We start from the raw sequence: 57,671 nt of genomic DNA on the forward strand, positions 1-57,671 counted from the left end.
GTATGAAATTTTAATTTTGAAATATCCGGAAAAAAGTAGTTTCTTTGCAGACCGAATTTTAGATATCAGGAATTTACAACAAAGTAATAAGTAATAATAATGAATACTTTTTCTATCTTTTTAGTTTTGATTACCATCGTTTGCTTTTTGCTCATCGTCGTAGTGATGGTGCAAAACCCTAAAGGAGGCGGCCTTTCATCATCATTGGGCGGAGCTCAGATGTTGGGTGGCGTTCAAAAAACGACCGACTTCCTCGACAAGAGTACGTGGACGTTGGCAACAATCCTGATCGTGTTGATCATGCTTTCAAGCTTAAGCTTTACGAACAAGTTCGGCGATAACGATTCTAAAATCATCAAGGAAGCCACGGCTCCGAAAGCCGCGACTCCTGCCGCAGCAACTCCTGCCGCCGCGACACCAACCGCAACACCTGCTGACACAGCAAAATAATATCAAAATACTCCGAAAGATGCCAGCCTGTCAATGCTGGCATTTTTTTTAGGAAAAATTGACAGTTTGGAACGGGTGGCATACTTTTCGACGAAAGCGTTTCGACAATTTTAATAATCTAAAACAATATAATATGGCTTTGAAAATTCAACCTCTTTCAGACCGAGTACTTATCGAGCCCGTTGCCGCTGAAACCCAGACCGCATCGGGCATTTACATTCCAGACACTGCCAAGGAGAAACCGCAAAAAGGAACAGTCGTAGCAGCTGGCAAAGGATTTACCGATTATGAGATGACAGTAAAAGTCGGTGATACGGTCCTTTACGAAAGACACGCCGGAACCGAATTGAAATTCGACGGCAAGGATTATTTGATCATGCGTGAGAAGGATATTTTCGCGATCATTTGATTTTAGCTTTAAGCTTTAGGCTATAAGCAGTAAGCTCATGAGGGATTTCAAGAAATACGATATTTGGCAGATAAGTCATTCGTTCACACTCAAAATTTATGAGCTGACCAAGACATTCCCGAAAGATGAAATCTATAGTTTGACCAGCCAATTAAGGCGCGCCGCTTTTTCAATCCCGACAAACATCAGCGAAGGGTGCGGAAGAAACAGCGACAAGGAATTTAATCATTTCCTAAATATAGCCTTGGGATCGGCAAATGAAACAGAATACCTGTTGATTTTGTCGAGCGATCTGAAATACATTCCTCTGGAAACGTCTGATGATCTCAACAAGGAAATAAATTATATAAAGAGTAAAATCTTTAGACTAAAAGACAAATTAACTCCGCAGTAAGCCTACAGCTTAAAGCTTAAAGCCTACAGCAAAAAACAACAAAAATGGCAAAAGACATAAAATTCGACATCGAAGCACGCGACGGTCTAAAACGCGGCGTCGATGCATTGGCAAATGCAGTAAAAGTTACGCTCGGCCCGAAAGGTCGTAACGTGATCATCGGGAAATCATTCGGAGCACCGAATGTGACCAAAGACGGTGTATCGGTAGCAAAAGAAATTGAATTGAAAGATCCGCTCGAGAACATGGGCGCTCAAATGGTCAAGGAAGTCGCTTCCAAAACCAACGATTTGGCAGGTGACGGAACGACTACAGCTACCGTTCTCGCACAAGCGATCGTAAAAGAAGGACTTAAAAACGTTGCCGCCGGAGCAAACCCGATGGATTTGAAACGCGGTATCGACAAAGCCGTCGAAGCTATCGTTGCCGACTTGGCATCACAGTCAAAAGAAGTCGGAAGCGATACGGACAAAATCAAACAAGTTGCCTCTATTTCAGCCAACAACGACGAGAAAATCGGTGAGCTTATCGCGACCGCTTTCGGAAAAGTCGGGAAAGAAGGCGTCATCACGGTTGAGGAAGCCAAAGGAACCGATACCTACGTTGACGTTGTGGAAGGCATGCAGTTCGATCGCGGATATTTGTCGGCTTATTTCGTGACGAACACCGAGAAAATGGAAGCCGAACTCGAAAACCCATACATTTTGTTGTACGACAAAAAGGTATCGGTCTTGAAAGAATTGCTTCCCGTACTCGAACCGATCGCACAATCAGGAAAGCCGCTTTTGATCATTGCCGAAGATGTCGATGGTGAAGCACTTTCTACTTTGGTCGTGAACAAATTGCGTGGTGCGTTGAAAATCGCGGCCGTGAAAGCGCCTGGTTTCGGTGACCGACGCAAAGCGCTTTTGGAAGATATCGCGATCCTTACGGGTGGAACGGTAATCTCGGAAGAAAGAGGTTACACGCTCGAAAACGCGACGCTTGAAATGCTTGGAACCGCGAAACGTGTCACGATCGACAAAGACAACACGACACTTGTCAGTGGAGCCGGTGAACCGGAGATGATCAAGAATCGCGTTGCGCAGATCAAGGCACAAATGGAAGTCACGACGTCTGATTACGACCGCGAAAAATTGCAGGAACGTTTGGCTAAATTGGCCGGAGGTGTTGCGGTTCTTTACGTCGGAGCGGCATCGGAAGTCGAGATGAAAGAGAAAAAAGACCGCGTCGACGATGCACTTCACGCGACCCGTGCGGCCGTTGAAGAAGGAATCGTTGCCGGAGGCGGTGTTGCATTACTTCGTGCGAAATCAGCGTTGAAAAACATCAAGGCCGATAACGCTGACGAAGCGACCGGAATCCAAATCGTAGCCCGCGCGGTTGAATCGCCTTTGCGCACGATCGTTGAAAATGCAGGTCTTGAAGGATCGGTTGTCGTATCGAAAGTGAGCGAAGGAACCGGTGATTTTGGTTACAACGCGAAAACCGACGAATACGTCGACATGCTTGCCGCAGGAATCATCGACCCTAAGAAAGTTACGCGTGTCGCTCTTGAAAACGCGGCCTCAGTTGCCGGAATGATCCTGACTACCGAATGTGCGCTCGTCGACATCAAGGAAGAGAACGCAGGCGGAATGCCAATGGGCGGCGGAATGCCCGGCATGATGTAAGAATTTTAACATCCGATATATAAAAGCTGCCTTTTAACGAGGCGGCTTTTTTTATATATTCGCACCAACCATCCCAAACAAATATGAAAAAAGTGCTACTCTTGCTGTTTTTTACGGCTGGACAACTATTGTCACAAACGAATTCGTCGAATCAGGAAAAAATTTCAAAGGCGCTGTCCGATTATTTCCAATTGGATCGCGAGAATATTTTTTTGCACCTGAACAAACAAACGTACTTATCCGACGAAAAAATCTGGTTCAAGGCGTACGTCACCGAAAAGAAAACGAACACACCATTTCCATCGACGACAAACGTGTTCGTGAGTCTTACCGACGCTTCGGGCAACGTGCTTCAAACCAAATTGTATTACGCCGAATCCAGCCTTCTTACCGGAACCATGTCGCTTCCAGAGAAGCTGCCGACAGGAAAATACAATTTGCGCGTGTTCACGAATTTCATGAATAATTTCGCTGAGGACGAATCGTCGAATTACGCGATTTATATCATCGATCCCGCCCAGAAAAACACTATAAATTCAGCAAAAGTAGATTACAATACCGCACACCTTGAACTTCTTCCTGAAGGCGGCATTTTCCTCGATGGCGTTTCAAATACGTTCGCCGTCCGACTTACCGATTGCAACGGAACAGGAATTCCCATCACCGACGGACAGATAAAAGATGCGTCAGGCAATGTCGCGGCGACGTTCATAACAAATCCGAAAGGCTACGGACGTTTCGACTTGATCGCGTCCAAAAGCACCGGATATACCGCGCATTGCACGTTGAACGGCAAACTTGTACAACTCGCACTGCCTTCGTCTCAAATCAAGGGCGTCACGTTTTCAGTGAACAGTTACACATTTGCCGATAAGGTCGTCGTGACGGCAAAGACCAATCCGTCAACGCTCGCCGAGATCGGCAAGGACGCCTACACCATAGTTGCAGGACAGGAACAGGATGTCGCATTCGCCGAATTCTCGTTCAATGACAAATCCGAAGTTTCGGTCGCCATTCCATCAGAAAATTTCAAGCCCGGCGTAAACAGTATCTACCTGATCGATAAAAACCAAAAGATCGTCGTGCAACGTGTCATTTTCAAACCTGGCGTGGCGTTGAAAAAGGCTGATATCACCGTCGCCCAAAAAAGAGGCGATTCGATTATAATTAAAGGAATTTCCCCATTGGCGCTGGGCTCGATGAGCGTTTCCGTGTTGCCGATCAACAACGACGATGACCGCAATTCAATCGTGTCCTCGCTTCTAATCGATAACTTTTCAGAGCTTCGATTACAGGATCCTGCGTATTATCTCGACGGATTTTCACGCAAAAAACATTATGAGCTCGATTGTTTCCTGATGGCTCAGACTCCAAAGTATGCATTTTCAGGATTCACGAAAATGCCTGAAAAGAAGTTCGAGTTTGACCGCGGACTTACCATCAAAGGCACGATCAACACCGTCATTCCTGACCGAAAAAACGCAAAAGTCAAAATGAACTCAATCGCGCAAGGGCTTGATGAAACCACTACGATCGATGAAAAAAACGAGTTTGTTTTTACGAATGTGATCGCCCTCGATTCAACGAGCATTTATTTTAGTGTGATTGATGCGAAAGGAAAGACGATTCCGGCGAAGATACATTCGCAACTCCTGAACAACAACCGCCGTCTGATTAAGAATATCCAGCAGACCGATTGTTCAAGCAACCTCATTGAAAGTGCACCTGAAGAACTTCCGACGGTAGCAAATTCGGTTGTGCTTGACGCCGTCACCGTAGCGGCCCAAAAGAAAAACAAGGAAGAGGAGCTCAATCCGCAAAACAATATGCGTTTCGGAAACAGCATGGCGAAAGGTCATAAAATTACCGACGATGTCGCTCAAACCTATCGCTTTCTCACTGATTTCATTCAGGCCAACGGTTATCACGTCGTAAACACGGGCGCGACCGTAAGCATTTCGCGTACGTACAGCACTTCTATTTTGGGATCGAATTCGGTCGTAATGTACATAGACGACACTCCAATTCCTGATATGTCCATTCTTATCGGCTACACGATGGATATGGTTGACGAGGTTTACTTCAACCGACGCGGTTACGGCCAGGGATCAAATGCGGGCGGAGGCGTAATCCGCATCTATACGAGAAGAACGACTCGCGGCGGATTCAAAAGCCCCAATTCGACATGGCAGGAGCTGAAGATCCAGAATGCCTACCAACGACTTTCAGAATTCAAGACTCCGAACTATGCGAACGTGCAAGACGCCGGCTTTAAAAAGTACGGTACGATCGCATGGCTGCCGAATGTTAACACCGACGAGAAAGGCGAATTCAAATTTGCTTTCCCGAACCTGCAGCAACAAAAAGTAAAACTAGTGATTGAAGGTATCGACGGAAACGGTCAATTATATTCGGAAACCCGATTGCTTGATCTATAAAAAAAAGCTGCCTTGACGGGCAGCTTTTTATTTTTATTATTATTCTTATTTTTATTCCTGAGGTCCGGTGCCTTGATCGGGCGCGGCCTTTTTCCCGAATTTGAGTATCACGGGAACTACGGTAATCAAAACGAGAATGATAACGATATATTCGATATAATGCTTAAGGTCGATGTTGAATTCGGCCAAAAGAAAGCTGTACAAATAATGCCCTGCAAAGATCAAACTGAACGACCATAGGAACGAGCTGATGACGTTGTAGAACATGAAACGCTTCTTTTCCATGAGCACGATACCGGCCACGATCGGAGCGAATGTCCTGAAAACGGGAAGAAAACGAGCGAAGATGATCGCGCGTCCGCCGTGCTTTTCAAAAAACTCCTTCGATTGCACGAGATACTTTTTCTTGAAAATCCAACTGTCTTTCCTATTGTACAAATAGTAGCCGCTTTTGGCTCCGAACCAATATCCGACCATATTCCCCAAAATCCCGGCGCAACCTACAAGAAACGCCAAAAGGGCAACGTTGAGAAATGAGTTGTCGATGAACAGGAAATTTTCGATCAGTTCGCGGTTGTAAATTCCCGCGAGAAAAAGCAAACTGTCTCCGGGAAGGAAAAAACCTGCAAAAAGACCGGTTTCGGCGAATACGATGAACAACACAATGAGCAATCCAATCTTGACACCGTTAATCTCAAAATGAATATAAAATAAAGGCTCAAAAAGGTCAGTCCAGTTAAATTCGTTCATCGTTGTTCGTTTGTCAGGTCTTTAAAAACAGTCGGTGAAAGTACGCATAATTTGCGGCAACGCCAATTTACGATTCCAATTTAGGGTTTTGTTAACGGTTTGCAAACGTCATGGTTTTCGGTCGTATTTACAGCATTGGTGAAGGCTTTCGTAGTCTTCGTCGGTGGCTTTCACTCCGTCGCTGTCGTGCCCCGCTTTCGCAAGTGCTTTCTGGACTTGGTCAACTGAAGTTTTCTCCTCATTCACGATCAGATGCAACACGTGGCTGTCCATGTCCCAAACGGCGCTTTTCACGCCCGCGACTGAAAATGCCGCTTTCTCGATGCGTTTCTTGCATTGGTCGCAATTGCCGTTGACTTCGATGTCGTATTTGGCGTTTTTGTTCTTTTTTTCCTGGGCGTTGGCATTCGCAAAGATTGAAACCAACATAATAAAAATGATTTTTTTCATGACTGAAGTTATTTGATTTTAAAGCGGAGCCCGGCGTAATACATTTGCCCGAAGATCGGCGCGTACACGATCGACGCGTCAAAATTCGAACCGAACGGATCGTCGGCTCCTAAAATTGGATTTTTTTGTCTGTAATTCGCCATGTTTTCTCCACCGACATACATCTCGAATACCGACGAAAACGTGCGCGTGATCTGGGCATTGACGACCGCAAACGCCGGAGAATAATCGTCGAGTTCGCCTGAAAAAGTCGTGGGCAGACGCTGCTCGCCCGTCCAGTTCCAAGTCGCGTCGAACTTCCAACGCTGGCCTTTTTCCTTGATGTGCGTCGCGAATTCGGCATTGGCAAAAACGCGATGCCTCGATTGCAGCGGACGCTCGAAACTTCCGGCCTGGTAGTCGGTTTTGGTATCGTAGTATTTGTAGGCTGTGCGCAAATTAAGATGCTTGATCGGCTCGTAATTGAAATCGAACTGGAAACTGTTCGCGAACGACTTCCCGTCCAGGTTGTAAAACAGCACGCGTCCGGTCTGGGAATACCAATCCACTACCACTTGGTCGCGGAAATCGGTGCGATACAAATCAAACCCGGCGTCGGCAGGTTTCCCGAAAATCTCAAATCTCTGATTGAAACTGATGCCGTAATTCCAAGCGATCTCAGGCTTGAATCCGTACACCGGACCGCCAGCCTGCGTGAAGAAAGTCGGGATGCGCGAACTCGCGAACATCTGTTGGTTCTCGGCCAAGATGTTTGCCGCGCGTTTTCCTCTTCCGCCCGACAAACGCAAAACGCCATTTTTCCAAGGATTGTAGCGCACGTGAAGACGAGGCGTCGCAAACATCCCCAAACGGTTGTGGTTGTCGGCTCGAATCCCGGCCACGACGCTGAAATTATCGGTGTTGTCGTACGTATATTCGAAAAACGCCCCGATCGAATTGTCGGTCCTGTCAAAAATGTCGCCCGCGTTACTGCCGATCAATTCATCGTATTTGTCATACGTGAAATTCAAACCCGTCGCGAATTTATGCATCGTATTGCTGATGATCGAATTGAAGATCAGGTTCGAATAAAAACTGCTCTGGTCGATATCGTACCGTGAAAGACCGTAATACGATTCCTGTTCATGGCGGCTGAACGCATTCTGGAAACCGATGCTTTGGAACGGCATGTCGGGAAATACATATCCGATCTTCGTCGCAAGGTCGTAACGCCGCGTCTTGATTTCGGAACCCCAATAATTCGTGGTGAATTTGTCGACATCGGGATTGAAATCGAGCTCGCCCGTTTGCTTTTCATCGTCCATGAATCGGAAATTGATGAAACTCACCAGGCCTTTCCCGGGATCGTTGTACTGCCAACGACTCATGACGTTGATCTGGTTCGCGAGCGGATTGTCGAGAAAACCGTCATCGTTCATGTCGTTTTTGGTCTGGCGCGAATTACCGTGGATGAACAGGCTCGTCGCCCATTTCTCGTTGAGCTTCCTGTTGATGTGCGTATTGATTTCAATGCGCGAATCGGTCGAGCCGTAGACGTTCAGGAAAAAAGGAATATCGCCGAAGGGTTTGATGAGCTCGGTATTGATCTGGCCCGAAATACTCTCATAGCCGTTCACGACCGAGCCCGCGCCTTTCGTGATCTGGATGCTTTCGACCCAAGTTCCCGGAGTGAACGACAGACCGTATGCTTGGGAAGCGCCGCGAACCGAAGGGATGTTTTCCTCGGTGATCATCAGATAAGGGCTCGAAAGGCCGAGCATCTTGATTTGCTTGGTTCCCGTGAGCGCATCGCTGAAATTAACGTCGATCGACGGATTGGTCTCGAAACTCTCGGCGAGGTTGCAACACGCGGCCTTGAGCAATTCTTTGCTCGTCATCACGGTCGTGTTGGCCGTAAGCGTGAGCGATTTTTTTAGGCTTTTCGATGGATTCCCGACCTGGACATTCTGCAAAGTGTCTTGCGAATACGCGGTTGCGGCAATCAACGATAAAAGCGCTGATAAATATTTATACATGGAAATGATTTGATGTTATAAAATCGAACGATGTCCGGAATCACAACATAAATCAGGCGTAGAAAACGTATTGGCTGTAGAGTTTGAACAGCGGAGGCGCATTGGCATCGCAGTAATAAGTGGCGACTGGTTTTTCGATGAAAACGGAAGGTCTGCCTTGGGCGACGAACGAAAATTCCGATGGCACGAAAGCCGCTTCGAACGAAAAATGAAATGCTTTTACGACGGTTTCGTGTTCTTTTTCGGCCTTGACGGTCTTGGTCTTGCAGCAACTTTTGCTTTCCTCTTTCTTCATGCCGCAGCAAGCGCTGTCCTGTGAAGTCATGAAAACGGGCGTCACCGATGAAACCTCGCCACCGCAATAATGCACGTTCACCGCAAACCCGATGTTGGAAGCCAACAACAGGAACGTCAGGAAAATAGCTGTGCATTTTTTGATTGCCATGTTGCAAAAGTAATTAAATCGCGCAACCGAAACCGCAACGAAACGTTATTTTTTGGCGAGCCGTTTCTGGTAATAGAACGCCGGCACGAACAGAAGCAGGAATAACGGTTGTATCAAAAATCGCCTCACGTAGAAAAGCAGGAAGTTGTTCCCGTTTACCGACGCGAACAGCAATCCGAAGAAAATTGAAATCAAGACCACGAACAGAATCACATATAAAACCGACGTGAACCGCAACAATTCGGCGTCGGGAAACAACACGTAAATGATTCCGAGCGACAGCATCGTATTCAGGAAATAACGGAACGTCATCCCGAAAAACAGATCGCCCGACTCAAAACCCGGTAAAGGTTTCTCGAGATAATCGCTTTTAAAGTAATACAGGAACGGATCGTAGAACAATTCGTTTTCGAACGCGCGCACGCCGAAAAGCAAAAGCACCAAAATCATAATCGTGAGGATCTTCCAGATTCTATCCATGTTTGGCGAGCGATGAGAATTTATTTACCCAAATGACCCAAAGCAAAAACACGGTTCCATAGATGAACGCCGGGAAAAGTACACCGTGCAGCAAATGTTCGTATTTCGGGTAATGCAGCAGTGCGATGCTCAGTAATCCGATGCGGACGATATTCAGGATATGTATCGCGATCGCGCCCGAAACGATAAAGACAAACATCGTCGGCCATTTTCCCTTGAACGCAAATACGAACGACGCGAAAAGAATGATCACGCTGAGCGCATTGCAACCTTCGACGACGCGTGAAACGTATCGCCCGTCCAGAATGTACATGATCGACGGCTGGAGCAAATGTGGCTTGATAGCCGTTTGATATCCGAGTAGATCCGTGAACCATTTGGTTTGGGAAGCGACGAGTTTCGTAAAACCATCGACCTCGAATGCGGCTTCGTTGAATTGGTTCAGATAGGTTTGGTAAACCAGCGTGAGCAGCGCGTACACGACGAAAAATTTAGCCAGGAAAAAAAAGAAAGGCTTGTACTGCTTGAAGGTTTCCAAAAGTTTTTTTAACAAATTTATATAAATTTAAGTTCGGTGTTAGGTTTACCTTTGGAGAAAAATTCACCATGACTTTCGAAGAACTCAAATCAAAAGTAATCGACATCCTAAAGCACGCAAACGTACTCCGGGAAGATAAATTGTTGCAGGTATGCCATTTGCTGCGCGACAACATCGATTATTATGACTGGGTCGGATTTTATTTCCGAAATGGCGACAAGGAAGAATTGTTGCTTGGCCCTTACGCCGGAGAACCGACCGACCATACCGTGATCCCGTTCGGAAAAGGCATCTGCGGACAAGTCGCGGTCTCAAACAAAAACTTCGTCGTTCCTGACGTCCAGGCGCAGGACAATTATATTTCGTGCAGCATCAACGTGAAGTCTGAAATCGTGATCCCGCTTTTCGTGAATGGCGAAAACATCGGACAAATCGATATCGACAGTGAAGTCCTCGATCCTTTTACGGAAAACGACGAACGTTTTCTGGAGGAAGTGAATGTGCTGATCGCGAAGTTTTGTTTTTGAAGAGACTGGAGATAATAGACGAATAGATAATAGACGGTGGTGGTTTGCCGCCGTCTGTATTTAATGCACTCTTTCTTTCGTCTATCTGTCTATTATCTATCATCCAATTGCAACAGATAGGTTCTTCCAAAAAATTGTCAATTATCAATTGTCAATTATCAATTAAATATGTACTTTTGCGCCCGTATCCGAAACTCGGCTACATACATAAAAATCATTTAAACAATATTGGAATGTATTTAACTAAAGAAGTAAAAGCGGAAATTTTCGCCAAACACGGCGGGGAAGCAGCAAACACAGGAAAATCTGAAAGCCAGATCGCGCTTTTCACTTTCCGAATCAATCACTTGACTGAGCACTTGAAAAAGAATCGTCACGATTATAACACAGAGCGTTCACTTGTGAAACTCGTAGGTAAAAGAAGAAGCCTTCTCGATTATTTGAAGAAGACTGAGATCAACCGCTACCGTGAGATCATCAAAGAATTGAATATTCGTAAATAATCAATCGAAAAGAGGTGCCCGCGCGCCTCTTTTTGTTTTTACAGAAATTATTTTAGCTTACATATTGCACAAAAAAAAGTTTGGTTTTTCATTGGGTTTTTTTACAACTACGCAACAACTACAACACAACTACAACGAAGACCCATTGTTTAATCAAGTAATCAAATTTATGATTCCAAAAGTATTTACAGAGGTTATCGATTTGGGAGATGGAAGAAGCATCTCGATCGAAACCGGGAAACTAGCCAAGCAAGCCGACGGTTCAGTCGTCGTAAAAATGAGTGACACCATGTTGCTTGGAACAGTAGTTTCAGCCAGAAAAGCAAGTCCTGGGGTTGACTTTTTGCCCCTGACAGTAGATTACCGCGAGAAATTCGCAGCAGCAGGAAGATTCCCTGGTGGATTCTTTAAACGCGAAGCACGTCCATCAGACAAAGAAGTTTTGACGATGCGTCTTGTCGACCGCGTTTTGCGCCCACTTTTCCCTGATGATTACCACGCCGAAACGCAGGTAATGATCCAATTGATGAGCCACGACGAAACCGTAATGCCCGATGCTTTGGCAGGTTTGGCAGCTTCGGCGGCGTTGGCCTTGTCAGACATTCCTTTCGAGACATTGATCTCAGAAGCTCGTGTCGGACGCATCAACGGAGAATTCGTCATCAACCCAAGCCCTGAGCAATTGTTGGAATCGGACATCGACATGATGATCGGTGCTTCCAAGGATTCGATCGCGATGGTTGAAGGTGAGATGAAGGAAATTTCAGAAAAAGAAATGGTAGAGGCGATCAAATTCGCGCACGAAGCCATCAAACTTCAAATTGCCGCACAGGAACGTTTGCGCGATGCTTTCGGAAAGAAAGACGTTCGTTCATACGACGAAGAAGCGAGCAACGAAGAGGTTTACCAAAAAGTTCGCTCACTCGCTTACGACAAATGCTACGCCATCGCCCAAGAAGGTACAGGTAAAGCAGAACGCGGAGAAAAATTCTCAGAAGTGAAAGACGAAGTCAAAGCTGCATTTTCAGACGAAGAGCAACTTGAATTCGGTGAACTTATCGGTAAATACTTCAAGAAAGCACAAAAAGAAGCGGTTCGTAACGTGATCCTTGATTTAGGTTTGCGTCTTGACGGAAGGAAAACCGACGAAATCCGCCCAATCTGGTGTGAGGTCGATTATCTTCCATCAGTTCACGGATCGGCATTGTTCACACGAGGGGAAACTCAGGCATTGGCAACAGTGACTTTGGGAACTTCACGCGAGTCGAACCAAATCGATTCACCATCAGAACAAGGCGAAGAAAACTTCTACCTGCACTACAATTTCCCACCATTCTCAACAGGTGAAGCAAAACCGTTACGCGGAACTTCACGTCGTGAGGTCGGTCACGGAAACTTGGCGCAACGTGCGTTGAAAAATATGATCCCTGAAGAAAATCCATACACGATCCGTATCGTTTCTGAGGTTCTTGAGTCAAACGGTTCGTCTTCGATGGCGACGGTTTGTGCCGGAACGTTGGCTTTGATGGACGCGGGTGTTCAAATGATCAAACCGGTTTCAGGTATCGCGATGGGATTGATTTCTGACGACGTGACTGGCCGTTGGGCTGTACTTTCGGACATCCTTGGAGACGAAGATCACCTTGGCGACATGGACTTTAAAGTAACCGGAACTGCCGATGGCATCACCGCTTGCCAAATGGACATCAAGATCGAAGGATTGAAATATGACATCATGGAGAAAGCACTCGATCAGGCTCGCGCCGGGCGTTTGCACATCCTTGGGAAACTAATCGAGACACAACCTGCGCCACGTGACGGAGTGAAAGCGAAAGCACCGAAGATCATCAAGACCACTATTCCTGGAGCCTTTATCGGAGCGCTTATCGGACCTGGTGGAAAAGTGATCCAGGAACTTCAAAAAGCTACGAAGACTACGATCGTAATCAACGAAGTGAACGAAGAAGGCGTCGTGGAAATCTTAGGTACCGATCAGGATGGAATCGACGCGGTATTGCGCAAAATCGATTCACTTACATTCAAACCTGTAATTGGAGATTCATACAAAGTGAAAGTAATCAAGATCATGGATTTCGGTGCTGTCGTGGAATACCAGGACGCGCCAGGAAACGAGATTTTGCTTCACGTTTCGGAACTCGCATGGGAACGCACTGAAAACGTAACCGACCTTGTAAACATGGGTGATGAATTCGAAGTGAAATACATGGGAATCGACCCTAAGACACGCAAAGAACGCGTTTCCAAAAAAGCGCTTTTGCCACGTCCTCCAAGAGACGAGAACGCTCCACGCCCTGAACGTCGCGATGATCGCGGACCAAGACGTGACGACCGCGGACCTCGTCGTGATGACCGTGGACCTCGTCGTGATGATCGCCCAAGAGATGATCGTCCGAGAGAAGACCGTGCGCCACGCGAGAACAACGATTCAAGCGAGCCACGTCAGGAAAACCCTGGTACTGAGGAATAAATATTCCTTCAAATTATATCTGGAAAATCCCGTCAAGTTTTGGCGGGATTTTTTTTGTTTGACAGCCGTTTAAGTTAAACCAATTTCTAAAAAAAACGTAGGATTATCCTATCATTTAAAAACGAAAACATCGTTACTTCTATTCAGCGCGAAACGCCGGTTTCCAGCCGAAACTCGTTCGTCATACGCTACATGTCGAGGAAATTAATCTGGAGCGTGATCGTATGTGTCGCGGTTCTCAGCTCGCTTTGTTTTTGCAAATCGCAACTCCATCCATAATAAATCGTAATCAGGCTAAAAACCGACAATCCCAATCGCGGCGTCAGACTGAATTGCGGCCCGACATCCGACGTCACGAAATCAGCGCCCAATTGAGCCGCGAAAATCGAGAAAATCGCCTCATACGAAAGCCTCGCTCCTATTGCGTGTGCGTTTCCAACCTTCAAATATTTCGGGCCGATGGCAACGTTCTGCACAAGCATCGCGAAACCTCCAAATCCCGGTTCCTGACTCGGATAAGACGAAATCACATACGAAACTTCAACTTCAAAATCCTTAAAATAACTCGCGGCGACGCGGCATCCGTTCATGTCGTCCCACGGATTCAGGTCGAACGGCTTCTTTGTTGGAACATCGGCTGGCGTTTGAGCGAACGTCGGTCCGATGAACATGAATACGATTAGCGTGGTTGTCGCTTTCATGTCGTTTCGGGTTTTCCCATCGCACGCAAATGCCTGAAATGTGATTTCATCATTTCTCCGAGTGACATTTTATGATACGGAAGTTTATATTCGGACGTCGTTTGCGCAATGATGTCATTGATGTCGCTGTAATTCGTGTGGCAAATGTTCGGAAATAAATGATGGGCCGCGTGGCAATTCGAGCCTCCGCTTAAAATCCTTGCGAACGCATTGTTCGGGTTCCAGTCGCAACTCGTCTTGAGCTGATGGATCGCCCACGAGGATTCGAGCTCGTCGCCTTCAGGTTCGAAATATTCGGCCTCTTCGAAAAAATGTGTTCCGACGAGCATGATCACAAAAAGCAACGAAGTGAATGCCGACGTGGTCGCGAACGTCAATATCACGAACCAAATGGAAAAGTCGGTAAGCAAGATCGGAATTGCCAAAACGAGCGTGAAATACAGGATTTTGAACGCGAAGAATCGGATGAACATTTCGCGCTTGGGAAACCCTTTTCGCATCCATTCGTATTCGCTTGAAAACAAATAGATCCAATCGCCCATAAAAACCGAATGCAGCAACGCGAGCATATAAACGAACGGCGCGTAAATGTGTTGGTAGTTGTGTTTTTTTTGCCACGGATGCGACGGCGCCAACCTCAGGAACGGATTCTTGTCGATGTCGATATCGCTCCCCTCGACGTTCGCATACAAATGGTGCGACCTGATGTGGCGCAAACCCCAAAGCAGCGGATCGATTCCGACAGTCAAAAAGCTGAAGAAGTGCAAAACCTGATTCGCCTTTTTATTGCGGAATGCCGTATTGTGCGACGCGTCGTGCCCCAGACAAAATCCGATGAGCAGACCCGAAATCTGGAACAACAAATACAGCAACCAAAACGTCAAGCCCGAATTCGCGTTGACGAGAAAATAGTACGAGCCGTAACAAACAACTGCCCAGAATGCGCCTTTGAACCAAAAGTCGATGCCGCCGTGTTTGAACGATTCATTTTTCAATTTGTCGAAAACGCGGGTTCGAAGCGTATAATAAAATTCCTTTTCGGAATCGGTTGTGGTGAATTTCCTGATTTTCATGATGCGTTTTTATAAGTGGTTTTATAAAGCTGTCTCGAATTCCCTGTTGAAATTTTCCTCTTTTTCGAAGAATGGGAAAATGATGATCGTGCCGTATCTCAAACTTTTTGAGTCTGTCGTGAGATTCCCGTTTTTCAATATTCCGACGCGAATCTTACTGTCTTTGTAAAGATTTGCGAGCAGCAGCGGATATACGATTGTCCTTCGGTTGAATACAAAATATCCGCCTTCGATTTTGCCTTTTAGGATTTTCTCGCGAAGCAAATTCCCGTCGCTGATCAGCGCGACCCTTATGTGACGGTCGTCGATGACGGTTAATTTGACCCGGTCGTTTTGGTTTTTGTTGTAACCCGTCACGAAAAAATCCCAGAACAAATCGCTTTCACCAACCGTAGAAAATCGCTTGAAACTCCCGTTGAGTGCGGTTAGGTTTGTTGAGTGTAGCGCAACGTCATCGGGATTGTTCGTTGCGTCCCTGATCGTAGAACACGAACAGATACAAATCCCAATCAGAACCGGTAGAAAATTCCTGGCTTTCATCGCTCAACTATTTGGTTTCACGTATTTGAACTTGTACTGGATGCGCGCCGAATAACCCGCACCGAACAACAACACCATGCCGCTGTGGTCCGAGAAATCCTCGACGATCAATGTGGAATCCTTGGCGACGCTGACTCGGACGCGATCTACGTTCGTCATCCAATAAATCGGTGGGAAAACGATGTTCTTGCGCTGTAGAAAGTATTGGTAATCCTTTCGTCGGAATTTACCTTGGAACGACATGCTCGTCTTTCGTCCGAATTGATCTTTGAATGCCAGGCGCAATTTCCCGTTGTCGAAATACACGTTCACCGAATCGGCGTCTATATTCGGATCAAGCCCGAACAACGTCGTGAGTTTCACCGCATCTTGCATGCTGTCCTTGGAATGGCTCACGTTTTCATAGGTCGCGTTGAGTTGTCGTGTCGGAACATCGAGGTTGCTGCGACTCACGGATTGCGCAGGCGAACACGACATCATAGCCAATAAAATCAAACTAATTAGTGCAGTTTTCATAACGATTGGTTTTAGAATTACAAGTCAAACTTATTGTGATTTAAGCAACTAAACTTGTGCAAATCAATTAACCGATTTGTTATATTTGTGAAAATCGCAAAATATGTCGCAGCAGGAAGTGTTGCTTTCGATACTTCGGAAGAAGATAAAATCCCAATCGCTCATCGATGCCGTTGCCGTCGCGCTCAACATCAGCTACGACGCCGCGCACCGACGCGTATCCTCGAAAAGTAAATTCTCCATAGATGAAGCTGTGATTCTGTGCCGACATTACAAGATTTCGATCGATGCGATCCTCACGGGAAACAACGTCGTCGTCGTCGAAAAGACAAAAGAGATTTCGTCGTTTGACGACATGCAGCAGTATTTCGCGCAATCGGCGGGCTATCTCGACGCATTTTCGAAAAAGGAAAACGTGTCGTTATATTACGCGGCCAAAGACATTCCGTTGTTCTATACGATCGGCGGAACGCTCTTGTCGAAGTTCAAATTATATGTGTGGATGGATCTGCTCGCCGGGAATGGCGGCAAGAAATTCGAGGAATTCACATTTACGGCGAACGTGCAGCAACACGTCGAGCGCATCAAGTCTATTTACGAAGGCGCGTCGGTTCACGAAATCTGGAACGACACGACGATAAACAGTACGTTGCAGCAGATCTTTTACTTCTTCGAATCGGGATTGCTGTCCAAGGCGAACGCGCTCGTTTTGTATGACGATTTGGAAACACTGCTCGCGGGCGTCGAAAAGAAAAGCGCCGAATCGAACAAATTCCATCTCTATTACAATGAATTGCTGATCCTGAACAACAACGTAATCGTCTCAGCCGCTGACAAACGCACGATGTTCATTCCCTATACGGCTTTGGGCTATTTCATCACCGAAGACGAAACCACGTGCACGAAAGCCAGCGAGTATTTCGAACGCCAGATGAAAAACTCGAAATCGTTGAACCTATCGGGAACGCGCGACCGAAAGATTTTCTTCAACAAGGCGATGCGCAAGATTGATTTCTACAAGCAGAAACTTAGCAATCCAGAGGAACTATTGGTTTAAGCATAAACCGCAGACATCTGAATTACCAAAGTTCTCGTCCATCGTCTACCCGTCTATCACCTATCGGTCTATCATCTATTAGTCTATCATCTATCAGTCTATTATTCATCACTCTATACTTCGACCCTACTTCAAATCAATAGACTCCAAAATCTGTTTTCTCGTCGTCTTAAAATTTTCCGACTCGACTTCAGGACTCACGAACTGAATCGTATATGTGAGCTTTTTGTACACCCAAATGTAACTGTCGACGACTTTCGGCTGGCCTTCGACTTGCATCGAATACACGAAGTTGAGTACTTTATGTCCGTCGATTTCAACCATCGTGTCTTTCACGACTCTTCCTCTGCTCGACTTTAGAATTCCGCCTTTCACGCCTTCGTAAAACTTTGTCAGGTCAGGGTTTTTATCGAGGTTGAGCTTGTCGAGCCCTTTGCTGGTCTTGGAAATGATGAACGTGTCGTCGCCTATGCTTCCGCGGATAAACGTCTGCCCTGACATTTCGCCTTCGCCCGAATCGTCGGGAACGAGCATCGACATGTTCTCATCGATGTCGTATTGGAAGAGTTCCTGTGAAAAGCCATTCAATGTAAAAAGTAAGATCAGTGGGAAAAGAAATGTCTTCATAAGAATATTTTTATGCTTTTTTCAAAAGGACTTTTTCTTGGGTGAACTGGTACGCGGCTTCGAGGAAATCGATCATCTTTGGCCAGCTGCCGTTCGGCTCGAAATAATTCGAATAATATTTCTTGGTCGTGACCACGAGTTTGTTGCCTTCGATTTTGGCCGAACTCGTAAAACCGCCCGTCGCATTCGTTACGTTCTTATTAAGTTTTTCAATGCCCGTAACCGTGTAGCCCGACGGGATTTCGAATTCGATCTCGTTCACGAAACTTCTTGGAAACGCCATGTAAACGTTGTCTTTGCGTTCCTTTTCCTTCTTCGTGATCTCGACTTGGCCCGTCAGGATTTTCCCGATTTCGACGATGTAGTTCGCCCCGGCTTTCTTGACGAAGTTGTTCTCGAGCTCGAATGATTCGTTGTACACGAACGCTTCCTTTCGTCCGAAACGCCCCGTATTTTTCACCGAATAATCGTATTTCTCGACCTTGATATCGAACTCATCCGACAATGATTTCTTGAACGATTCCTTTTGCTTGTCCTTCAACTTGTCTATGAGCGCCGCATATTCCTTTTTGTACTGCGCTTCTTTTTTATTGCTTCGGACGCGGTCAAGTAACGGTTCCGTTTCGTATTTCAAATAATCCTCGTTCACATAGTCGAAAAAATAAAGCCGATCGTCTTGTTCGTCTTCCTTGAAATGTCCAAAATACGATGATTCGCGATTTACTTTCAGGCCCGACATCGCTCCATCAACCGACACTTTCGAAACCACTTTCGTATGGTTATCGTTTATCGTCGACGACGGCAAATGCACGGTTTCCACATCGGTGATCTTCTTGCGCTTCAACACGTTGAGCACGTAAGCGTCGGTGTTTTCAAGGTCGTAATCGAATTGGTCGGCACTCGTGAACGGCGTAAAATATTGCAGGTAAACCGGTTCGGGCATCGTATTGACGCGCAACATGACTGAAATATTGCTGCTCAAAAGCAGATCCGTAAGCGGGCCGTTGTAACGTTGCGTCGCCAACACGATGTCGTAATCGATCTTGTTGTCTTTCAGGAATGCCATGAAATGATTGATGAAATCGGTCTGGTTGCTCAGGAAAATCGGGTTCTTATACAACTCGAACGGGCTGAAGATCTTGGCTTCGTTGATCGCCCACGCCTCGACATATTGCGTGAAATAATGGTGGCGCGTGAAATAATAGACTTGTCGGACTTTCTCGGCGTCGTTCTCGAACGTCTTTTTCTTAAGGAAACGCTCGATATGGCCCATATCCCCGAACGGACGGAACGCTTCCTCATACGAAAACATCATGTCATCGGTCGAAATACTTTTCTTCACTTTCCCGTTCGCGACTTCCTTGTCCGGTTTCCCGAAGGGTTTCGTGCTCACCTGGAATTTATAGCACGGCAACGCGACCATCGGATACAACCAGCGTTGGGAGTCGATTTTTGGGATGTCGCTCGCGGTCAGGTCGAAGCGTCGGTCGCCTTTTCGTCCGGGCGGCAAATCGGCGAATTCAGGCGCGCCGTTGAACGTATTCAGGTTCAGGAACAATCGTTTGTCAAGTTGGAGTTCGACGCGTAGTTTCAACGTCGGATAGGAATCGTTGAGCGTCGATTCATGGCTGTCGAAAATCCCGACATTATCCGTGACCGTCATATAAAAGTAGTAATCGATGATGTCGCCGATTTCCAGGTTCGCGATCGCGATTTTCTTGTCGTCGTCGAGTTTCCGCGCTTCTTTGTCGGTATCGACGGCGATTTCCTTTCCGTCGGGCTTGATGATTTTGATGCCGAGCCAGGTTTGGTCGACGTTGCGGATGCGTTTCGAGAATTCCTTATATGAAAATTCCGAAAACTCCTTTACCGACGCCGCATCCTGCAATTTTATGCGCTTGCGGAAACCCTGTTTCGGGTAGGCCATCGGATAGTAATAATAATCGTATTCGTACAAAATGACAGCCGATTCGTTTTTCCATTTCTCGGGAACCGTCGTGCCTTTACTCGCTTCGTCCTGGCTTTCCCAAAATAATTTTTCGACTTCTTCTTTATTTTTCTGGGCCGAAGCGATGGCCGAAACGAAAAGCAATGCACCCCAAAGGATTTTTTTCATGTTTATGATTTTGTAAGGACGATTTGTTGGTTGTAAATGGTGTTCAGGTTTTTTAGTAGCGTGTTCCAATCCGACATTTCAGCCGCTTTGATGACGCCATTCTTGAATACGAATGTCTTTTTGCATGTAATTTCAGTCGGCGTTTGCGTAAAACTCACGAGCACTGAATAATCCTTGGCCGAAACGGTCAGGTTCTCGGGAAGTTTCGACACTTTGTAACCCGTGGGAATCTCGAGCGTGACCGCCGATTGATAATCGCTTTTGTAATCGAATTCGTAATCGGTCTTGCGGTCTTTGAGATCGAAATTCCCGAATTCCTTAATGAAATCAAGATCGACGTAGATCTCGTCGTCGAATCCCGACACTTTGTTGTTGACCAGGATATCGTAATCGACTTTTAATTGTTGTTCGCGATTGCTCAAATCAGACGTGATCACGTTGCTCACATGGATGTTTTTGTCACGTCGGGACAAGAAACCCTCGAGTGCGTCGTTCTTGCGGTCGGTCTCGAAACGATTGTAACCGTAGAGGAATTCGGCGCAACTTTCACCGTTGTATGTCTTGGTGCATTTGCCTTTTAGAGTTTCGTTTTCAATCGCAAACCTTACGAAATGCGTTTCCTTGTTGGACTCGTTTACGGAAGCCGGAATTTTATCGATGATGAACTTCTCCCCGTCTTCGATCATGACTTCCTTGTTTTGGATGCGTTCGGCGTTGGTTCCGAAAGCGCCGTATTTTTCGGTCCCGTCGAGGTAATATTTCTTGCCGTTATGGAAAAGCGTGCAGATCATGTGATTGTCGACCGCGAGCGACGGCGTCGTGTAATCGTACGAAATGTGTTTGGTTCCGATCCACGTCAATCGCGCGTCAAAACCCGCGAGTTTGAGCATTTGCTTGATCAGGTTGGCCATGCCCTTGCAATCGCCGTAGCGTTTCGTGAATACATTGTTCGATTCGTCGGGTTTGAAACCTGCGATGCCGTCCTCAAACGCGATGTATCGGATGTTGTCCTGAACCCAATAATAGATGTTCTTGATTTTTTCCTCGTCGGTCTTGGCTTTTGAAACCAGTTCATCGACCTTTGGTTTTAGCACCGACGTGTCGTCTTCCATCATATCGACGAGCGATTTATACCACGTATACAAATCGGCGGCCGAGGTGAACAGCTTGGTTTCCTTTCCATCGTTCTTAAATGATTTCGCGATGATCAGAATGTGCGGATACAAATAACTGCGGCCCGGAGCGTTCTCCTCTTTATAGAATGCCGGAACGTTTTTGAGTTCGTATTTGTAGATCGTTTCGCCGTTTGCGGTCGATTGGGTTTTCGTGATGTCGGTTCCTGCGAAATTGAATTCCTTAAGTTCGACGTTGAGCCAACTGGGAACGCTGATCGTGATCGTTTTCTTTAGCACGGGGAATTCGTCGTTGAAATAAAGCGACGTAAAATATTTCACATCCCCGTATTTCTTGTCCATTTCATAAGTGTACGAATAGCCCTGGACCGGAAAATCGATCGACATGTGTTTCACGCGGGCATCGTTGTAGAACAGGTCGCGGTCTTTGTAAAATTCGTCATTGACGATGAAATTCGCGACTTTCTCGTTGCGGTACTTCATTCCGAAATGTTCGATCTTGGATTCGCTGTCGTAAAATTCGTATTTATGGATGTCGGCGCGATGCGTGATGTTCATGAGTTTTTCACGGATTTTATTCATAACCGTGACCTTATCGCCTTCCTTACTCACCCCGAACGAAACCGCATCGCTGCTTTCAAGTATCGCTACGTCATCTTTCAGATATTGTTCGCGAAGTTTTTTTGCCAGTTGCACGTCCTCCTCGGTCGGGTCGATATTCTTTTGGGCAACCACCGTTCCAACCGCCAGGACCAACAAAAAAGAGAAGATTTTTTTCATTTTGAAAGTTTGCGAAATATAACAAAATCCTAAACTTGAAACTGCCAATAGAAAAAAATTTAAATCTGTGTAACTTTTTGTCACAACCTTACGTACAAGCATGGTATCTTCTAAAAAAAGGAAATCCATACATGAGACAACTTAAGATTACGAAGCAGGTTACCAACAGGGAAACAGCTTCACTAGACAAGTACCTTCAGGAAATTGGGAAAGTCGACCTTATCACCGCTGACGAAGAGGTGGAACTCGCACAAAAAATTAAAGCCGGAGACCAAAGAGCACTTGAAAAGCTTACAAAAGCCAACTTGCGTTTCGTCGTTTCGGTTGCAAAACAATACCAGAACCAAGGGTTGACGCTTCCCGATTTGATCAATGAAGGAAACTTGGGACTTATCAAAGCGGCTCAACGTTTTGACGAAACCCGAGGATTTAAATTCATTTCATACGCCGTTTGGTGGATTCGCCAGTCGATCCTTCAGGCTTTGGCCGAACAATCCCGTATCGTGCGTCTGCCTTTGAACAAGATCGGTTCGATCAATAAGATCAACAAGATGTACGCTTTGCTTGAGCAATCGAACGAGCGTCCGCCAAGTGCCGAGGAAATCGCAAAAGAGCTCGACATGACAGTCAACGACGTTAAAGAGTCGATGAAAAACTCAGGTCGTCACCTTTCGATGGACGCGCCTTTGGTCGAGGGAGAAGATTCGAACTTGTACGACGTTTTACGTTCAGGTGAATCTCCGAACCCGGATCGCGAACTTATCCACGAATCGTTGCGCACTGAAATCGAGCGTTCTTTAGAGACGTTGACGCCTCGTGAGGCCGACGTTGTTCGCTTGTATTTCGGATTGGGCGACCAACATCCGATGACACTCGAAGAAATTGGCGAGACTTTTGATTTGACACGTGAACGCGTGCGTCAGATCAAGGAAAAAGCGATTCGCCGATTGAAACACACCTCAAGAAGTAAAATTCTAAAGACGTATTTAGGTTAATAGAACCTGAGGCAAAACCGAAACTGAACAGCATGAGGTGATGTTAATCCTATTAAACTAAAATTTAATCTTGAAACTTGAAATTCCAAAATATTTAGTATGTTTGGAAATGAAACAATGAATAAACTTCCGAAAGGAATTTATATAGCAACAACAGTCTGATTAACTGTTCGTTTTTTGATTGATGATTGAAACTCCGGCTGATTACCGGAGTTTTTTATTTTATCTGTGATAAAAAACTCCAGTCGATTCGCGCAAGCGCTCGGGTTTCCGGAGTTTTTTATTTTATCTGTGATAAAAAACTCCAGTCGATTCGCGCAAGCGCTCGGGTTTCCGGAGTTTTTTATTTTTTAATGTGCCTGAGTGCGCTGTGCCTGAGTGCCTGAGTTTCCGCTGTTACTTGCGACAAATTTCTATTCTACTTTTCACATTTGGGCGCGTCACCGACTCCGCAAGCTGCGCCGCTGTCGGGCTATCCGCTATATCTTTTGCTCGTTCCTCGCAAAAGGATGCCGCTGCTATCCCTCGCGCGTGGTCGCTAAAGCATTAATCTGTTCAAAACTCGAATTTTCATCGTAAGAAACTCAACCACTCAGGTACTAGGCACTCAGGCACTATTTCCTTACCTTTGCGCCCATCTAACTACACACAATGAAAAATACCCTGATCGCACCCTCAGTGCTAGCTGCCGATTTCGCGAACCTGCAACGTGACATCGAAATGGTCAACGATTCTCAAGCCGATTGGTTCCACATTGACATCATGGACGGCGTTTTCGTCCCGAACATTTCATTCGGGATGCCGGTTCTAGAAGCCATTTCACGTCATGCCAAGAAAACCATCGACGTGCATCTGATGATCGTCGATCCCGACCGCTACATCAAGACCTTCGCTGATCTTGGCGCGAATAACCTGACGGTGCATTACGAAGCCTGCACGCATTTGCATCGCACGCTGCAAGCCATCAAGGCCGAAGGAATGAAAGCCGGTGTCGCGTTGAATCCGCATACCTCGGTTACGGTTCTCGAAGACATCATCCAGGATGTGGATCTGGTTTGTTTGATGAGTGTAAATCCAGGTTTCGGCGGGCAGTCGTTCATCGAACACACATACAAGAAGATCAGACAGCTAAAGGAAATCATCGTAGCGAACGGCGCATCGACATTGATCGAGATCGACGGCGGCGTAACCAACAAGAATGCAGTCCAGCTCGCTGAAGCCGGTGCCGACGTTTTGGTTGCGGGAAATTTCGTTTTTAAAGCTGAAAACCCAACGCAAACCATCGCCGATCTTCGACAGTTATTGTCATAATCGCAACAGTATAAAACAAAAAACTCCCGACGCTAATCGGGAGTTTTTTATTGGAAACATTTCAGCGTCCGTCCTCATTTAAAAGACACGTGCGCTTTTTCAGGATTTTCAGAATCAGGTAAACGATGCCCGACGCGAACGTACCGAACATCCACAATTGGCTAAACGTCGCCGTTTCAAAAATCAGGTTCCGCGAGATGTCGAACAAAAGGAAAACGAGAAATATCGCAGCCAATCCATTTTTCTCTTTCTTAAGGACTTTTTTCCAGCTGAACGGCAAACCCGAACTTCTGAAGCCCGTAACCTTGGGAACGAATGCCGGAGTCTGTGCGGCCCAATCGATGTATTGTTGGCCAAACTTTCGCGTCAGGAAACTTTCTTCGGCAAACATGATACGCTCGTAATACAACCAAAACGCGAGGCAAAAGGCGATCACGAATCCAAAACTACCCGTGAACATCGCGATTCCGAGCCAACTTAAAAAATTCCCAAGATACAACGGATGTCTTACAAGCGAGTACATGCCCGTCGTGTTCAAATAATCGGCGATTTGTTCGTGCACGTTTCGTCCCGATGTGTTCTTGGGCGTACACCCGACGGTCAATCCGCGGACGACCAAACCCAAAACGCTTACGGAAAGGCAAAGCAATTCGAACCATAATATGTTGGCCCCACTTTTCGACCAGGCGAATGATCCGTCGAGGAGATTGTACAAATGAATCCCAATGCCCAAAGGCAGGATCAGCAAAGGCAAATAACTCCTGTATCTAAAAAGCCAGTTGCCTTGCTTTTCGATTTCTAGTGAAAGCGACATGAGATCAGAACTAGTTGCGCTCGAACACAAGATAGTCGCTCGGCCCGTCATCATCAAGATCCTGAAGCTCGATGCGCGTGTCAGTATAAGTCGCGATATCCCAATCTTCATTGAATACGCGGAACGTCGTCGGAGTTTGGAAAAACAGGTTGAAATCGAGGTTGGAATCTTCAGGCGTGTCGAAATCGTCGTCGGACACAATCGACCAGGTTCCGGCCACGGTTTGTCCATTTCCATCGACTGCGACGACATTATCAGCATTGAACGTAAACGTGAAACCGGCAAAGTCGGCGGTTTTATCCACGCCGTTGTCAACGAAACTCGCGACATTCCAAGTGCCTTGGGTCGCCACTGTTACGGCCGGCGTCGGATCTTGATTTGGGCGCGGCCCGTCGTCGTCGCTGCTGCAAGAAGTAGAAGCGATTGCAAAAACTGAGAATAATGCTGGAATAAGAAACTTTTTCATGATATAAGATTTAGATTATTGTATTTCGAATTTTCGTTATGGGGAAAGCTGCAGGCATTTCCGTAAATTTGGATTCCGACCATAGAATCCCCACGAACCGCAAAACCCTACCAAAAATTTTTATTTTTTTTCGCGGTAGGGTTTTCAATACCATTGGGGTTCTATTCCTGAAATCAATTTTTATATGCCAAATCAATGCGAGACCTGCGACGGGAATGTGTTCGCAAAATTCTTCAAAAGCCACGAACGATCGCTTCGGAATTTCCTGTACTACAAGTTCGGAAATGAAGAACAAGCCAACGATATCGCCCAGGAAGCGTTCATCAAATTGTGGCAGAATTGCGATGACATTCCACTCGAAAAAGCCAAATCGTACCTGTTCACGGTCGCGTTCAAAAAATCGCTCAAGGCGATCGCGCATCAAAAAGTCGTGCTCAACTTCGCCAAGTCAAAAGTCATCCCGATCAGCACGAACGAAAGCCCCGAATTCGTGCTCGAAGAACAAGAATTCCAAACGAAATTATCGGGCGCAATCGCGAATCTCAAAGAAACCCAACGCGTCGCATTCCTGATGCACCGAATCGACAAGATGAAATACACCGAAATCGCCGAACATCTCGGCATCAGCGTAAAAGCCGTCGAAAAACGCATACATCAAGCCATGATTTCGCTCAAACGAAACATCGAACAGTTCCGATAAAATACAGCCATGAAAAGAAAAAACCATCTCGCGCATTTGCTCAACGACGATTTGAGCCCGAGCGAAATCGAGGCTTTCAAACAAGATCCCGATTTCGAATTGTACCAAAAAATCAAACATCACACCGACGATTTACAGTCGCCATTAGGAGAAAATCCGCAGCTGTTGACCGACGTACTTGCGGCGAAAAAGAAACCGAAAGTCGTCTCGATGAAAGCAAAAACCGCCTGGCTTTCCATTGCCGCATCGCTACTTATCGCCGTCGGGTTGGGCTATTGGTTTTCGATGGGAACCGACACGATCCACCGCACGGGTTTCGCCCAAACACAAAACCTGACGTTGCCCGACGGCTCAACCGTAACGCTGAATTCGGATGCGGAACTGCGCTACGAAAAAAGCGATTGGAAGTCAAAACGCACGCTCGAACTCAAAGGCGAGGCGTTGTTCAAGGTCGCGAAAGGAAAAACTTTTTCAGTGATTACGCCTACCGGAACCGTGAAAGTCGTCGGCACCCAATTCAACGTGAGATCGCGTGGAAAAAAACTCGAAGTCGCATGTTATGAAGGAATGGTGAGCGTGACGCGAGACGAAACCCAAATCATCCTCTTGCCTGGAAACGCTGTGCTTCACGACAGCAAAAACTGGATCCGACAAAAGATTGAAAGTTCAGCTCCCGATTGGATGAACGCCAAAATCTCGCTCCAAGCCGCGTCGTTGAATGAAGTCCTTGCCGAGATCGAACGTACATACGATATAAAAATTACCGCGAAATCATCGCCCGAAAAAGCCTTTACAGGGATTTTGCCCGCGAATGATCTCGCCGTGGCGTTGCGCATCGTCGAATCGGCGTTCCAGCTTCAAACCGTAAAAATTTCGAATCGCGAATACGAACTAAAAAGCCTGTAATTTGCGCTTGAGAACGCATTTTTTGCTTTTTGCTTGCTGCATCACGTTCGCACAGCAGAACGGGAAAGCTTTACCCTTGCGCGACTACCTGAAAATACTCGAGGCGCGATTTTCAGTGAATTTCAGTTTCATCGAAAACGAAATCGAAAAAATTAATGTCGTCGCGCCCGATGAAAATTCGATCGGACAACAAATCGAGTCGCTCGAGATGCAAACTAATTTGACTTTCGAGTTCATCACGGCGAATTATATCGTCATCAGAAAGAAATCCAAAAGCGAAATCTGCGCGCAAATCATTGACTCCGAAACGGGATTACCGATTTCGGGCGCATCGGTGAAATCAGGGTCCAACACTACATATTCAAATGAAAAAGGCGAATTTTGCCTTACTTCGAAGTCGCCCGAGATCACCATTTCCCATGTGAGTTACGACAATCTTTCGCTTGCTACGACGAACCTGCCGGCATCGCCGAAGATCAAACTTTCGCTGCACGTGGAAATTTTAAGTGAAACCTTCGTTCCCGTCTTGCTCACGCGCGGCATCCGAAAAAAACCGGACGGTAGCTACGACATACTTTCCAAGAACTCGGGCCTGCTTCCCGGGTTGACCGAACCCGACGTGCTGCAAACAATGCAACAATTGCCCGGAGCCGTGAGCTTCGACGAAACGATTTCGAACCTTTCCATCCGCGGCGGCACCCACGACCAGAATTTATTTCTGTGGAACGGGATCCGACTGTTTCAAACCGGGCATTTTTTCGGGTTGATTTCAGCATTGAACCCGAATTTATCACATTCGATCACGTTCTATAAAAATGCGAGTCCGGCAAGTTTGGGCGAAGCGGTTTCAGGGACGGTGCTTATCGAGACATTACCCGAAAGTGGAAATTATTTCGAGAATTCGATCGGCATGAACATGCTCAATTTCGATTTCAACACGGCGTTCAAGACGTCACCGAACACGAGCTGGCAGTTCAGCGGCCGACGTTCTACGACTGACTTCTTCGATTCCCCGACATACCGACGTTATTCGGAACGAATTTTCCAAAACACGAAAATCACGAATATTTTTGTGGACCAGGAAGTCGATTACCGAACGTCGGAGAACTTTTATTTCTACGATTTCACGGCTCAGTTTCGGCAAAAGATCGGCTCGAAATCTGAACTTCGCTTCAACGGTATTTTCATCGAAAACGAACTCGAAGTCTATCAACGCTTGAATGCGAATGCCGCGAGCGACGCCCAGGAAAATGAGCTCAAGCAACAATCCACGGCGGGAAATCTCGTGTTCAAGACCGATTGGAATTCGAAACACAAGAGCACGTTCTCAGCATTTTTCTCGCGTTATATGGTCGATTCCGAAGATCGTCCTCTCGAAGAAACGAATCGCTTGATCAACCAACACAACGTCATCACCGACAAAGGAATAACGGTTGGGCACGACTTTCATCTGAACGAAAAGATCATTCTAAAAGGCGGTTATCAGGTTATCGAAAGCAGCCTTAAAAATGAAAACCGGGACAATCTTGCGATCGATGTCGAGGACAGCAGGTTCTTGCTCACGCATGCGTTATTTGTGCAAGGCGAACTGACGCTGGCGAGATGGTTTTTGTCGGGCGGAATCCGTCAGCAGTATTTCCAGACGTTGGACCGATTCAGGACGGAACCTCGATTTTTGGCGTCGTACCGCGTGAATAAGGATCTCGATTTTTCAATTTCGGGCGAATTAAAAAGCCAGACGGCCCAGCAATCTGTCTACCTCCAGGAAGATTTCTTCGGACTCGAAAAACGACAATGGACGCTCGCCGACGGGAACGGGACGCCGTTGATAACCAGCAGCCAGATTTCGTCGGCGGTAACCTACAAGAAGTGGAAATGGCTGTTTAGCCTCGAACCGTTCTACAAAAAAGTAAGTCATATCACGAGTAAAAGCCAAGGTTTCCAGAATCAGTTCGAGTTTGAAAACGCCGTTGGAAGTTATCGTGTTCTAGGTGTGGAATTTTTGGTTCAGAAGCAATGGCGCGACTTCACGGCCTGGCTCAACTATCATTACAACCGAAATGAGTATCGATTCGAAAGTTTCGCTCCCAGCGATTTCCCGAACATCTACAGCATTCCGCATTCGCTGCGCAGCGGTTTGATTTACGACAAACACAAATGGCAATTCGCGTTGGGTACGAATTGGTTTTCAGGAAAATATTACACCGAACCGTCGTCTAGAATTCCGGTTTTCGACGAGAACCAGGATCTCACGATATTATATAAATCTCCGAATTCCGACAGGCTCGACGACTACTTCCAAGTGAATTTCTCGGGAAGTTTCACTCAGGCCATTTCCAAAAAAGCGAATATGAAATGGGGAATTTCGGTGCAGAACCTGCTGGACAAGACCGTGAGCATCAACAAAAGTTACCGCATCAATTCAGTGAATTCGGCCATCGAAGAAGTAAATGTGTTGTCGCTCGCGAGAACTTTCAATGGTTTCGTGAGAGTTTATTTTTAGGTTGAAAGTTGTTTGATGTCGGCGATTTCCAGGACTTTCTTCGGATAACCTTTCTTGCAGACGTTAACCATCGCGCGCCCGACTTCGTGCAGACTCAATACATTTTTTGGAGCGAAGAAGCGGATGATTTTCGTGAGGACTTCGTAAGCTAATTTCCAATTCTTCTGGTCTTTTACGGGAAGCATCGCGCCCGGACGGAACGCGTAAACGCCTTTGAACGGCAGCTTGATCAGGTCGTTTTCGGTTTTGCCTTTCACGCGCGCCCACATGACTTTTCCTTTTTCGGAACTATCGGTGTAAAGTCCCGAAACATATGTAAAAACCATTTGAGGATTAACCGCGACCAACGTTTTGGCGAACGATAGCGTCGTATCGTACGTTATTTTCGTAAACTTTTCCTCGCTCATCCCGAAAGAACTTATCCCGGCGCAGAAAAAACAAGCGTCGTAGCCTTTGAGTGTTTCCGAATGTCGATCGAGTTCGAAGAAATCGGGAACGAGCAATTCTTTCAATTTCGGATGTTCGAGGTCGTAGTGCTTTCGGTTGATGATCAAAACGTGGGAAACTTCAGGATTCTCGAGACAATCGAGGAAAACGCCTTCGCCGACCATTCCGGTTGCGCCTGTGATGATGACTTTGAGTGACATAACGATGTTTTTCACTAAAGTAGCCATAAATCTGCCCAAGTGGAAACGGATTGTGTTTTTGTTAAGCCGATCCGCACCATTTCAATGCTTGTGATTGAGCATTTTCGACACATTGGCATATAGCGGCGGAAACTTGGCCTTGAACTCTTGCGGCGTCTCAAAATAGTGTTCGAGGATTACCGCCAGGAATTCGTAGGTATTCGTAAACGCGTAATCTCGGAAATAGCCGGCATCGGTGAGTCTTTGCCTGTTGCCAGGATGGCTGACTTCGTCGGAAATCCTGTCGTAAACCTGTGTAAAGATAGCGGCGCTCACATCGCTGTGTTTCGTGCCGTGATAGTGTAACACGTGCGCGAATTCGTGTATGCCGAGGTTTAGGTTGTCGTTCGCGATGTCGTTTCCTGCGACAAAATCCTGCCATGAAAAAGCGATCGCGCGCATGCCTGGATTGAATTCGCCCTTGTGATAAGATTCGGAATATTTCGAGTAATACGCGCCCGGATATACGATGACGCGATCAAAAATATCCAGGAGGTAATTTCGCATGCCGAACGAGAGCGTGATGTAGCTTATGGCAATCCTGATTTTCACTTCGTCGGTCACCTCAAAATCTTCGCGCCCGATGAATTCGTACCGATCGATGAACCGACAGATCCGGTGTTCAAAATAAATCTTGCGTTTGGGCGTAAGCCTGTTGTAAAACGTGGAATGTTGGCGCAATAACGACTGATTGGCGGTTTCCAAACACTTCGGAAACGGATAATAGTGAACGTAAAACGGCTTTTTGAAAATAAATGCGTAGACGCGTTCGGTTTGCAGGTAGAAAATGCTGAAAACGAGCGAAAGAAATCCGAATACGACGAGAAACAGCACGAGCGACACTACGACTATTTCGGGGATTGAGAGGTCTTCCATTGGGTAAATGTAGGAAAATTATTGTCGGGTTTTTGGGTGTGGCTGCGGTTGGATTTTGGTTGGAGTAATTTTGAATTTGGAAAGAGCGGTGAGTTTTCGGTTATTGATTTTCGATTGAAATGGGTTGTTTTGTGTTTTGATTGGGAGGAATGTGTGGGTTGGAGGATTTCGCTGCGCGGCATGGTTTGACGCTGTAATTTGAAAATGGGAAAAGTTAGACAGAAATGTTTAAGTGAGAATGATGGGTGTCATGGAGAGAATTCCGCTGCGCGCATCTTGAAAAGTCCGTTTTGAGATAGGAAAAAGGCAAAAGAATATCACGCGAACTTGGGCGAAAGGATGAGATTCCGTTGCGTGATTATTTGTTTTTTTTGGGAAGGATGTTCATGTGTCCTTGCTAGGAAGTACGAATGTGTCACGAAGAGGATTCCGCTGCGCGGCATCGTTTAAGGCTCCGATTTGAAAATGGGAAAAGCCAAACAAAAAATGTTTAAGTGAGAATGGACGAATATGTCACGAGAGGATTGCGCTGCGCGGCATCGTAAAGCTCCGATTGAAAAAGGAAAAGCCAAACAAACGATGTTTAAGTGAGAATGGACGAATATGTCACGAAAGGATTCCGCTGCGCGGCATCCTTCAAAGCTCCGCTTTGAAAATGGAAAAAGCCGCAAAAAAAATGTTCAAGCGAGCTTGACATTTTTTTTGCGGCTTTTTCCATTTATTCGTGACCCCGAGAGGATTCGAACCTCCATCATCAGAACCGGAATCTGACATTCTATCCATTGAACTACGGGACCTTTATTATGCGAGCAGTCGTTTTACGACACCTGAAATGGTTTTCCCATCGGCTTTGCCTGCAAGTTCCGCCGACACCAAGCCCATGACTTTTCCCATATTGGACATTCCGCCCAAATTGCCCTCAGAAATGATTCTCTCGACGACGACCTCGATTTCAGCCTCACTCAACTGAGCCGGCAGGAACTTTTCGATAACGGCCGCCTGATCGATTTCAGGTTGCGCCAAATCCTGGCGGTTCTGTTGTATGTATATCGCCGCGCTGTCCTTGCGTTGCTTCACAAGGCGTTGCAGAATTTTGATTTCTTCGTCGGCGCTCAGTTCTTCTTTGGCACCCGTTTCGGTTTGCGCCATAAGTATAGCCGATTTCACCGCGCGCAACGATTCCAAAGCCAATGTATCTTTGGCGCGCATGGCGTTTTTAATCTCATCGTTAATTTGTGCTTGTAGGCTCATAACGTCTTTTTTTTAGTGGTGCGAAGTTAAAAAAAATAACCCGAAAACTCGTTTGAATTTTCGGGCTAAAAAGAAAAAATGGTTTAGGTTAGTCTACATTATCATGTAGAAAAGAGTTGTTCGATCGCAACTGTATATCGTCGTTGCTATCGGTTCCAAGCGACATGCGGGAGTTCGCGTTGTTGATTGGATTTGAGCTTATATCGACACCCGAACGTTTGTAGGCGGGTTCTTTTTCGTATTCGTCGACTTTTGACGGATTGTTGTGGAACTTGTAATTGAACTCCTTCAACTTCCTTCGGCGTTCGTCGGCGCGGTGTTTCAAAGTATCTTCGATCGACATTTCGAGCGGAGATACTTCTTCATAAGCCGATGAGAAGTTCGATACCGGAGCCTCGACCTGTTTCATCGTGATGTTCAATTCCTCGGCGATCGGTTCAGCGGCGATCGTAGCGGCCGGTTTCGAATCCATGAGGCTTTTCTCGACTTCCATGTATTCTTCGAGCGAATATTTCACGATTCCGGTTTCGTTGAGTTCGGTCATCGGAACAACCTGAACGGCATCGGTAACTTTGATATCGCGTGTTTCCTGAGTCAATTCGAACAGGATTTTTTCTTCGTTTACAATCGGAGTCGTCGGGATCGGAAGGTCGAACGTGAATGCGGCCTGTTCTTCCTTTTGGACGAAAATCGGCTCCTGTACTTTGATTTCCTTCACTTCAGGCGTTGTGATGAAAAAGTCGAAATCGTTGATGGCCGAAACCACTTCGAACGTCACATCGAGATTCTTGATGAATTCTGACGTCGGAACCAAATCCATTTCGAATTGTGCGACCGGAGCTGCAACGAATGCCGGCTCTTCCTCGATCAATTCAAACACTACCTTGTCTTCTTTCTGGCTTTGAGGAGCGCTTTCCTCAACTTTCAAAAAATCAACCGATGGCAATACATTTCCCTTGGTAAGGTCGTGCTCGATCTTGTGATCGCCGTCGAGCGAATGGATGATTTTCTTTGGTTCGTTGTTTACGATCTGCGTTTGCTGGTCGATGTTGAAACCCGTCGCGATGACCGTTACGGCAATCGATTCCCCAAGCGTTTCGTCTTCCCCGACACCCATGATGATGTTGGCGTTGTGACCTGCTTCCGACTGGATATAATCATTGATTTCTCCGATTTCGTCAATCGTGATCTCACTCGTTCCCGACACGATCAAAAGCAAAACGTTCTTAGCACCTGAGATTTTATTGTCGTTCAAAAGCGGGGAATCCAAAGCGGCAACGATTCCTTCTTTTGCGCGATTATCACCGATCGAAGTCGCCGAACCCATAATCGCGGTTCCGGAGTTCGACAATACGGTCTTCGCATCTTTCAAGTCGATGTTTTGCGTGTAGTGGTGCGTGATGACTTCGGCGATACCGCGTGATGCGGTCGCCAAAACTTCGTCGGCCTTGGAGAAACCGGCCTTGAAGCCAAGGTTTCCGTAAACCTCACGCAATTTGTTGTTGTTGATCACGATGAGTGAATCGACTTGCTTGCGAAGTCTTTCGACACCTTGCATCGCTTGATCCTGACGCACTTTTCCTTCAAACTGGAACGGAATCGTCACGATACCGACGGTCAAAATATCTTTTTCCTTAGCCAATTGCGCGATCACAGGAGCTGCACCAGTTCCCGTTCCTCCGCCCATACCGGCCGTGATGAATACCATTTTCGTGTTGCTGTCGAGCATTTTCTCGATTTCGGCTACCGATTCGATCGCCGATTGCTGCCCTACTTCAGGATTCGCTCCCGCACCCAAACCTTCCGTGAGCGCAACGCCCAACTGAATCTTGTTCGGGACCGGGCTCATGCCCAACGCTTGTGAATCGGTGTTGCAGACGATAAAGTCGACACCTTTGATTCCTTGCTTAAACATGTGGTTGATCGCATTGCTTCCGCCGCCACCAACGCCTATTACTTTAATTACGTTCGACTGATTTTTTGGTAAGTCGAACGAGATGCTTCCGAATTCTGAGTTGCCTGTCATACTATCTGGTATTTAATTCTTGCTTTGTCTTGTTTTGTTTTTTTTGTCGGAGTCCTTGAACCCTGATCCTTGCGCCCTGTCCCCAATTACTCGGCGTTGTCAAGGAATTCCTTTATCTTCTCCACATACTTGTCGAAGAACGAACGACGGATTTTTCCCTCGGTCGTCTGAGGTTCCTTTTGCGCTTCCATTTCTACTGCAACAGGCTCCAAAATTTCCTGTTTCGATTCCTGCGACATCACCGTCTGCGTGTAAACCGGCGGCTGCACTTGTTGGATCGGTTGCTGCTGAATCGGTTGTTGCTTGTAAACCGGCGCCTGCACAGGCTCGACGTACATCTTCACCGCACTTTGCGTCTTGTTGTTGATGCTGTTCATCACCAATCCGACTGCAGTCGCGTACATCGGCGATGAAATATCTTCGCTCGAATTTCCGGCCAAATGCTCGTTCGGATAACCGATACGCGTATCCATTCCCGTGATGTATTCGACCAATTGCTTGATGTGTTTCAGTTGCGATCCGCCGCCTGTAAGCACGATTCCCGCGATCAATTTCTTGCGCGGATCTTCGTGTCCGTACGCTTTGATTTCGGCAAAAACCTGCTCGATGATCTCAACGACGCGGGCGTGGATGATTTTCGACAAGTTCTTCAATGAGATTTCTTTCGGTTCACGACCGCGAAGGCCCGGAATCGAAACGATCTCGTTGTCTTTATTTTCGCCCGGCCAGGCCGATCCGAATTTCACTTTCAACAGTTCGGCTTGTTTCTCGATAATCGAACAGCCTTCCTTAATGTCTTCGGTGATTACGTTTCCGCCGAATGGAATTACCGCCGTATGACGGATGATGCCATCCTTGAAGATCGCCAAGTCAGTCGTTCCGCCACCGATATCGATGAGCGCGACGCCTGCTTCTTTTTCTTCCTGGCTCAAAACTGCGTCCGACGAAGCCAATGGCTCGAGCGTCAAACCTGACAATTCGATGCCTGAACTCTGTACGCATCGGCCCACATTCCGGATCGATGAAGCCTGGCCGACCACGACGTGGAAGCTCGACTCCAAACGACCGCCGTACATGCCGATCGGTTCTTTTATCTCTGACTGCCCGTCGATCTTGAATTCCTGTGGCAATACGTGGATGATTTCCTCACCCGGAAGCATCGCCAACTTGTTCACCTGATCGATGAGAAGCTGAATGTCTTTGTCTCCGATTACCTCTTCAGGATTGTTTCGGCTCACGTAATCGGTGTGTTGGATGCTGCGGATGTGTTGTCCCGCGATCCCGACGACCACGTCTTTGATCTTGTAACCCGAATTCGCCTCTGCCTCGAGCACCGCCTGTTGGATCGACTGGATCGTCTGGGTGATGTTGTTCACCACGCCACGCGCCACGCCAAGGCTTTTCGATTTGCCCATGCCAAGTATTTCGAGTTTTCCGTACTCGTTCTTCTTGCCGATCATCGCAACGATCTTTGTCGTCCCGATATCCAAACCTACTGCAATGTTCTCTTTTTCCATATCCGAGTTATTTTGAGCAAACTACCTGTTGAATAAACTTGAGGTTGATCGTCTTATAGTTTTTAATCGTACTGTCCTGTGCGGCTTTCTGGAAGAACGCCTTGTAATTCTTAAACTTCCTTTCGATGTTCACGGGCTTGCCGAAATCGATTTCATAATCATAATTCCGATTCGTCATGACCAGGCTTCCGCTTGGCGATACACGAATCCCTGTGATGTTTTTCCGTAAAAAATCATCGTCGTGGATACTCCGGAAAACTTTCTTGAGATCCGAGGTGTTCGCACCGTTCACGCCACCTGAAACGAGCGGCACACGCGCAGTGTACATCGTCGATAGGGGCATTTTATTCCCTTCATAATCAATATAGAAAGAACCCGATTCGTCAAACACTCTCACTACGGGAGTTTTCTGTTTTACAACAGCCTTCAGCACACCGTCCACACTTACGAAAATCTCAGATTTTTCAACCATTTCGTGGGCATTGACGGCCTTTTCCAACTTGTTCAAATCTAAATTTTCTTTTTCAATGGCTGCGAAGGCGCTATTTTTTTCTATTAACAATTTATTAACCGCTTCGGGCGTCATGTACAGTGTTTCAGCGTTTTCGAAAACGACTTCGGATTTCCGCAAATGACGGTGCGCATTTCTATTCGAACTGAACGCGTACAAAAATATTACACCGCTGATAATCAGCAACAAACGGATATTTCCCCAATTGAATCGCTTCATGACAATGCTTTTTTGATTTCAGGAACAAGCTCTCCGATGTCGCCCGCTCCGATGGTTACGATCACGTCGGCGTCGGCGGCCATGATCTCATGTACCAATTGTGATTTCGAAACTAATTTTTTGTCCGGATTTTCGATTTTCGACAGCAACCATTCGCTCGTTATTCCTTCCATCGGAAGTTCTCTTGCGGGATAAATATCGAGCAACAAAATCTCGTCGAATTGCGACAGGCTTTTCGCGAAATCATCGGCGAAATCCTTAGTCCGGCTGAACAAATGCGGCTGAAATGCAGCGACTACTTTTTTGCCCGGATACAATTCGCGAACGGCTTGATGTACGGCATTGATCTCGGTCGGATGATGCGCGTAATCATCAATGTAAACGCGGCTCGGCGTCTTTATCTGATACGAAAATCTTCGTTTGATTCCTTTGAACGACACGAGTGCTTTTTTGATCTTGTCGGCCGAAACTCCGAACGTTCTCGCCATCGCCAAAGCCATGAGCGCGTTGCTTAAATTATGCCAACCGGGAAGCGCGAAACGCACGTCGGGAATTACTTCGTTGGGCGTCTGAACTGAAAAATGATATTCGCCGTCGATGATCCTGATGTCGAACGCCTTAAAATCCGCGTCCTTGTTCACGGCTACCGTCATGCCTTCGAGCGGCAAACCTTCGGCGATGAACAACATGCCTTTATCCGAAACCTTGTCGGCGAATTCGCGGAACGACGCTTCGATCGATGCGCTGTCCCCGTAAATATCCAAATGATCGGCGTCCATTGACGTGATGCACGCGATATCGGGATGCAGATGCAAAAACGATCGGTCGAATTCATCGGCTTCGACAACAGTCACTTTTGTTCCATTTCCGATTAAATTCGAATCGTAATTCTCCACGATTCCGCCCAAAAACGCCGTCATTTCAACGCCGCTTTCAAACAGGACATGCCCCAAAATACTCGACGTCGTCGTCTTCCCGTGCGTTCCCGCGACGGCAAAACAGAACGTGTCTTTTGTAATGATTCCGAGTACTTCGGCCCGCTTTTTCACCGTGTAACCATTTTGAAGGAAGTGCTTCCATTCGGAATGATCTTTCGGGACCGCGGGCGTGATTACGACCAATGTGTTTTCGGGCGTAAAATCACTCGGAATAAATTGGATATCGTCTTTATAATGAACGTGAATCCCTTTCTGCTCCAAAACGTAGGTCAGCTCCGTCGGCGTTTTATCGTAGCCGACGACGTTCTTGCCCGAGTATTTGAAATACCGTGCGAGAGCGCTCATGCCGATGCCGCCGATGCCGATGAAATAGACGTTATGGATTTGGTTTAAATTGGACACGCTTCGCTTTGGATTTTTAGAGACGCTGCGCTTTGGACACGCTGCGCTTTTGATTCGTTTATATTTTTGACGAAAGACGAAAGACCAATGACAAAGGACTTTTGTGCTATCGCTGATTTTTAGACGAAAGACGAAAGACTAATGACGAAGGACTTTCGCTCTATCGCTGATTTCCGTTTTCGTTATATATTCATTTTTTCTCCGATTCTGTTTTTCTTACATTGTACTGAAGATAAATTTTCTTTTTTTTCGACTCGCTTTTCCTTCGTCCTTCGTCATTTGTCATTCGTCATTCGTCATTCGTCATTCGTCTTTCGTCATTCGTCATTCGTCTATCTCAACAACTTTACTATCTCTTCAACAATATCCTTAGTAGCATTCTCCTTCGCGAGTTTCCCGATATTATCCCCGAGTTTTCGCTGCAGTTCCTCATCGGTCAACAAATTATTGAACGTCTTTTCAAATTGCGTATCGAGTTCGACTTCCTTCATCAAAATCGCGCCTTCCTTGTCGACGATGGCTTTCGCGTTCTTCGTCTGATGGTCTTCGGCCACATTTGGCGATGGAATGAAGATCACGGGTTTTCCGACCAAACACAACTCTGAAACCGACGATGCGCCTGCTCTTGAAATCACGATGTCGGCCGCCGCGTATACCAAATCCATTCGGTCGATGAACGCTAGGACCTGAACGTTTTGCTTGTCGTCGTAATGTTTGTATTCGTCGTGATACAACTTCCCGCATTGCCAGATGACCTGAACGTTTTGGGCCGAAAAATTCACGAGTTGTGACGCGATCAATTGGTTGATTCTCCTCGCGCCGAGACTTCCGCCGAGAACGAGCACGGTTTTCTTCTCAGCGTTCAGATTGAAATATTCTCTCGCTTCTTTTTTCTTGCCTTTGAGGTCGATCAGATCCTGACGTACCGGATTTCCGGTGAGCACAATTTTATTCTTCGGAAAGAATCGGTCGAGGTTTTCATACGCGACACAAATCTTGGCGGCTTTCTTCGACAACATCTTGTTCGTGATGCCGGGATAGGAATTCTGCTCCTGAATCAATGTCGGAACGCCTGCGAAACCTGCAACCTGCAACAACGGCCCGCTTGCGAAACCGCCTGTTCCGATCGCGACATCGGGTTTAAATTCACCGATGATCGTCCTGGCGCGCAACAGACTCGATATCAATTTCACGGGAAACATCGTGTTGTCAAGCGTCAATCTTCGCTGCAAACCTGCGATCCATAAACCTTTGATCTTGTATCCGGCTTGCGGCACTTTTTGCATTTCCATTTTATCCTGTGCGCCGACGAACAAAAACTCGGCATCGGGAAAACGGTTCTTTAATTCATTGGCGATTGCGATGGCTGGGTAAATGTGCCCGCCGGTTCCGCCTCCGCTTAGTATGAATCTTGGTTTGTTCAATTTTTTATTTTTTAGACGAATGACGAAAGACTAATGTCGCAGGACTTTTGAGCTTTCGCTGATTTTCGTTTTGTGCTGTTATTTTGTTATTTCTCCGATTTTGGTTGTTCAACATGTATGAAAACTATTTTTTGACGAATGACGAAAGACTAATGCCGAAGGACTTTTGAGCTTTCGCTGATTTTAGTTTTGTGCTGTTATTTGTTCTTTCTCAGATTTTCGTTTCTCGGTTTATCCGGAAACTTTTTTGACGAATGACGAAAGACTAATGTCACAGGACTTTCGCGCTTCCTCTGATTTTCGTTTTATGCTGTTTTTGTTTTTTCTCCGATTTTAGTTTTGCAACCTTTCCAAAAATCGATTTTCACTCATTTATCGATTCGTCAGTCCTTTGTCATTCGTCGTTCGTCTTTCATCTTTCGGCTTTCATCTATTTACCCCGAACCGCATCCATCGGATTACTCGTCTCATCCTCTATCGAAAAATCAACCCCGCTCAAAATCGCGGCTTCTCGTTGTTTCAATTCCACTTCAGCGGCTTCTTCACGTTCGATTTGTTGGTCGATCATTCGGCGCAATGCTTCTTCTCGTTTTTCCTTGTCGGCTTTTTCAGCTTCGATTTCCTCGTCTTTCTTGGTTACTCCGATGATGATGCCGAGCGAAATACACGTCATCCAAATCGATGAACCGCCGCTCGAAATCAGCGGCAGCGTCTGGCCCGTTACGGGAAGTAAGTTCACGGCGACCGCCATGTTGATCATCGCCTGGAACACGATCGGAAATCCTAACCCGACGACCGTCAATTTCCCGAACGTCGAATTGGCTTTGTGGGCCGCGACGATGAATCGGAAAAACAACAATAAATACAAAATCAGAACGCCCAATCCGCCGATCAATCCCCATTCTTCGACGATGATCGCGTAAATGAAATCGGACGACGACTGCGGCAAAAAGTTCTTCTGCACGCTTTTTCCGGGACCTAATCCGTAGACGCCGCCCGTCGCGATTGCGGTCTTGGCGAGATCGGTTTGGTAGTGTTCGTCACTTGTATCTTTGTCTTCTTTGCGTTCTCCGAAACTCTCGATACGCTTTTCCCACGTGTGGACGCGGTTGAAAAATTTCGCTTCGGGAAATGCTTTCGCGAGCAATACGAACAACACCAACGCCGCGATTCCCGCTCCGACGATAATCCCGATATACCGCAACGGGTATTGCCCTATGAACACCAGCATGATCACCATCACGAACATCAATGCCGCCGTCGAAAAGTTCGCGGGCAACACCAATCCGATCGTGATGAAAACAGGCGTCCACAATTCCAACAGCGATTGCTTGAACGTGAGCGGCGCTTCGCGTTTCTTCGACAGATAGCGCGCCACGAAAACCATCAATACCAATGAAGCCAAAGTCGAAGTCTGGAATCCGATGCCGATGAACGGGATCTGTATCCAGCGCGACGCATTCGCACCCGCGATCACGGTTCCTTTCACCAACGTATAACCGAGCAACAGCCAAACGATCGGCATCGCCATCATCGACAAACCTTTGAAATAATGATACGGCACCTTATGCACCCAATAAATCATGCAGAACCCGATGAAAATGTGCGCCAAATGCTTGAGCAAAAAGCTCAGCGTATTTCCCGTTCCCGAACCGATGTACGCCAAATTCGAACTCGCGCTGAATACGGGCATAAACGAGAATAGCGCCAGCAGGGCTACGAAGGCCCAGATGACTTTATCTCCTTTTAGGTTGTATAACAGCTGTTTCATTTATTGTTGATTCGTTGATTTGTTGATTTGTTGATTTGAGTTATTGTCTTCCGTTGGCGTTATCGTTATCGAAAACCACTCAGGCACTCAGGCGCTCAGGTTCTCAGGCACTCTTAAAGATTCTGAACCGCATTCTTAAACTGCTTCCCTCTATCCTCATAATTTTCAAACAAGTCAAAACTCGCGCAAGCCGGTGACAGCAAAACCGCATCGCCTTTTTCAGCGAGGTGAGAAGCCGTACGGACCGCGTCGGTCATGTTGTCGACTTCGACCATCATATCGACCACGTTCCCGAAGGCATCGATGATTTTCTTATTGTCGACACCAAGGCAAATGATCGACTTTACTTTTTCGCGCACAAGCGGCATCAAATCAGCGTAGTCGTTTCCTTTATCGACGCCACCCACGATCCAAACCGTAGGCGAAGTCATCGAATCGAGCGCGTAAAATGTCGCGTTGACATTCGTGGCCTTCGAATCGTTTATGTATTGCACGTTCTGGATCTTCAACACTTTTTCGAGTCGGTGCTCCACGCCCTGGAAATTCGCGAGGCTTTCGCGGATCGTGGCTTTTCGGATCTGCATGAGCTTGGCGACCGAAGCCGCTGCCATGGCATTCTTGAGATTGTGCTTGCCTTCAAGCGCAATGTCTCCGGTTTCCATGATGAATTCTTCTTCGTTGATGTTGATTTCCATTTTGTTTTCGTTTAAGTAGGCGCCTTTTTCGAACTTTTGGGTCAGAGAGAAAGGAATTAATTGTGCTTTTATTTTGTTGTTCTTGAGCCAGTTCTGAATCGCTTCGTCGTCGGCGTCATAAATCAGGTAATCGTCTTTCGTCTGGTTCATCGTGATGCGGAATTTGGCATCGATGTACTTTTCGTATTTGTATTCATATCGGTCCAAATGATCGGGACTGATGTTCGTGATGACCGCGATGTGAGGCGCGTATTTCACGATTCCGTCGAGCTGGAAACTTGAAAGCTCGAGCACGTAATAATCGTAATTGTCCTCGGCGACCTGCCACGCGAAACTCTTTCCGATGTTTCCCCCGATGCCAACGTTCAGACCGCCGCTTTTCAAAAGCCAATGCGTCAACATCGTCGTGGTCGTCTTGCCGTTGCTTCCGGTAATCCCGATGGTTTTCCCTTTGGCGTATTTCGACGTGAACTCGATCTCAGAAATCACTGGGATTTTCTTCTTGTGCAACTTCTTGACGATGTCGGCCTTGTCGGGAATTCCGGGGCTTTTCATGACGACGTCGGCGTTGAGGATTTTCTCTTCGGTGTGACCTTCGTCTTCAAATTTTATTTTATTCAGAAGCAGTACTTCCTTGTAATTGTTCTTGATTTTCGATCCGTCCGACACGAAAACCTCATAACCTTGTTTCTTGCCGAGGATTGCCGTTCCGACGCCGCTTTCGCCTCCGCCTAAAATCACAAGTCTTTTTTGCTCGTGCTTTTTCTCGTCATCGTTCTTTTTCGGACTCATCGACTATCGGAGTTTTAGCGTTACGATCGCCAAAATGGCCAGCAAGATTCCCGTGATCCAGAACCGCGTCACGATCTTGCTTTCGTGGTAGCCTTTCTTTTGATAGTGATGATGAAGTGGCGACATGAGGAAAATCCGTCGGCCTTCGCCATATCGTTTCTTCGTCCACTTGAAATAACTTACCTGAAGCACGACCGAGAAATTCTCGACGAGGAAAATCCCGCAGATCAATGGAATCATCAATTCTTTTCGAACCGCAATCGCCAAAACCGCGATGATTCCGCCGATCGTCAAACTTCCCGTGTCGCCCATGAATACGGCCGCGGGATACGAATTGTACCACAGGAACCCGATGAGCGCACCCACGAAAGCCGCGATATAAACCGTCATTTCGCCCGAATTCGGGATGTACATGATATTGAGGTAATTCGAGAAAATGATATTTCCCGATACGAACGTGAAAATCCCGAGTGCGAGTACCGATATCGCCGATGTTCCCGCTGCGAGCCCGTCGATGCCGTCGGTCAAATTCGCGCCGTTCGATACCGCCGTGATGATGAAAATCACGATCGGAATGAAAACGAGCCATGCCCAATTTTGGTAGCCTTCGCCCGTCCAGGCGAGCAATTCGGCGTAATCCATTTCGTTGTTCTTGAAAAACGGAATCGTCGTCGTTGTTGATTTTTCTTCGACAGGCGCCGGATATACGCGTGTTTCCGTCGGATTTTGGGTCGCGAAAACATTCGTGAACTGCGTATCGGTGCGAACCGTAACTCCCGGATCGAAATACAAGACCGAACCTACGATCAAGCCTAAGCCGACTTGTCCGATAACCTTGAAAATGCCTTTCAAGCCTTGTTTGTCTTTCTTAAAGATTTTTATGTAATCGTCGATGAATCCGATGGTTCCCATCCAAAGCGTCGTCACGATAAGCAACACGATATAAATGTTGTTGAGTTTGGCGAGCAACAAAACCGGGATCAACGTCGCGATGATGATGATCAATCCTCCCATCGTCGGCGTTCCGGCTTTTTGAGTCTGGCCTTCAAGCCCGAGCTCACGAACGGTTTCGCCTACTTGTTGGTTGCGCAAAAAGTTGATGATCTTTTTACCGTATATCGTCGAGATGAGCAACGACAACAATACCGCAAGCCCCGATCGGAACGTGATATACTGGAAAACGCCCGTGCCCGGAACGTTCATGTGTTTGTCTAAATATTCGAATAAGTAGTACAGCATCGCTTATTTATTGAGTTGTTCCAACAGTTCTTTTACGGTCGCCATATCGTCGAAATCGTAGCGCACGCCTTTGATTTCCTGATACGTTTCATGTCCTTTCCCTGCAATCAGGATGATATCTTTTGGACCTGCGAGTTGACACGCGAGCTTGATGGCTTGCTTCCTGTCGGTCATCGCGACGGTTTTCTTGTAATGTTGCGGTTGCACGCCTTTCTCCATTTCACTGATGATCATGTCGGGATCTTCGCTGCGCGGATTGTCACTCGTCAAAATCACTTTGTCGCTCATGCTCGTGGCGATGTTTGCCATGATCGGACGCTTCGTCTTATCGCGATCGCCGCCACAGCCCACGACCGTGATGAGTTGTTCGTTTTTGGTACGGATGTCGTTTATCGTCTTGAGCACGTTTTCCAAAGCGTCGGGCGTGTGCGCGTAATCGACGATGGCCGTGATCTGCATGTCGTCCGAAACGATGAACTGGAATCGGCCCGAAACACTTTCAACTTCCGACAGCAACCTCAAAACTTCGAGCTCTTCCAAACCGAGATTGACCGCGGTTCCGTAAATCGCAAGCAAATTATACGCGTTGAATGTCCCGATAAGTCGCACCCAAACCTCGCTTTCGTTGATCTTGAGCAACAAACCCGACAATTGGTTTTCGAGGATCTGCGCGCGATAATCGGCGTATGTCCGTAGCGCGTACGTCAATTTTTTCGCGATCGTATTCTGCAACATGACCAGACCGTTCTTGTCGTCGATGTTCGTAAGCGCGAACGCATTGCGCGGCAAATTGTCGAAAAACGCTTTTTTCACGTCTCGGTATTCGGCGAACGTATCGTGGTAATCCAAATGGTCGTGCGACAGATTCGTGAAAACGCCGCCCGCGAATTGCAGACCTTCGGTGCGTTTTTGATGGATCCCGTGCGATGAAACTTCCATGAAACAGAAGTCAACGCCCGCATCGACCATTTCACGCAGGTATTTATTGATCGTGAGCGAATCCGGCGTCGTGTGCGTCGCTTTGTATTCGATTTCATCTACAAGGATTTTCACGGTCGAAATCAATCCCGCCTTGAAACCTGCTTTCTTGAAAAGTTGGTACAGCAAAGACGCGATCGTGGTTTTCCCGTTCGTGCCCGTGATGCCCACGAGTTTCAGGTTGTGCGACGGATCGCCGTAGAAATTCGCCGCCATAAACGCGAGCGCTTTGTTCGTATCCTTGACTTGTATGTACGTGATGCCGTTTACGATCACATCGGGAAACGAATCGCAAACGATGGCCGTCGCACCTTGGTTGATCGCCTTTTCAATGAAATCATGACCGTTTGAAACCGAACCGCGGATCGCAACGAAAACGTCGTCCTCGCCAATGTTGCGTGAATCGAAATCGATGTTGCGCACTGCGATTTCGGTCGAACCTTTCACGGCTTCGATCGACACTTTGTACAATAAATCTTTTAACTGCGTCATGATAATTCAAGGATAATCACGTCGTTCTCACCGAAATTCTGTCCCGGCTCGATCGATTGTTTTTTCACTTTCCCTACTCCGGTTACTTTTACTTTCACACCAAGATTTCCTAGAAGCGCGACGGCATCCATTCCAGACATTCCTTTCACGTTCGGGATGGTTTTGGCTTTCGTGTTCTGCGTTTTCGTGTAGTAATCGTTGAAGTTGGCTTCCTGTACTTTGTTCTTGCGTTCGATGTTCCTGATCTCGTTCGTCGAAGGCGCGTCGGTGAAAATTTTCTGGGCGATGCGCTTGAACACAGGTCCGGCGACATCGGCACCGTAATAATTGTTCTTCGATGTATTCGGTTCATGGACGACGACGATCACAGAATACTTTGGATCATTCGCCGGAAAATAACCCACGAATGACGACACGTAATGTTTGTTCGTGCCATCGTTCTTGTTGTAATTGGCCGCGGCCGTTCCCGTTTTTCCCGCCATCGGGAAACTCTTGGAGTACAACTTTTTAGCCGTTCCTCTTTTGACGACGTTCTCGAGGCAGGCTTGAAGTTTCTTGGTCGTTTCGTCCGAACAGATTTTCGGGTTGATTACCTTCTTGTCGAATTTCTTGATCGTCTTGTTCCACTCTCGGATCTCTGAAATGAACTGCGGCTTGACCATTTCCCCATTGTTCGCCACGGCGTTGTAATATGTCAGGGTTTGCAATGGCGTGATTGCGACACCGTAACCGAACGCCATCCAAGGCATCGCGATCGCGCTCCAGTTTTTGCCGCCTTTGTGCGGAATGAACGGCGTTCCTTCGCCCTCGAAAGGCAATCCAAGTTTTTTGTTGAGTCCGAACGCATCGAGATGATCCACGAATTGCATCGGATTGTCTTTGTAGGCATTGTAGACCGCCTGTACCAAAACCGTATTCGACGATTGTTCGAAACCGCGCCCGAGTGAGATTTTTCCGTAACCGCCTTCGTGAGAATCGCGGACGTGCTTGCCTCTGATCGTGAAATCACCGCCGCGGCTGTCGTAGATGTCTGACGTATCGGCTTTCTTGTCTTCGAAAAGCGCCATCAGATCGGCGAGTTTGTACGTCGATCCCGGTTCGTGCGCCTCAGAAACTGCATAATTCACGCGTTCGTAATAGGTGCTGTCTTCTTTCTTGTTCCGACCGAGGTTCGCGATCGCCTTCACGTATCCGGTTTTCGTTTCCATGACGACGACGCAACCGTGATCGGCATCGTATTCCTGCAATTGTTTGAGAAGCGCGTGGTGCGCGATGTCCTGGATGTAGACGTCGATCGTTGAAATGATGTCGTAACCGTCCTGGGGATCGACTTCATTCACGTCGCGGATCGGCTTCCATTGGCCTTTCGCGATTTTCTGCTTGAGGATACGACCGTCTTTGCCGTTCAGATATTTGCGATACGCCCATTCGATGCCTTTGCCGTCGGGTTTTCCGTCAGGTCGCATCACGTCATAACCGATCGTGCGTTTTGCAATCATACCGATCGGATGTTCGCGAATCGTGTATTGCTCGGTGATGATGCCGCCTTTGAACGCGCCTTTCTTGAAAAGCGGAAACGATTTGATGCGCATATATTCGGTGAAACTCAAATTCTTCGCGATCAGGTAATAGCGGCTTTTCGTATTGCGCGCCTTTGTCAATCCCGCGAGGTAATAGCTTTTTGGTTGTCCGAGCAGAACCGACAACGAATCGGCGAGACCGTCTACGTTCGCCTTAAAATCTTCCTGTTTCGGAGCGACCGCATCGAAGCGGATGTCGTAGTTCGGGATCGAAGTAGCGAGCAGACTTCCGTCGGCCGAATAAATATTTCCTTTGTTGGCCGGAATGACGAAATCCTTGACCGTGCGCTCTTTCGCCAATTTCCGATAATACGCGCCCTCGACCCATTGGATGTTGGTGAGTTTTATCGAAATAGCGACCGCCATCACGAAAATCGCGAAGGCGAACAAGTAGATTCGGTAAGAGATATTTTTTTCGTCTACTGCCATAATCTTTCGAAGAAACCTTTCTCCTCAGTTTTTTTGACTTTTATTTTCGTTGGCGGAACCGGCGATGGCACGATTCCTCTTTCTTCCATTTTTTGCGAAACCGTCGATTCCATTTTGAGCTGCATGAGTTCCGAACGTCGGTCTACGAATTCGGAGCGCAACTCCTTTACTTCAGTCGTCAATGCCACGATTCGGAACACTTTCTTCTCGTACCATTGCGTGTTGGCGATCATGATGATGGCCAGCGTTATCAAAAACACGATGAAGCGCCAATTCCTGGTCGCGTCTTCGTTAATCAGGTATCTCGCCTTAAGAATGCTGTAAACGTTCATGGCTAGATCTTTTCAGCTATGCGCAGTTTTGCACTGCGGGCGCGGTTGTTCGACTTGATTTCGGCGTCGTCAGGCACGATGAGTTTTCCGACGGCTTTGAACGGAACCGAAAAATTCCCGAACATGTCGCGTTCCGGTTCTCCTTCGAACATTCCGTTTTTCATGTAACGTTTCACCAAGCGGTCTTCCAAAGAGTGATACGAGATCACGCTGAGACGACCGCCGGGTTTGAGGATTTCGAGCGATTGCTCCAGGAAAGCCTTCAAAACGTCCATTTCCTGGTTCACTTCAATGCGGATCGCCTGATAGATTTGCGCCAGGATTTTATTGCTCTTATGTGCGGGCAAAAAGCGGTGTAATACAAGTTTGAGTTGCTCGGTGTTGCGCACGGGCTGCACTTCGCGGGCTTCGATAAGCGTTCTGGCGATCACGGGCGCGTTCTTCAATTCGCCGTAATCGAAGAAAACCCTGCGCAGGTTCGCTTCATCGTAAGTGTTGACGACTTTGAACGCGTCGAGGTCGCCTTTTTGGTTCATTCGCATGTCCAAGACGGCGTCGAAACGGGTTGAGAAACCGCGTTCGGGAACGTCGAACTGGTGAGATGAAACACCTAAGTCGGCCAAGATTCCATCAACAGCTTTCACGCCGTGGAAACGAAGGAAGCGTTTGATGAACTGGAAATTTTCGTGGATCAACGTGAAACGTTCGTCGTCGAGCGCATTTTCAAGAGCGTCGAGATCCTGGTCGAAAGCGAACAGTTTTCCGTTCGGCCCGAGGCGTTTCATGATCTCGCGCGAATGTCCGCCGCCGCCAAAAGTGACATCGACGTAGATGCCGTCGGGCTTTATATCAAGTCCGTCGACGGTTTCTTTGAGCAGTACCGGGTTATGATATTCCATTGTCGCCATCATTCATGTTTCCCATTACATCTTCGGCCAGATCGGCAAAATCTATTTCACTGTTATCTAATGATTTCTCATATAAATCCTTATCCCAAATCTCTACGATGTTCACCGCCGACGACAAAACGATGTCGCTTTTTGGTTTGATCTGTGCGAACTGCTGCAAGTCTTTGGCGATAAGCAAGCGTCCTGCGGCATCGATCTCGACCATTTTCACTCCGGCTGTAAAACGTCGGATGAAGTCGTTGTTCTTCTTCACGAACCGATTGAGTTTGTTGATCTTTTGCATCATCGCATTCCATTCACTCATCGGATACAGCTCGAGGCATGGCTGGAAAACCGAACGTTTCAGGACAAAACCATCCTGAAGCGACGCCGCCATTTGCTTCTTCAAAGGCGCCGGCAACGTGAGCCGTCCTTTGTCGTCTGCTTTACATTCGTATGTTCCGATTATTGCCTCCAACTGCAGTTTTGGATTTGATTGGAACAAAAATATAATAAAATTTCCCACATTTTTCCATTTTCACCCACTTGTTGATAAGTTTTAACCATTTTGTAACCCTGCCGCCCAAAACCACCCAACTGCAAGACTTTAAATTCATTAACGATTTATTAAGAATTTAAAAGTTTTTAAAAATTAATTTCGGATTGACGTTAAAACCACGTGCGAATTTTACGGATTCCCGAATTTGCGCCCGACGTCAGAACGCCCAAAAACCGTGGGAGAAATGTTGATAATTGACTGATTGTCATTCTTCTGAAACTACATTCGGTGGCAAACCAAAAAAACAATAGCTTAACATATAAACTGCTATCTTTGCAGCACCTAGACAATAAAGCATTCAATGGATAACGATCTTATCAAGGAAGGAAAATACAAATACACTGAAAGCGGCGAAGGCACGCCGATCATCGTACTCCACGGGTTAATGGGCGGCCTGAGCAATTTTGGCGGCGTTTACGATTATTTCCCTAAACACGGTTATAAAGTCGTGATTCCTGAATTGCCGTTGTACACGCAAAACATCCTCAAGACCAATGTAAAAGCGTTCGCGCGTTGGGTCAAGGATTTCATCACGTACAAAGGTTTCGATCGCGTGATTTTGCTTGGAAATTCGCTTGGCGGACACATTGCCTTGTACCACGCGAAAATGTATCCCGAGAAAATGTCGGGTTTGATCCTGACTGGAAGTTCAGGTTTGTATGAAAGCGCGATGGGCGACAGTTATCCACGCCGTGGCGACCGCGATTACATCCAGAAGAAAGCCGAGGAAGTTTTCTATGACCCGAAAATCGCGACGCCTGAATTGGTCGAAGAAGTCTACGATGTCGCCAACGACCGCATCAAATTGATAAAAACGCTTACGATCGCCAAGAGCGCGATCCGTCATAACATGGCCAAGGATTTGCCCAAAATGCATGTGCATACGTGCTTGATCTGGGGCGCGAACGACAAAGTCACACCGCCTGAGGTCGCCGAGGAATTTCACCAGCTTTTGCCTCATTCCGATTTGTATTGGATCGACAAATGCGGGCACGCCGCGATGATGGAACATCCGGATGAGTTTAACCGTTTGATGCATGAGTGGCTTAAAAAACAGAATCTTTAATTGGATAATTTGAAAATTGGGTAATTTGGAAATGGGTTCGCGGCAAAAGAGCGATTTTGCTTTTGCGCGATGCAATTCTTCCCTATTCGTTATTTAAGCGCTGATCGCTCATTTTCAAATTTTCAAATTATCTCATTTTCAAATTTTTCTCATGAAAATCAACACCGCCGAATTCATAGTTAGCAACTCCGACGCTTCAAAATGCCCGAACGAACCGATTCCGGAATACGCGTTCATCGGCCGATCGAACGTAGGCAAATCGTCGTTGATCAACATGATCACGAATCATAAGAAACTGGCCAAGACTTCGGGGAAACCAGGAAAAACGCAGCTCATCAATCACTTTAAAATCAACAACAATTGGTTTTTGGTCGATTTGCCGGGTTATGGATATGCGAAAGTATCGAAGTCTACGAAAGCCGTTTTCCAGAAATTCGTAACCGATTATTTCGAGAAACGCGAAAACCTGACGTGCGCGTTCGTTTTGGTTGACATTCGCCATGAGGCGCAAAAAATCGACTTGGAATTCATCAATTACATGGGTACGATCGAGGTGCCGTTTTGCATCATTTTCACGAAGGCCGACAAGATCGGGAAAACCAAAATCGATTCAGCCGTCGCCGATTACCGAAAGAAATTGCTTGCGAACAATTGGGAGGAAATGCCGCAACACTTCGTGACTTCGTCTGAAGATGGTGTCGGAAAAGAAGAATTGCTCGCCTTCATAGACGATGTGAACCAACAAGTCTTTAAAGAAGGATTTTAAGAAATGAGGTAGTTTTCACGTACTCATTAATGGGTAAAAATCGCTATTTTTATAAGACCTAACAGGTTTTGAAAACCTGTTAGGTCTAGCCCAAAATCGAAAAAAAAAGCGGCTCATTCGGCCGCTTTCCTTTTAATTATAATTGTGTTCCTTTAACTTAAGCGTAAAGAAACCGGCGTCCTCCATTACTTCCCCGACCTCATCGTTCCAGAAAATGAACGACTCGTTAACAGCCGTAGAACTTGTGTATTTGTACACTTTGCAATTGAAAGTTCCCGCGGGAACCGTTATCGTCGAATCGATATCGACGACCTCGTGCGTGATAACCGAACCGTTGTCGTTTGTTTCTGACCAAACATCGCCCAAAGACGCGTTCAGTTTGTAAAGTGTCGACGCGTATCCGCCGTTGCTCCCGACATCGTTCTTGATGAAACCTGCGTCTTGAAACACAAGATCGGTCGTAGTCGAAGCGACAGTTCCGTCAGGCTGGATCATTTGACGCGTGGTCACGAATCCGTTTCCGTTGCAATCTCCGAACGACAATTTCATCGTCCCGGCCACAAATCCGAATTGCTCAAGATCGTACTCGACGAACTTGCCCGACTGTAACCAAAGCGCATCCGTGTCGCAGGTTCCGCTCGCGGGATTTCCGGCGTCGTCGCCGCTGCATGAAAACAATCCGAAAGCCAGGGCGATCATGCCCAACTTAGTAAAATTTCTCATATTTGTTTTGAATTTGGTTACTTCTTCAGTTCCATCTTCTCGGCAAAATATTCGCAGAAATCGCGCATGGAATCGGCCATTTTCTCGTCGTCGGTAGCACGTTGGAACGTGTCGGACATCGCGACAAGCGTCTGATGGAAAAACTTCTTCATTTCGTCGACAGGCATGTCTTTCGTCCAGAGATCGATTCGCAAAGTTTCCTGCGATTTATAATCCCACAACGACAACAACATCGCTTTGGCACGTTCGTTCACGACGCCTCCGTCCTGGGCCGACCAGTACATCTTTTCAGGAACGTGGTTTTCGTCAAGCGCAATAGTAACTTTTATTTCGGAATTCTTAAGCTTAGTCATTTGTTTTTTTTGGTTTGTAACGTGATTTTTCGAATATCTGTTTTGCATCGGTCCGAAGCAGATCCTGGATCGAAACGCCGGTTGTTTCCATGTACGCGCGCACGATTTGCCATCCGATGTAAGCACCGGTTCGTCCCGGGGAATCGTTATCGATCTCAAGATAGAACTTTGAAAAAGGAGCCGGAGCGAGGAATCTTTCCACGAGTTTCTGGTCAGTGCTGTACAACAATTGACTTCCGACGAAATAACTCCAGATGTAGCCTTCGTTTTCAGCGCACCACGCGGCTTGTGCAGGTTGGTAACCGATCTTGTCGGCATCGGAATAATCGGGCAGGAAAATATCCTTGAGATACAATTGCTTGCCCGCGTAAATCATCTGGGCCAAAAACGTATTGTCGGGCGGCGGAACCCGAGGCAACGCCCACGCCGAAACGATATCAGGCAAAATCTGGTTCTGCTCGAAATTATCGCGCATGTAACTGTCGAAACTTCCCGTGTAGAATTTATGGTTTTTCCCGAGGTACAATTCGAGCGAAATGATCAACGTATCCTTAGCGTACAGGACTTTCGTATTGTAATCCATTTCTCCGATGATAGTATAGATCACGGGAACTTTCGTGTTCGGGAAATAATATTTTATATGCTTGAAAAGGTTTTCGATTTTCTCCTGCTCAGGCGTGAAATTGTCGTATTTCTTCTCGACTTCGGTGAAAACTTCTTTCCAGATCGGATCCTGTAGTTTGGCAACGGCTTCCTGTTCATATCCCGGCGGGAAAAAGAACGGATATTCCTGTTTGAGTTCGGCCAAATCCTCAGGCTTCGACTCGAAAAAATCCTTCTCGAAGCGATGGACTTTCACATCAACGGGAACTTCCTCGACGGCTTTCTCGATTTTCGACTTGTTTTCGCATGCAGTTATAACCAGAATTATCTGAAATAATATAACAAGTTTCTTCATTTGTTGATTAAATTAGCGTGAGAAATTCCGGCTGCAAATATACCGGAAAAAAGCGTTATTTATGCCCAAAAAAAGCACTCTTAAAACCGATAAGACCGCTGATTTCATCGTGAATTGGCTCAAAACCTACGCACAAAACGCGAAAGTCAATGGTTTTGTTGTAGGGATTTCAGGCGGAATCGATTCGGCCGTAACTTCGTCGCTGTGTGCGATGACCGGGCTTAAGACGTTGTGCGTCGAAATGCCGATCCATCAACCGCCTCATCACGTGACACGCGCCCAGGAACACATCGCGCAACTCAAGGCGCGGTTTCCCAACGTAAGCGACGATCGCGCCGATCTGACGTCGGTGTTTGAAACGTTCAAGCAAGCGGTTCCGAATTCGGGCGATGAAGCGAAACTATTTTTGGCGCTTGCAAATACGCGCGCCAGGTTGCGAATGACGACCTTGTACTATTTCGCGGGCATCCACGGTTTATTAGTCGCGGGAACCGGAAATAAAGTCGAGGATTTCGGAGTCGGATTTTATACGAAGTACGGTGACGGCGGCGTGGATTTGAGCCCGATCGCCGACTTGATGAAATCAGACGTGCGCGCGATGGCCGCTTACCTCGAAGTTCCTGAGTCTATTCTAATTGCACCACCAACTGACGGTCTGTTCCACGACGACCGGTCGGACGAAGACCAACTCGGCGCAAGCTACGACGAACTCGAATGGGCAATGTCGGAGTCGGAAAAAGGAAAAACTGCGAGCGACTTCTCGGGAAGGGAAAAAGCGGTATTCGAAACCTACAAGCGATTGAACGGCGCCAACAAACACAAAATGCTGCCGATTCCGGTTTGCGAAATCCCAAATGAGTTTCGATAAAAAATTAACATAATTTTTTTAAGATATATATTTTTTAACTACTTTTACCCGACCCCCAAGAGTCGTATAACTCACTAAAAACCAGCATTATGATAAACGTTTGTTTGGCCGACAACTTTCCGGTGGTGCACTTTGGGGTAAAGTCCTACTTCAAGGATCACCCTGAGATCAATATTGTTTCGAATGTCGGAAACTTCTTTATGATTCCCGAGGCGTTGCGAAACAAACAAATCGACATCCTTATCCTCGACCTTGAGCTCGACGGATTGACGAGTATTTACGAGGTGAAATCGGTTATAAAGAACAACCCGAAAACGAAAGTGATCATCTTCACGAGCCTTTCGGAACAAATTTATGCGCCGAATGCGATCAAATCAGGCGTTTCAGGTTTCGTGCACAAATCGGCGAAACTGGAAACACTCGGCGTGACGATCATGAAAGTCCACAACGGCACGATCATGCTCAGCGATTCGATCAAGAAAAACCTCGCGCTTATCGCCAAGCAGAACAAGAGCGAACGTTTGTACCGCAAATTGTCGAACCGAGAAATCGAGGTGTTGCGTTACTTGAGCGACGGGAAGAAAAACAATGAGATTTCAAAAATCCTGAACCTCAACGAAAAAACCGTCAGTACGTATAAGCTCAGATTGCTTACGAAACTCAACGTGACCAATTTGGTCGATCTTGTAAACAAAGCGAAAACACTCGAAATCGTTTAACTATAGCGCGACATTACTCTACCCAGTTTTTCTGAGAACGTGCTGATGAGCTTGTAGTAATCTATGGCCATCGACAGCGTTTCCGAATTATCGGCTTCCGGTTCTTGGGAGATTTCCCCTTTCAATTCTTCGATGATCCTATCGACGAGATACCAGCGCAATGTAAGTATGGTTTCTGAAACGTATTGCCCGATGGTTTGATCCTTGAGTTTCACGACGATGTTCTGCGATTCCCAATTGTGCAAGGCTTCGCGCTCTTCGGTCATTAGAATATCGGTGACATCGCTCGAGAATTCGGGCGGCAACTGCTGCACGTATTGTTCCATCACGAAGTTCTCCTCCTGCTGGTAATACGCGATCAGATTGTTGTAAATCTCACGGAACAACGGATTCGCAAGTTCGGTTTCGTCTTCCTGCAAACTCAGGAAAACGCGCTCGTACACTTTGAATTCGCGCTTCATGCTGACCATTTCGAGTTCGCCCTCGGGATTCGCCTGGAAAACCACGTCTTCGAATTCTTCCGATCGGTTTCCGTACAACAATAGAATTTCAAGGATTTTACGTTCGAGTTCGTACTGGACGTCGACCTTTTCCTGTGGTTGCGGCTCTTCAGTATTACGGACGACTTCAAACGCCTTTTGGTCCTGTTTGAGTTTCTTGCCCGCGTCGTCGATATCTTTCTGGACGAGTTGTGCGAGCGTGCTCACCAAAACCTGCTCTGAGATATCCATGATGCGCGCACATTCGCGGATGTAAATTTCGCGCTGGATGCGATCGGGAATCTTCGAAATGCTCGTAACCATATCGCGGATCAATCCGGCTTTCTTCACGGGATCGTTCTGGGCTTCGTCAACGAGCAACGACGCCTTGAACTGTATGAAATCCTTGGCATTCGTCTCAAGATATTTCAAAAGCTCTTCGTGAGGCGTTTTGCGCGCGAAACTATCGGGATCCTCGCCGTCAGGGAACGTGCAGACTTTTACGTTCATGCCTTCCTCGAGGATCAGATCGATGCCTCGGATCGACGCGCGCAAACCGGCCGCGTCACCGTCGAAAAGCACCGTTATGTTTTTGGTCAACCGACTGACGAGACGAATCTGGTCAGGCGTCAAAGCCGTTCCCGACGACGAGACGACGTTTTCGATTCCCGCCTGGTTGAATTGGATCACGTCGGTATAACCTTCCACGAGGAAACAGTTGTCGAGTTTGGCGATCGATTGTTTCGCCTGGAAAATCCCGTACAAAACTTTACTCTTGTGGTAAATATCGCTTTCGGGCGAATTCAGGTATTTCGCGACCTTTTTGTCATTCGTCAGGATCCGACCGCCGAAACCGAGCACGCGACCTGACATGCTGTGTATCGGAAACATCACGCGATGACGGAAACGGTCGACGGTTCGTCCGTCTTCACGCACGATCGTCAAACCCGTGCTTTCGAGGAATTCAAGTTTGTAGCCTTTCCCGAGCGCTTCCTTCGAGAACGCGTCCCAATTTTCAGGCGAATAACCGAGTCCGAATTTCTTGATGGTGTCCATGTTGAAACCGCGTTCCTTGAAGTACGAAAGCCCGATCGCCTTGCCTTCGTCGGAATTCAATAAGATGTCGTTGAAATATTTTTGGGCGTATTCCGAGACTAAAAACATGCTTTCGCGAACATCGATCAATGCTTTTTCCTCGTCGGTTCTTTCAGTTTCCTCGATTTCGATGTTGTATTTCTTGGCGAGATAACGGATCGCTTCCGGATACGTGAAATGCTCGTGTTCCATCAGGAAAGCCACGACGTTTCCGCCTTTGCCCGACGAGAAATCCTTCCAGATTTGCTTTACGGGCGACACCATGAATGAAGGCGAACGCTCATCGGTAAAAGGACTCAGGCCTTTCAAGTTCGATCCGGCGCGCTTCAATTGCACGAAATCACCGATCACTTCTTCAAGTCGGGCGGTTTCGAAAACGGTGTCGATGGAGGCTTTTGAGATCATTTTGTCGAATGTCGAAAGTCAAAAGTCGAACGAGTGGCTCGCGGTATATTTGACATTTTGGGCAAGATACAAAGTTATTCTTTTTAGACGTGAAGATGAAACGCTTACAGCAAAACATTATTTTAGCCATGAAGGAACAAAGGCTCGAAGTTTTCGAATTCTACAGTAATTTTTTGAAGATTTCCATACCGATCGAAAACACAAACAAATCAAAATATACCTTTGTGCCTTCGCGACTTCGTGTCTTCGTGTCCACGCCGATCGTCCAAAAAAAAAAACGCTCCGATTCCAACATCGAACCGAAGCGTTTCAACTTTCATAACTAACTTTCAACCACCCGATTTTCAGGATCTCAGGTACTCAGGTACTCAGGCACTCAGGCACTCAGGCACTCTAATTAAAATCCCAGCGAACCCCAAACGAAATGTTGTTCTGATCGACCGCATTGTCCTCAAAAACCGGCTGTAAATCATACTTGCAATACAAACTCACGGCCTTGTAACCAACGTACGCACTCAAGCCGTACACGAAATTATTGACATTGTAATCACCGACGGTTTTTTGGTTGACTTCATTATTGTTGTCGTCCTGGAATTCGATGACGCGTTTCGATTTCACGTTTGCGCCGACGAATCCGCCGAGGCCGAATCGGAAAGATTCATGCGTATAAAAACGTCCGTACTTGTCTTTGCCTGAAAAATCGAATTCCAAATGTACCGGCAGCACGAGGTTCACGTTCCTGAAGCGCGAATCGCCAAGGTTAACGGGACTGTCGACGAGCAACGTCTGTTCACCTACTTCTTCGTAGTAACGGTTGTCGGTCGGGCGAACGGTATT

The 57,671-nt window shown here is 46.9% G+C and carries 54 protein-coding genes and 1 tRNA gene (1 of these 55 running past the window's edge); 18 read left to right on the forward strand and 37 right to left on the reverse strand.

The features are described from left to right. Positions 1-99: 99 nt before the first annotated feature. The 5 genes from secG to EOO50_RS06470 all read left to right on the forward strand — a co-directional run bounded on the left by secG (position 100) and on the right by EOO50_RS06470 (position 5,364). The gene (gene secG, locus EOO50_RS06450; protein WP_290838737.1) at positions 100-450 is read left to right on the forward strand and encodes a preprotein translocase subunit SecG; all 351 of its coding nucleotides are present in this window, start codon (positions 100-102) and stop codon (positions 448-450) included. 133 nt (positions 451-583) lie between these two features. Then, on the forward strand, positions 584-859 hold the full coding sequence (locus EOO50_RS06455; protein WP_290838738.1) for a co-chaperone GroES: 276 nt from the start codon (positions 584-586) through the stop codon (positions 857-859). Between the two features lie 37 nt (positions 860-896). Beyond that, the gene (locus EOO50_RS06460) at positions 897-1,253 is read left to right on the forward strand and encodes a four helix bundle protein (protein ID WP_290838740.1); all 357 of its coding nucleotides are present in this window, start codon (positions 897-899) and stop codon (positions 1,251-1,253) included. A gap of 44 nt (positions 1,254-1,297) precedes the next feature. Then, positions 1,298-2,926 carry a chaperonin GroEL gene (gene groL, locus EOO50_RS06465; RefSeq protein WP_290838741.1) on the forward strand — a complete coding sequence of 543 codons (1,629 nt, stop codon included), beginning with the start codon at positions 1,298-1,300 and terminating at the stop codon, positions 2,924-2,926. Between the two features lie 83 nt (positions 2,927-3,009). Next, entirely contained in the window at positions 3,010-5,364 is a 2,355-nt protein-coding gene (locus tag EOO50_RS06470) for a hypothetical protein (RefSeq protein ID WP_290838742.1), read from the forward strand. A gap of 51 nt (positions 5,365-5,415) precedes the next feature. Here the strand turns inward: EOO50_RS06470 and EOO50_RS06475 are convergent, their stop codons facing one another. The 6 genes from EOO50_RS06475 to xrtF all read right to left on the reverse strand — a co-directional run bounded on the left by EOO50_RS06475 (position 5,416) and on the right by xrtF (position 10,042). Then, positions 5,416-6,114: a VTT domain-containing protein gene (locus EOO50_RS06475; protein WP_290838744.1), complete on the reverse strand. Its 699-nt coding sequence runs from the start codon at positions 6,112-6,114 to the stop codon at positions 5,416-5,418. 108 nt (positions 6,115-6,222) lie between these two features. After that, positions 6,223-6,564 carry a cation transporter gene (locus tag EOO50_RS06480; RefSeq protein ID WP_290838745.1) on the reverse strand — a complete coding sequence of 114 codons (342 nt, stop codon included), beginning with the start codon at positions 6,562-6,564 and terminating at the stop codon, positions 6,223-6,225. A gap of 8 nt (positions 6,565-6,572) precedes the next feature. Beyond that, positions 6,573-8,579, reverse strand: a complete 2,007-nt coding sequence (locus tag EOO50_RS06485) for a TonB-dependent receptor plug domain-containing protein (RefSeq protein WP_290838747.1) — start codon at positions 8,577-8,579, stop codon at positions 6,573-6,575. Between the two features lie 52 nt (positions 8,580-8,631). Further along, on the reverse strand, positions 8,632-9,024 hold the full coding sequence (locus EOO50_RS06490; protein WP_290838748.1) for a hypothetical protein: 393 nt from the start codon (positions 9,022-9,024) through the stop codon (positions 8,632-8,634). A 45-nt stretch (positions 9,025-9,069) separates the two neighbouring features. After that, positions 9,070-9,504 carry an exosortase F system-associated protein gene (locus tag EOO50_RS06495; RefSeq protein WP_290838749.1) on the reverse strand — a complete coding sequence of 145 codons (435 nt, stop codon included), beginning with the start codon at positions 9,502-9,504 and terminating at the stop codon, positions 9,070-9,072. Then, the gene (gene xrtF / locus EOO50_RS06500) at positions 9,497-10,042 is read right to left on the reverse strand and encodes an exosortase family protein XrtF (protein WP_290838751.1); all 546 of its coding nucleotides are present in this window, start codon (positions 10,040-10,042) and stop codon (positions 9,497-9,499) included. The genes EOO50_RS06495 and xrtF overlap by 8 nt, the downstream gene beginning before the upstream one ends. A 68-nt stretch (positions 10,043-10,110) precedes the next feature. Here xrtF and EOO50_RS06505 point away from each other — a divergent pair, with 68 nt between their 5' ends. The 3 genes from EOO50_RS06505 to EOO50_RS06515 all read left to right on the forward strand — a co-directional run bounded on the left by EOO50_RS06505 (position 10,111) and on the right by EOO50_RS06515 (position 13,560). Beyond that, a complete protein-coding gene (locus EOO50_RS06505) occupies positions 10,111-10,569 on the forward strand; it encodes a GAF domain-containing protein (protein ID WP_290838752.1) in 459 nt (152 codons plus the stop codon). A gap of 233 nt (positions 10,570-10,802) precedes the next feature. Beyond that, entirely contained in the window at positions 10,803-11,072 is a 270-nt protein-coding gene (gene rpsO / locus EOO50_RS06510) for a 30S ribosomal protein S15 (protein WP_290838753.1), read from the forward strand. A 169-nt stretch (positions 11,073-11,241) separates the two neighbouring features. After that, on the forward strand, positions 11,242-13,560 hold the full coding sequence (locus tag EOO50_RS06515; protein ID WP_290838754.1) for a polyribonucleotide nucleotidyltransferase: 2,319 nt from the start codon (positions 11,242-11,244) through the stop codon (positions 13,558-13,560). A gap of 188 nt (positions 13,561-13,748) precedes the next feature. On the opposite strand, the gene EOO50_RS06520 is transcribed toward EOO50_RS06515, so the two are convergent. Genes EOO50_RS06520 through EOO50_RS06535 form a run of 4 tightly spaced genes read right to left on the reverse strand, consistent with a single transcriptional unit; the run spans position 13,749 to position 16,390 of the window. Further along, the gene (locus EOO50_RS06520) at positions 13,749-14,261 is read right to left on the reverse strand and encodes a hypothetical protein (RefSeq protein WP_290838755.1); all 513 of its coding nucleotides are present in this window, start codon (positions 14,259-14,261) and stop codon (positions 13,749-13,751) included. Next, complete coding sequence (locus tag EOO50_RS06525; protein WP_290838757.1) at positions 14,258-15,334, reverse strand: acyl-CoA desaturase; 1,077 nt, start codon at positions 15,332-15,334, stop codon at positions 14,258-14,260. The genes EOO50_RS06520 and EOO50_RS06525 overlap by 4 nt, the downstream gene beginning before the upstream one ends. 21 nt (positions 15,335-15,355) lie before the next feature. Next, positions 15,356-15,874, reverse strand: a complete 519-nt coding sequence (locus tag EOO50_RS06530) for a hypothetical protein (protein WP_290838758.1) — start codon at positions 15,872-15,874, stop codon at positions 15,356-15,358. Positions 15,875-15,877: 3 nt separating this feature from the next. Further along, positions 15,878-16,390: a hypothetical protein gene (locus tag EOO50_RS06535; RefSeq protein WP_290838759.1), complete on the reverse strand. Its 513-nt coding sequence runs from the start codon at positions 16,388-16,390 to the stop codon at positions 15,878-15,880. A gap of 103 nt (positions 16,391-16,493) precedes the next feature. On the opposite strand from EOO50_RS06535, the gene EOO50_RS06540 reads away from it, so the two are divergent. Continuing rightward, positions 16,494-17,447 carry a hypothetical protein gene (locus tag EOO50_RS06540; RefSeq protein WP_290838761.1) on the forward strand — a complete coding sequence of 318 codons (954 nt, stop codon included), beginning with the start codon at positions 16,494-16,496 and terminating at the stop codon, positions 17,445-17,447. A 126-nt stretch (positions 17,448-17,573) separates the two neighbouring features. On the opposite strand, the gene EOO50_RS06545 is transcribed toward EOO50_RS06540, so the two are convergent. Genes EOO50_RS06545 through EOO50_RS06555 form a run of 3 tightly spaced genes read right to left on the reverse strand, consistent with a single transcriptional unit; the run spans position 17,574 to position 22,103 of the window. Further along, positions 17,574-18,074: a hypothetical protein gene (locus tag EOO50_RS06545; RefSeq protein ID WP_290838762.1), complete on the reverse strand. Its 501-nt coding sequence runs from the start codon at positions 18,072-18,074 to the stop codon at positions 17,574-17,576. A 10-nt stretch (positions 18,075-18,084) separates the two neighbouring features. Continuing rightward, positions 18,085-20,190, reverse strand: a complete 2,106-nt coding sequence (locus tag EOO50_RS06550) for a hypothetical protein (protein WP_290838763.1) — start codon at positions 20,188-20,190, stop codon at positions 18,085-18,087. 2 nt (positions 20,191-20,192) lie between these two features. After that, a complete protein-coding gene (locus EOO50_RS06555) occupies positions 20,193-22,103 on the reverse strand; it encodes a transglutaminase-like domain-containing protein (RefSeq protein WP_290838764.1) in 1,911 nt (636 codons plus the stop codon). 131 nt (positions 22,104-22,234) lie between these two features. Here EOO50_RS06555 and EOO50_RS06560 point away from each other — a divergent pair, with 131 nt between their 5' ends. Next, positions 22,235-23,098, forward strand: coding sequence for a sigma-70 family RNA polymerase sigma factor (locus EOO50_RS06560; protein WP_026707723.1), 864 nt, complete (start codon positions 22,235-22,237; stop codon positions 23,096-23,098). Positions 23,099-23,749: 651 nt separating this feature from the next. Next, positions 23,750-24,409: a ribulose-phosphate 3-epimerase gene (gene rpe / locus EOO50_RS06565; protein ID WP_290838765.1), complete on the forward strand. Its 660-nt coding sequence runs from the start codon at positions 23,750-23,752 to the stop codon at positions 24,407-24,409. 61 nt (positions 24,410-24,470) lie between these two features. Here the strand turns inward: rpe and EOO50_RS06570 are convergent, their stop codons facing one another. Continuing rightward, positions 24,471-25,223 (reverse strand): isoprenylcysteine carboxylmethyltransferase family protein, encoded by a 753-nt coding sequence (locus EOO50_RS06570; RefSeq protein ID WP_290838766.1) that lies wholly within the window; start codon positions 25,221-25,223, stop codon positions 24,471-24,473. Between the two features lie 10 nt (positions 25,224-25,233). Beyond that, positions 25,234-25,689 carry a hypothetical protein gene (locus tag EOO50_RS06575; protein ID WP_290838767.1) on the reverse strand — a complete coding sequence of 152 codons (456 nt, stop codon included), beginning with the start codon at positions 25,687-25,689 and terminating at the stop codon, positions 25,234-25,236. A 184-nt stretch (positions 25,690-25,873) separates the two neighbouring features. Between EOO50_RS06575 and EOO50_RS06580 the strand changes: the two genes are divergently transcribed. Genes EOO50_RS06580 through EOO50_RS06590 form a run of 3 tightly spaced genes read left to right on the forward strand, consistent with a single transcriptional unit; the run spans position 25,874 to position 29,798 of the window. Continuing rightward, a complete protein-coding gene (locus EOO50_RS06580; RefSeq protein WP_290838768.1) occupies positions 25,874-26,389 on the forward strand; it encodes a sigma-70 family RNA polymerase sigma factor in 516 nt (171 codons plus the stop codon). A gap of 9 nt (positions 26,390-26,398) precedes the next feature. Further along, positions 26,399-27,295 carry a FecR domain-containing protein gene (locus EOO50_RS06585; protein WP_290838769.1) on the forward strand — a complete coding sequence of 299 codons (897 nt, stop codon included), beginning with the start codon at positions 26,399-26,401 and terminating at the stop codon, positions 27,293-27,295. 7 nt (positions 27,296-27,302) lie between these two features. Further along, on the forward strand, positions 27,303-29,798 hold the full coding sequence (locus EOO50_RS06590; protein WP_290838770.1) for a TonB-dependent receptor plug domain-containing protein: 2,496 nt from the start codon (positions 27,303-27,305) through the stop codon (positions 29,796-29,798). On the opposite strand, the gene EOO50_RS06595 is transcribed toward EOO50_RS06590, so the two are convergent. The 17 genes from EOO50_RS06595 to mraZ all read right to left on the reverse strand — a co-directional run bounded on the left by EOO50_RS06595 (position 29,795) and on the right by mraZ (position 49,321). Continuing rightward, on the reverse strand, positions 29,795-30,445 hold the full coding sequence (locus tag EOO50_RS06595) for an epimerase (RefSeq protein WP_290838771.1): 651 nt from the start codon (positions 30,443-30,445) through the stop codon (positions 29,795-29,797). The genes EOO50_RS06590 and EOO50_RS06595 overlap by 4 nt on opposite strands. 81 nt (positions 30,446-30,526) lie before the next feature. Then, positions 30,527-31,360 (reverse strand): zinc-dependent peptidase, encoded by an 834-nt coding sequence (locus EOO50_RS06600; protein WP_290838773.1) that lies wholly within the window; start codon positions 31,358-31,360, stop codon positions 30,527-30,529. 725 nt (positions 31,361-32,085) lie between these two features. Then, a tRNA-Arg gene (locus EOO50_RS06605) sits at positions 32,086-32,157 on the reverse strand. 4 nt (positions 32,158-32,161) lie between these two features. Continuing rightward, positions 32,162-32,611: a GatB/YqeY domain-containing protein gene (locus tag EOO50_RS06610; protein WP_290838774.1), complete on the reverse strand. Its 450-nt coding sequence runs from the start codon at positions 32,609-32,611 to the stop codon at positions 32,162-32,164. A gap of 88 nt (positions 32,612-32,699) precedes the next feature. Continuing rightward, positions 32,700-34,637 (reverse strand): cell division protein FtsZ, encoded by a 1,938-nt coding sequence (gene ftsZ / locus EOO50_RS06615; RefSeq protein ID WP_290838775.1) that lies wholly within the window; start codon positions 34,635-34,637, stop codon positions 32,700-32,702. 86 nt (positions 34,638-34,723) lie between these two features. Continuing rightward, positions 34,724-36,154, reverse strand: coding sequence for a cell division protein FtsA (gene ftsA / locus EOO50_RS06620; protein WP_290838776.1), 1,431 nt, complete (start codon positions 36,152-36,154; stop codon positions 34,724-34,726). 7 nt (positions 36,155-36,161) lie between these two features. Next, the gene (locus EOO50_RS06625; RefSeq protein WP_290838778.1) at positions 36,162-36,884 is read right to left on the reverse strand and encodes a cell division protein FtsQ; all 723 of its coding nucleotides are present in this window, start codon (positions 36,882-36,884) and stop codon (positions 36,162-36,164) included. Beyond that, positions 36,881-38,224: a UDP-N-acetylmuramate--L-alanine ligase gene (murC, locus tag EOO50_RS06630; protein WP_290838779.1), complete on the reverse strand. Its 1,344-nt coding sequence runs from the start codon at positions 38,222-38,224 to the stop codon at positions 36,881-36,883. The genes EOO50_RS06625 and murC overlap by 4 nt, the downstream gene beginning before the upstream one ends. Before the next feature lie 332 nt (positions 38,225-38,556). Then, positions 38,557-39,648 (reverse strand): undecaprenyldiphospho-muramoylpentapeptide beta-N-acetylglucosaminyltransferase, encoded by a 1,092-nt coding sequence (gene murG, locus EOO50_RS06635; protein ID WP_290838781.1) that lies wholly within the window; start codon positions 39,646-39,648, stop codon positions 38,557-38,559. 430 nt (positions 39,649-40,078) lie between these two features. Further along, entirely contained in the window at positions 40,079-41,419 is a 1,341-nt protein-coding gene (locus EOO50_RS06640; RefSeq protein WP_290838782.1) for an FtsW/RodA/SpoVE family cell cycle protein, read from the reverse strand. A gap of 113 nt (positions 41,420-41,532) precedes the next feature. Next, a complete protein-coding gene (gene murD, locus EOO50_RS06645; RefSeq protein WP_290838787.1) occupies positions 41,533-42,906 on the reverse strand; it encodes a UDP-N-acetylmuramoyl-L-alanine--D-glutamate ligase in 1,374 nt (457 codons plus the stop codon). A 3-nt stretch (positions 42,907-42,909) separates the two neighbouring features. Next, complete coding sequence (gene mraY / locus EOO50_RS06650) at positions 42,910-44,145, reverse strand: phospho-N-acetylmuramoyl-pentapeptide-transferase (protein WP_290838789.1); 1,236 nt, start codon at positions 44,143-44,145, stop codon at positions 42,910-42,912. A gap of 3 nt (positions 44,146-44,148) precedes the next feature. Next, positions 44,149-45,615 (reverse strand): UDP-N-acetylmuramoyl-L-alanyl-D-glutamate--2,6-diaminopimelate ligase, encoded by a 1,467-nt coding sequence (locus EOO50_RS06655; protein WP_290838790.1) that lies wholly within the window; start codon positions 45,613-45,615, stop codon positions 44,149-44,151. Continuing rightward, a complete protein-coding gene (locus EOO50_RS06660; protein ID WP_290838791.1) occupies positions 45,612-47,624 on the reverse strand; it encodes a penicillin-binding protein in 2,013 nt (670 codons plus the stop codon). The genes EOO50_RS06655 and EOO50_RS06660 overlap by 4 nt, the downstream gene beginning before the upstream one ends. After that, positions 47,615-47,956: an FtsL-like putative cell division protein gene (locus tag EOO50_RS06665; protein ID WP_290838792.1), complete on the reverse strand. Its 342-nt coding sequence runs from the start codon at positions 47,954-47,956 to the stop codon at positions 47,615-47,617. The genes EOO50_RS06660 and EOO50_RS06665 overlap by 10 nt, the downstream gene beginning before the upstream one ends. 2 nt (positions 47,957-47,958) lie before the next feature. Then, positions 47,959-48,867, reverse strand: a complete 909-nt coding sequence (gene rsmH, locus EOO50_RS06670) for a 16S rRNA (cytosine(1402)-N(4))-methyltransferase RsmH (RefSeq protein ID WP_290838793.1) — start codon at positions 48,865-48,867, stop codon at positions 47,959-47,961. Then, positions 48,842-49,321 (reverse strand): division/cell wall cluster transcriptional repressor MraZ, encoded by a 480-nt coding sequence (gene mraZ, locus EOO50_RS06675; protein WP_290838794.1) that lies wholly within the window; start codon positions 49,319-49,321, stop codon positions 48,842-48,844. Before mraZ ends, rsmH begins: the two co-directional genes overlap by 26 nt. Before the next feature lie 382 nt (positions 49,322-49,703). Here mraZ and EOO50_RS06680 point away from each other — a divergent pair, with 382 nt between their 5' ends. Both EOO50_RS06680 and yihA read left to right on the forward strand, forming a co-directional pair. Then, entirely contained in the window at positions 49,704-50,468 is a 765-nt protein-coding gene (locus tag EOO50_RS06680) for an alpha/beta hydrolase (RefSeq protein ID WP_290838795.1), read from the forward strand. 151 nt (positions 50,469-50,619) lie between these two features. Then, positions 50,620-51,234, forward strand: a complete 615-nt coding sequence (gene yihA / locus EOO50_RS06685; RefSeq protein ID WP_290838796.1) for a ribosome biogenesis GTP-binding protein YihA/YsxC — start codon at positions 50,620-50,622, stop codon at positions 51,232-51,234. Between the two features lie 132 nt (positions 51,235-51,366). On the opposite strand, the gene EOO50_RS06690 is transcribed toward yihA, so the two are convergent. The 3 genes from EOO50_RS06690 to gldB are packed head-to-tail and all read right to left on the reverse strand — an operon-like array spanning position 51,367 to position 53,268. Continuing rightward, positions 51,367-51,957: a hypothetical protein gene (locus EOO50_RS06690; RefSeq protein WP_290838797.1), complete on the reverse strand. Its 591-nt coding sequence runs from the start codon at positions 51,955-51,957 to the stop codon at positions 51,367-51,369. Between the two features lie 17 nt (positions 51,958-51,974). Continuing rightward, positions 51,975-52,310 carry a gliding motility protein GldC gene (gene gldC / locus EOO50_RS06695; protein WP_290838798.1) on the reverse strand — a complete coding sequence of 112 codons (336 nt, stop codon included), beginning with the start codon at positions 52,308-52,310 and terminating at the stop codon, positions 51,975-51,977. Then, a complete protein-coding gene (gldB, locus tag EOO50_RS06700; RefSeq protein ID WP_290838800.1) occupies positions 52,303-53,268 on the reverse strand; it encodes a gliding motility lipoprotein GldB in 966 nt (321 codons plus the stop codon). The genes gldC and gldB overlap by 8 nt, the downstream gene beginning before the upstream one ends. Before the next feature lie 61 nt (positions 53,269-53,329). On the opposite strand from gldB, the gene nadE reads away from it, so the two are divergent. Both nadE and EOO50_RS06710 read left to right on the forward strand, forming a co-directional pair. Beyond that, positions 53,330-54,136, forward strand: coding sequence for an NAD(+) synthase (nadE, locus tag EOO50_RS06705; RefSeq protein ID WP_290838801.1), 807 nt, complete (start codon positions 53,330-53,332; stop codon positions 54,134-54,136). A gap of 89 nt (positions 54,137-54,225) precedes the next feature. Then, the gene (locus EOO50_RS06710; protein WP_290838802.1) at positions 54,226-54,855 is read left to right on the forward strand and encodes a response regulator transcription factor; all 630 of its coding nucleotides are present in this window, start codon (positions 54,226-54,228) and stop codon (positions 54,853-54,855) included. Here EOO50_RS06710 and dnaG read toward each other — a convergent pair. Both dnaG and EOO50_RS06720 read right to left on the reverse strand, forming a co-directional pair. Continuing rightward, positions 54,852-56,834, reverse strand: coding sequence for a DNA primase (dnaG, locus tag EOO50_RS06715; protein ID WP_290838803.1), 1,983 nt, complete (start codon positions 56,832-56,834; stop codon positions 54,852-54,854). The two genes, EOO50_RS06710 and dnaG, sit on opposite strands and share 4 nt — an antisense overlap. Before the next feature lie 393 nt (positions 56,835-57,227). Beyond that, positions 57,228-57,671, reverse strand: the 3' portion of a protein-coding gene (locus EOO50_RS06720; RefSeq protein ID WP_290838804.1) for a hypothetical protein. The gene runs 606 nt beyond the window's last position; only the last 444 of its 1,050 coding nucleotides appear in the window; its start codon lies beyond the right edge, outside the window; its stop codon occupies positions 57,228-57,230.

Origin of the sequence: Flavobacterium sp., assembly GCF_004211145.1 — a bacterium.
GTDB lineage: Bacteria > Bacteroidota > Bacteroidia > Flavobacteriales > Flavobacteriaceae > Flavobacterium.

Excerpts from the sequence above, each read along its gene's own strand:
- secG (WP_290838737.1), top strand. The coding sequence starts at position 100 with ATGAATACTTTTTCTATCTTTTTAGTTTTGATTACCATCGTTTGCTTT.
- EOO50_RS06455 (WP_290838738.1), top strand. The coding sequence starts at position 584 with ATGGCTTTGAAAATTCAACCTCTTTCAGACCGAGTACTTATCGAGCCC.
- EOO50_RS06460 (WP_290838740.1), top strand. The coding sequence starts at position 897 with ATGAGGGATTTCAAGAAATACGATATTTGGCAGATAAGTCATTCGTTC.
- groL (WP_290838741.1), top strand. The coding sequence starts at position 1,298 with ATGGCAAAAGACATAAAATTCGACATCGAAGCACGCGACGGTCTAAAA.
- EOO50_RS06470 (WP_290838742.1), top strand. The coding sequence starts at position 3,010 with ATGAAAAAAGTGCTACTCTTGCTGTTTTTTACGGCTGGACAACTATTG.
- EOO50_RS06475 (WP_290838744.1), bottom strand. The coding sequence starts at position 6,114 with ATGAACGAATTTAACTGGACTGACCTTTTTGAGCCTTTATTTTATATT.
- EOO50_RS06480 (WP_290838745.1), bottom strand. The coding sequence starts at position 6,564 with ATGAAAAAAATCATTTTTATTATGTTGGTTTCAATCTTTGCGAATGCC.
- EOO50_RS06485 (WP_290838747.1), bottom strand. The coding sequence starts at position 8,579 with ATGTATAAATATTTATCAGCGCTTTTATCGTTGATTGCCGCAACCGCG.
- EOO50_RS06490 (WP_290838748.1), bottom strand. The coding sequence starts at position 9,024 with ATGGCAATCAAAAAATGCACAGCTATTTTCCTGACGTTCCTGTTGTTG.
- EOO50_RS06495 (WP_290838749.1), bottom strand. The coding sequence starts at position 9,504 with ATGGATAGAATCTGGAAGATCCTCACGATTATGATTTTGGTGCTTTTG.
- EOO50_RS06505 (WP_290838752.1), top strand. The coding sequence starts at position 10,111 with ATGACTTTCGAAGAACTCAAATCAAAAGTAATCGACATCCTAAAGCAC.
- rpsO (WP_290838753.1), top strand. The coding sequence starts at position 10,803 with ATGTATTTAACTAAAGAAGTAAAAGCGGAAATTTTCGCCAAACACGGC.
- EOO50_RS06515 (WP_290838754.1), top strand. The coding sequence starts at position 11,242 with ATGATTCCAAAAGTATTTACAGAGGTTATCGATTTGGGAGATGGAAGA.
- EOO50_RS06520 (WP_290838755.1), bottom strand. The coding sequence starts at position 14,261 with ATGAAAGCGACAACCACGCTAATCGTATTCATGTTCATCGGACCGACG.
- EOO50_RS06525 (WP_290838757.1), bottom strand. The coding sequence starts at position 15,334 with ATGAAAATCAGGAAATTCACCACAACCGATTCCGAAAAGGAATTTTAT.
- EOO50_RS06530 (WP_290838758.1), bottom strand. The coding sequence starts at position 15,874 with ATGAAAGCCAGGAATTTTCTACCGGTTCTGATTGGGATTTGTATCTGT.
- EOO50_RS06535 (WP_290838759.1), bottom strand. The coding sequence starts at position 16,390 with ATGAAAACTGCACTAATTAGTTTGATTTTATTGGCTATGATGTCGTGT.
- EOO50_RS06540 (WP_290838761.1), top strand. The coding sequence starts at position 16,494 with ATGTCGCAGCAGGAAGTGTTGCTTTCGATACTTCGGAAGAAGATAAAA.
- EOO50_RS06545 (WP_290838762.1), bottom strand. The coding sequence starts at position 18,074 with ATGAAGACATTTCTTTTCCCACTGATCTTACTTTTTACATTGAATGGC.
- EOO50_RS06550 (WP_290838763.1), bottom strand. The coding sequence starts at position 20,190 with ATGAAAAAAATCCTTTGGGGTGCATTGCTTTTCGTTTCGGCCATCGCT.
- EOO50_RS06555 (WP_290838764.1), bottom strand. The coding sequence starts at position 22,103 with ATGAAAAAAATCTTCTCTTTTTTGTTGGTCCTGGCGGTTGGAACGGTG.
- EOO50_RS06560 (WP_026707723.1), top strand. The coding sequence starts at position 22,235 with ATGAGACAACTTAAGATTACGAAGCAGGTTACCAACAGGGAAACAGCT.
- rpe (WP_290838765.1), top strand. The coding sequence starts at position 23,750 with ATGAAAAATACCCTGATCGCACCCTCAGTGCTAGCTGCCGATTTCGCG.
- EOO50_RS06570 (WP_290838766.1), bottom strand. The coding sequence starts at position 25,223 with ATGTCGCTTTCACTAGAAATCGAAAAGCAAGGCAACTGGCTTTTTAGA.
- EOO50_RS06575 (WP_290838767.1), bottom strand. The coding sequence starts at position 25,689 with ATGAAAAAGTTTCTTATTCCAGCATTATTCTCAGTTTTTGCAATCGCT.
- EOO50_RS06580 (WP_290838768.1), top strand. The coding sequence starts at position 25,874 with ATGCCAAATCAATGCGAGACCTGCGACGGGAATGTGTTCGCAAAATTC.
- EOO50_RS06585 (WP_290838769.1), top strand. The coding sequence starts at position 26,399 with ATGAAAAGAAAAAACCATCTCGCGCATTTGCTCAACGACGATTTGAGC.
- EOO50_RS06595 (WP_290838771.1), bottom strand. The coding sequence starts at position 30,445 with ATGTCACTCAAAGTCATCATCACAGGCGCAACCGGAATGGTCGGCGAA.
- EOO50_RS06600 (WP_290838773.1), bottom strand. The coding sequence starts at position 31,360 with ATGGAAGACCTCTCAATCCCCGAAATAGTCGTAGTGTCGCTCGTGCTG.
- EOO50_RS06610 (WP_290838774.1), bottom strand. The coding sequence starts at position 32,611 with ATGAGCCTACAAGCACAAATTAACGATGAGATTAAAAACGCCATGCGC.
- ftsZ (WP_290838775.1), bottom strand. The coding sequence starts at position 34,637 with ATGACAGGCAACTCAGAATTCGGAAGCATCTCGTTCGACTTACCAAAA.
- ftsA (WP_290838776.1), bottom strand. The coding sequence starts at position 36,154 with ATGGAAAAAGAGAACATTGCAGTAGGTTTGGATATCGGGACGACAAAG.
- EOO50_RS06625 (WP_290838778.1), bottom strand. The coding sequence starts at position 36,884 with ATGAAGCGATTCAATTGGGGAAATATCCGTTTGTTGCTGATTATCAGC.
- EOO50_RS06640 (WP_290838782.1), bottom strand. The coding sequence starts at position 41,419 with ATGAAACAGCTGTTATACAACCTAAAAGGAGATAAAGTCATCTGGGCC.
- murD (WP_290838787.1), bottom strand. The coding sequence starts at position 42,906 with ATGAGTCCGAAAAAGAACGATGACGAGAAAAAGCACGAGCAAAAAAGA.
- mraY (WP_290838789.1), bottom strand. The coding sequence starts at position 44,145 with ATGCTGTACTACTTATTCGAATATTTAGACAAACACATGAACGTTCCG.
- EOO50_RS06655 (WP_290838790.1), bottom strand. The coding sequence starts at position 45,615 with ATGACGCAGTTAAAAGATTTATTGTACAAAGTGTCGATCGAAGCCGTG.
- EOO50_RS06660 (WP_290838791.1), bottom strand. The coding sequence starts at position 47,624 with ATGGCAGTAGACGAAAAAAATATCTCTTACCGAATCTACTTGTTCGCC.
- EOO50_RS06665 (WP_290838792.1), bottom strand. The coding sequence starts at position 47,956 with ATGAACGTTTACAGCATTCTTAAGGCGAGATACCTGATTAACGAAGAC.
- rsmH (WP_290838793.1), bottom strand. The coding sequence starts at position 48,867 with ATGATGGCGACAATGGAATATCATAACCCGGTACTGCTCAAAGAAACC.
- EOO50_RS06680 (WP_290838795.1), top strand. The coding sequence starts at position 49,704 with ATGGATAACGATCTTATCAAGGAAGGAAAATACAAATACACTGAAAGC.
- yihA (WP_290838796.1), top strand. The coding sequence starts at position 50,620 with ATGAAAATCAACACCGCCGAATTCATAGTTAGCAACTCCGACGCTTCA.
- EOO50_RS06690 (WP_290838797.1), bottom strand. The coding sequence starts at position 51,957 with ATGAGAAATTTTACTAAGTTGGGCATGATCGCCCTGGCTTTCGGATTG.
- gldC (WP_290838798.1), bottom strand. The coding sequence starts at position 52,310 with ATGACTAAGCTTAAGAATTCCGAAATAAAAGTTACTATTGCGCTTGAC.
- gldB (WP_290838800.1), bottom strand. The coding sequence starts at position 53,268 with ATGAAGAAACTTGTTATATTATTTCAGATAATTCTGGTTATAACTGCA.
- nadE (WP_290838801.1), top strand. The coding sequence starts at position 53,330 with ATGCCCAAAAAAAGCACTCTTAAAACCGATAAGACCGCTGATTTCATC.
- EOO50_RS06710 (WP_290838802.1), top strand. The coding sequence starts at position 54,226 with ATGATAAACGTTTGTTTGGCCGACAACTTTCCGGTGGTGCACTTTGGG.
- dnaG (WP_290838803.1), bottom strand. The coding sequence starts at position 56,834 with ATGATCTCAAAAGCCTCCATCGACACCGTTTTCGAAACCGCCCGACTT.